General features: G+C 73.4%; 54 protein-coding genes and 1 riboswitch (1 of these 55 only partly in view). Of the genes, 43 read left to right on the forward strand and 11 right to left on the reverse strand.

The features are described from left to right. Nucleotides 1–234 precede the first annotated feature (234 nt). Both L2C96_RS20830 and L2C96_RS20835 read right to left on the reverse strand, forming a co-directional pair. Complete coding sequence (locus tag L2C96_RS20830) at nt 235–1,509, reverse strand: DUF58 domain-containing protein (RefSeq protein ID WP_237337416.1); 1,275 nt, start codon at nt 1,507–1,509, stop codon at nt 235–237. A 6-nt stretch (nt 1,510–1,515) separates the two neighbouring features. Then, complete coding sequence (locus L2C96_RS20835; RefSeq protein WP_020423130.1) at nt 1,516–2,604, reverse strand: AAA family ATPase; 1,089 nt, start codon at nt 2,602–2,604, stop codon at nt 1,516–1,518. Nucleotides 2,605–2,853: 249 nt separating this feature from the next. On the opposite strand from L2C96_RS20835, the gene L2C96_RS20840 reads away from it, so the two are divergent. The 16 genes from L2C96_RS20840 (at nt 2,854) to L2C96_RS20915 (ending at nt 20,122) form a co-directional block, all read left to right on the forward strand. After that, the gene (locus L2C96_RS20840) at nt 2,854–3,204 is read left to right on the forward strand and encodes a hypothetical protein (protein ID WP_020423131.1); all 351 of its coding nucleotides are present in this window, start codon (nt 2,854–2,856) and stop codon (nt 3,202–3,204) included. Between the two features lie 4 nt (nt 3,205–3,208). Continuing rightward, nucleotides 3,209–3,742, forward strand: coding sequence for a DUF3558 family protein (locus L2C96_RS20845; protein WP_237337452.1), 534 nt, complete (start codon nt 3,209–3,211; stop codon nt 3,740–3,742). A gap of 10 nt (nt 3,743–3,752) precedes the next feature. Continuing rightward, nucleotides 3,753–4,310: a PE-PGRS family protein gene (locus L2C96_RS20850; protein WP_237337417.1), complete on the forward strand. Its 558-nt coding sequence runs from the start codon at nt 3,753–3,755 to the stop codon at nt 4,308–4,310. Next, a complete protein-coding gene (locus tag L2C96_RS20855; RefSeq protein ID WP_237337418.1) occupies nt 4,307–5,020 on the forward strand; it encodes an ESX secretion-associated protein EspG in 714 nt (237 codons plus the stop codon). The genes L2C96_RS20850 and L2C96_RS20855 overlap by 4 nt, the downstream gene beginning before the upstream one ends. Before the next feature lie 456 nt (nt 5,021–5,476). Next, complete coding sequence (gene mraZ / locus L2C96_RS20860; protein WP_026153053.1) at nt 5,477–5,908, forward strand: division/cell wall cluster transcriptional repressor MraZ; 432 nt, start codon at nt 5,477–5,479, stop codon at nt 5,906–5,908. A gap of 179 nt (nt 5,909–6,087) precedes the next feature. Further along, nucleotides 6,088–7,047: a 16S rRNA (cytosine(1402)-N(4))-methyltransferase RsmH gene (gene rsmH / locus L2C96_RS20865; protein WP_237337453.1), complete on the forward strand. Its 960-nt coding sequence runs from the start codon at nt 6,088–6,090 to the stop codon at nt 7,045–7,047. Next, on the forward strand, nt 7,044–7,796 hold the full coding sequence (ftsL, locus tag L2C96_RS20870; protein WP_237337419.1) for a cell division protein FtsL: 753 nt from the start codon (nt 7,044–7,046) through the stop codon (nt 7,794–7,796). Before rsmH ends, ftsL begins: the two co-directional genes overlap by 4 nt. Continuing rightward, the gene (locus L2C96_RS20875; RefSeq protein WP_372491244.1) at nt 7,796–9,685 is read left to right on the forward strand and encodes a peptidoglycan D,D-transpeptidase FtsI family protein; all 1,890 of its coding nucleotides are present in this window, start codon (nt 7,796–7,798) and stop codon (nt 9,683–9,685) included. The genes ftsL and L2C96_RS20875 overlap by 1 nt, the downstream gene beginning before the upstream one ends. Before the next feature lie 177 nt (nt 9,686–9,862). Then, complete coding sequence (locus tag L2C96_RS20880; protein WP_237337420.1) at nt 9,863–11,452, forward strand: UDP-N-acetylmuramoyl-L-alanyl-D-glutamate--2,6-diaminopimelate ligase; 1,590 nt, start codon at nt 9,863–9,865, stop codon at nt 11,450–11,452. Further along, entirely contained in the window at nt 11,449–12,918 is a 1,470-nt protein-coding gene (locus tag L2C96_RS20885; RefSeq protein ID WP_020423141.1) for a UDP-N-acetylmuramoyl-tripeptide--D-alanyl-D-alanine ligase, read from the forward strand. Before L2C96_RS20880 ends, L2C96_RS20885 begins: the two co-directional genes overlap by 4 nt. Next, on the forward strand, nt 12,915–14,003 hold the full coding sequence (gene mraY / locus L2C96_RS20890) for a phospho-N-acetylmuramoyl-pentapeptide-transferase (RefSeq protein ID WP_017981836.1): 1,089 nt from the start codon (nt 12,915–12,917) through the stop codon (nt 14,001–14,003). Before L2C96_RS20885 ends, mraY begins: the two co-directional genes overlap by 4 nt. A 2-nt stretch (nt 14,004–14,005) precedes the next feature. Then, nucleotides 14,006–15,400: a UDP-N-acetylmuramoyl-L-alanine--D-glutamate ligase gene (gene murD, locus L2C96_RS20895; RefSeq protein ID WP_237337421.1), complete on the forward strand. Its 1,395-nt coding sequence runs from the start codon at nt 14,006–14,008 to the stop codon at nt 15,398–15,400. Next, complete coding sequence (ftsW, locus tag L2C96_RS20900) at nt 15,387–16,811, forward strand: putative lipid II flippase FtsW (protein WP_237337422.1); 1,425 nt, start codon at nt 15,387–15,389, stop codon at nt 16,809–16,811. Before murD ends, ftsW begins: the two co-directional genes overlap by 14 nt. Nucleotides 16,812–16,817: 6 nt before the next feature. Further along, nucleotides 16,818–17,921: an undecaprenyldiphospho-muramoylpentapeptide beta-N-acetylglucosaminyltransferase gene (gene murG, locus L2C96_RS20905; RefSeq protein ID WP_020423144.1), complete on the forward strand. Its 1,104-nt coding sequence runs from the start codon at nt 16,818–16,820 to the stop codon at nt 17,919–17,921. Next, nucleotides 17,918–19,327 carry a UDP-N-acetylmuramate--L-alanine ligase gene (murC, locus tag L2C96_RS20910; protein WP_020423145.1) on the forward strand — a complete coding sequence of 470 codons (1,410 nt, stop codon included), beginning with the start codon at nt 17,918–17,920 and terminating at the stop codon, nt 19,325–19,327. The genes murG and murC overlap by 4 nt, the downstream gene beginning before the upstream one ends. Continuing rightward, complete coding sequence (locus tag L2C96_RS20915; RefSeq protein WP_237337423.1) at nt 19,328–20,122, forward strand: cell division protein FtsQ/DivIB; 795 nt, start codon at nt 19,328–19,330, stop codon at nt 20,120–20,122. It begins immediately after the preceding gene. A 63-nt stretch (nt 20,123–20,185) separates the two neighbouring features. Here L2C96_RS20915 and L2C96_RS20920 read toward each other — a convergent pair whose 3' ends face one another. Further along, entirely contained in the window at nt 20,186–20,620 is a 435-nt protein-coding gene (locus L2C96_RS20920; protein ID WP_237337424.1) for an OsmC family peroxiredoxin, read from the reverse strand. Between the two features lie 97 nt (nt 20,621–20,717). Here L2C96_RS20920 and L2C96_RS20925 point away from each other — a divergent pair, with 97 nt between their 5' ends. After that, nucleotides 20,718–21,212: a DinB family protein gene (locus L2C96_RS20925; RefSeq protein ID WP_237337425.1), complete on the forward strand. Its 495-nt coding sequence runs from the start codon at nt 20,718–20,720 to the stop codon at nt 21,210–21,212. 190 nt (nt 21,213–21,402) lie between these two features. Next, nucleotides 21,403–22,689, forward strand: a complete 1,287-nt coding sequence (gene ftsZ / locus L2C96_RS20930) for a cell division protein FtsZ (protein WP_237337426.1) — start codon at nt 21,403–21,405, stop codon at nt 22,687–22,689. Nucleotides 22,690–22,713: 24 nt separating this feature from the next. Here the strand turns inward: ftsZ and L2C96_RS20935 are convergent, their stop codons facing one another. Next, the gene (locus L2C96_RS20935; protein WP_237337427.1) at nt 22,714–23,541 is read right to left on the reverse strand and encodes a hypothetical protein; all 828 of its coding nucleotides are present in this window, start codon (nt 23,539–23,541) and stop codon (nt 22,714–22,716) included. Between the two features lie 83 nt (nt 23,542–23,624). Here L2C96_RS20935 and pgeF point away from each other — a divergent pair, with 83 nt between their 5' ends. The 6 genes from pgeF to L2C96_RS20965 all read left to right on the forward strand — a co-directional run bounded on the left by pgeF (nt 23,625) and on the right by L2C96_RS20965 (nt 27,791). Beyond that, nucleotides 23,625–24,326, forward strand: a complete 702-nt coding sequence (gene pgeF, locus L2C96_RS20940) for a peptidoglycan editing factor PgeF (RefSeq protein WP_027930871.1) — start codon at nt 23,625–23,627, stop codon at nt 24,324–24,326. Then, nucleotides 24,323–25,057 (forward strand): YggS family pyridoxal phosphate-dependent enzyme, encoded by a 735-nt coding sequence (locus tag L2C96_RS20945; protein WP_237337428.1) that lies wholly within the window; start codon nt 24,323–24,325, stop codon nt 25,055–25,057. The genes pgeF and L2C96_RS20945 overlap by 4 nt, the downstream gene beginning before the upstream one ends. A 65-nt stretch (nt 25,058–25,122) precedes the next feature. Next, nucleotides 25,123–25,746, forward strand: coding sequence for a cell division protein SepF (locus tag L2C96_RS20950; RefSeq protein WP_020423153.1), 624 nt, complete (start codon nt 25,123–25,125; stop codon nt 25,744–25,746). A gap of 178 nt (nt 25,747–25,924) precedes the next feature. Next, nucleotides 25,925–26,209: a YggT family protein gene (locus tag L2C96_RS20955; RefSeq protein WP_026153057.1), complete on the forward strand. Its 285-nt coding sequence runs from the start codon at nt 25,925–25,927 to the stop codon at nt 26,207–26,209. A 53-nt stretch (nt 26,210–26,262) separates the two neighbouring features. Next, nucleotides 26,263–27,093: a DivIVA-like cell division protein Wag31 gene (wag31, locus tag L2C96_RS20960; protein ID WP_020423154.1), complete on the forward strand. Its 831-nt coding sequence runs from the start codon at nt 26,263–26,265 to the stop codon at nt 27,091–27,093. A 77-nt stretch (nt 27,094–27,170) separates the two neighbouring features. Further along, nucleotides 27,171–27,791 carry a hypothetical protein gene (locus tag L2C96_RS20965; protein WP_237337429.1) on the forward strand — a complete coding sequence of 207 codons (621 nt, stop codon included), beginning with the start codon at nt 27,171–27,173 and terminating at the stop codon, nt 27,789–27,791. Nucleotides 27,792–28,171: 380 nt separating this feature from the next. Here the strand turns inward: L2C96_RS20965 and L2C96_RS20970 are convergent, their stop codons facing one another. Further along, nucleotides 28,172–28,927 carry an ArsR/SmtB family transcription factor gene (locus L2C96_RS20970; protein ID WP_237337430.1) on the reverse strand — a complete coding sequence of 252 codons (756 nt, stop codon included), beginning with the start codon at nt 28,925–28,927 and terminating at the stop codon, nt 28,172–28,174. A 283-nt stretch (nt 28,928–29,210) separates the two neighbouring features. Between L2C96_RS20970 and L2C96_RS20975 the strand changes: the two genes are divergently transcribed. The 11 genes from L2C96_RS20975 to L2C96_RS21025 all read left to right on the forward strand — a co-directional run bounded on the left by L2C96_RS20975 (nt 29,211) and on the right by L2C96_RS21025 (nt 42,781). After that, a complete protein-coding gene (locus L2C96_RS20975) occupies nt 29,211–30,074 on the forward strand; it encodes a class I SAM-dependent methyltransferase (RefSeq protein WP_237337431.1) in 864 nt (287 codons plus the stop codon). Between the two features lie 89 nt (nt 30,075–30,163). Then, nucleotides 30,164–31,486, forward strand: coding sequence for an MFS transporter (locus L2C96_RS20980; RefSeq protein WP_237337432.1), 1,323 nt, complete (start codon nt 30,164–30,166; stop codon nt 31,484–31,486). A gap of 272 nt (nt 31,487–31,758) precedes the next feature. Further along, complete coding sequence (gene ileS, locus L2C96_RS20985; protein WP_237337433.1) at nt 31,759–34,929, forward strand: isoleucine--tRNA ligase; 3,171 nt, start codon at nt 31,759–31,761, stop codon at nt 34,927–34,929. 58 nt (nt 34,930–34,987) lie between these two features. Then, on the forward strand, nt 34,988–36,565 hold the full coding sequence (locus tag L2C96_RS20990; protein WP_237337455.1) for a penicillin-binding transpeptidase domain-containing protein: 1,578 nt from the start codon (nt 34,988–34,990) through the stop codon (nt 36,563–36,565). Between the two features lie 44 nt (nt 36,566–36,609). Then, complete coding sequence (locus tag L2C96_RS20995) at nt 36,610–37,299, forward strand: ArsR/SmtB family transcription factor (protein WP_237337434.1); 690 nt, start codon at nt 36,610–36,612, stop codon at nt 37,297–37,299. A gap of 207 nt (nt 37,300–37,506) precedes the next feature. Beyond that, nucleotides 37,507–37,680, forward strand: coding sequence for a hypothetical protein (locus L2C96_RS21000; RefSeq protein WP_237337435.1), 174 nt, complete (start codon nt 37,507–37,509; stop codon nt 37,678–37,680). 5 nt (nt 37,681–37,685) lie between these two features. After that, entirely contained in the window at nt 37,686–37,880 is a 195-nt protein-coding gene (locus L2C96_RS21005; protein ID WP_237337436.1) for a hypothetical protein, read from the forward strand. Nucleotides 37,881–38,071: 191 nt separating this feature from the next. Continuing rightward, entirely contained in the window at nt 38,072–39,550 is a 1,479-nt protein-coding gene (locus L2C96_RS21010; RefSeq protein ID WP_237337437.1) for a potassium/proton antiporter, read from the forward strand. Between the two features lie 46 nt (nt 39,551–39,596). Continuing rightward, a riboswitch (SAM riboswitch) is annotated at nt 39,597–39,711 on the forward strand. Nucleotides 39,712–39,746: 35 nt separating this feature from the next. Further along, nucleotides 39,747–41,069 carry an aminotransferase class V-fold PLP-dependent enzyme gene (locus tag L2C96_RS21015; RefSeq protein WP_237337438.1) on the forward strand — a complete coding sequence of 441 codons (1,323 nt, stop codon included), beginning with the start codon at nt 39,747–39,749 and terminating at the stop codon, nt 41,067–41,069. Nucleotides 41,070–41,282: 213 nt separating this feature from the next. Next, on the forward strand, nt 41,283–41,858 hold the full coding sequence (gene lspA / locus L2C96_RS21020) for a signal peptidase II (protein ID WP_027936639.1): 576 nt from the start codon (nt 41,283–41,285) through the stop codon (nt 41,856–41,858). Further along, nucleotides 41,855–42,781, forward strand: coding sequence for an RluA family pseudouridine synthase (locus tag L2C96_RS21025; RefSeq protein WP_026153058.1), 927 nt, complete (start codon nt 41,855–41,857; stop codon nt 42,779–42,781). Before lspA ends, L2C96_RS21025 begins: the two co-directional genes overlap by 4 nt. Here the strand turns inward: L2C96_RS21025 and L2C96_RS21030 are convergent. Then, a complete protein-coding gene (locus L2C96_RS21030) occupies nt 42,778–43,173 on the reverse strand; it encodes a RidA family protein (protein ID WP_020423165.1) in 396 nt (131 codons plus the stop codon). The two genes, L2C96_RS21025 and L2C96_RS21030, sit on opposite strands and share 4 nt — an antisense overlap. A gap of 97 nt (nt 43,174–43,270) precedes the next feature. Here L2C96_RS21030 and L2C96_RS21035 point away from each other — a divergent pair, with 97 nt between their 5' ends. Continuing rightward, nucleotides 43,271–44,233 (forward strand): helix-turn-helix transcriptional regulator, encoded by a 963-nt coding sequence (locus L2C96_RS21035; RefSeq protein ID WP_237337439.1) that lies wholly within the window; start codon nt 43,271–43,273, stop codon nt 44,231–44,233. On the opposite strand, the gene L2C96_RS21040 is transcribed toward L2C96_RS21035, so the two are convergent. Further along, nucleotides 44,230–45,312, reverse strand: a complete 1,083-nt coding sequence (locus tag L2C96_RS21040; protein WP_237337440.1) for an AsnC family protein — start codon at nt 45,310–45,312, stop codon at nt 44,230–44,232. The genes L2C96_RS21035 and L2C96_RS21040 overlap by 4 nt on opposite strands. Nucleotides 45,313–45,421: 109 nt before the next feature. Here L2C96_RS21040 and L2C96_RS21045 point away from each other — a divergent pair, with 109 nt between their 5' ends. From L2C96_RS21045 to L2C96_RS21055, 3 genes are read left to right on the forward strand one after another with little or no spacing between them, the layout of a single operon-like run. Beyond that, complete coding sequence (locus L2C96_RS21045; RefSeq protein WP_237337441.1) at nt 45,422–47,077, forward strand: DUF885 domain-containing protein; 1,656 nt, start codon at nt 45,422–45,424, stop codon at nt 47,075–47,077. Then, nucleotides 47,074–48,705 (forward strand): DUF885 domain-containing protein, encoded by a 1,632-nt coding sequence (locus tag L2C96_RS21050; protein ID WP_237337442.1) that lies wholly within the window; start codon nt 47,074–47,076, stop codon nt 48,703–48,705. Before L2C96_RS21045 ends, L2C96_RS21050 begins: the two co-directional genes overlap by 4 nt. Nucleotides 48,706–48,750: 45 nt before the next feature. Beyond that, nucleotides 48,751–49,791 (forward strand): LLM class F420-dependent oxidoreductase, encoded by a 1,041-nt coding sequence (locus tag L2C96_RS21055; RefSeq protein WP_020423476.1) that lies wholly within the window; start codon nt 48,751–48,753, stop codon nt 49,789–49,791. On the opposite strand, the gene L2C96_RS21060 is transcribed toward L2C96_RS21055, so the two are convergent. Further along, nucleotides 49,784–50,164: a nitroreductase family deazaflavin-dependent oxidoreductase gene (locus tag L2C96_RS21060; RefSeq protein ID WP_020423477.1), complete on the reverse strand. Its 381-nt coding sequence runs from the start codon at nt 50,162–50,164 to the stop codon at nt 49,784–49,786. The genes L2C96_RS21055 and L2C96_RS21060 overlap by 8 nt on opposite strands. 85 nt (nt 50,165–50,249) lie before the next feature. Between L2C96_RS21060 and L2C96_RS21065 the strand changes: the two genes are divergently transcribed. Further along, complete coding sequence (locus L2C96_RS21065; protein ID WP_237337443.1) at nt 50,250–51,029, forward strand: Fpg/Nei family DNA glycosylase; 780 nt, start codon at nt 50,250–50,252, stop codon at nt 51,027–51,029. Between the two features lie 30 nt (nt 51,030–51,059). Further along, on the forward strand, nt 51,060–51,233 hold the full coding sequence (locus L2C96_RS21070; protein WP_020423479.1) for a hypothetical protein: 174 nt from the start codon (nt 51,060–51,062) through the stop codon (nt 51,231–51,233). Between the two features lie 617 nt (nt 51,234–51,850). On the opposite strand, the gene L2C96_RS21075 is transcribed toward L2C96_RS21070, so the two are convergent. From L2C96_RS21075 to L2C96_RS21085, 3 genes are all read right to left on the reverse strand, one after another. Further along, nucleotides 51,851–54,232, reverse strand: a complete 2,382-nt coding sequence (locus L2C96_RS21075) for a glycoside hydrolase family 65 protein (protein WP_237337444.1) — start codon at nt 54,230–54,232, stop codon at nt 51,851–51,853. Further along, entirely contained in the window at nt 54,229–54,960 is a 732-nt protein-coding gene (locus L2C96_RS21080) for an HAD family hydrolase (RefSeq protein ID WP_020423495.1), read from the reverse strand. Before L2C96_RS21080 ends, L2C96_RS21075 begins: the two co-directional genes overlap by 4 nt. Before the next feature lie 72 nt (nt 54,961–55,032). Then, nucleotides 55,033–55,383, reverse strand: coding sequence for an ArsR/SmtB family transcription factor (locus L2C96_RS21085; RefSeq protein ID WP_237337445.1), 351 nt, complete (start codon nt 55,381–55,383; stop codon nt 55,033–55,035). A 49-nt stretch (nt 55,384–55,432) separates the two neighbouring features. On the opposite strand from L2C96_RS21085, the gene L2C96_RS21090 reads away from it, so the two are divergent. Together L2C96_RS21090 and L2C96_RS21095 are read left to right on the forward strand one after the other, a co-directional pair. Next, nucleotides 55,433–56,848 (forward strand): amidase, encoded by a 1,416-nt coding sequence (locus L2C96_RS21090; protein WP_237337446.1) that lies wholly within the window; start codon nt 55,433–55,435, stop codon nt 56,846–56,848. Then, a protein-coding gene (locus L2C96_RS21095) for an SCO6745 family protein (protein WP_237337447.1) crosses the window boundary here: on the forward strand, nt 56,845–57,115 show its start. Its footprint extends 554 nt past the window's final position; 271 of the gene's 825 nt are visible here — the first part of the coding sequence; it begins with the start codon at nt 56,845–56,847; the stop codon falls past the right edge of the window. Before L2C96_RS21090 ends, L2C96_RS21095 begins: the two co-directional genes overlap by 4 nt.

Genomic DNA, 57,115 nt, shown 5'->3' on the forward strand with positions numbered 1-57,115 from the left:
CACGGTGGGCGCTCGCAGCGCATGTCCGGTCAGCGAGCCCCGCCTGGCGCGCCGGGCGGGGAACTCGCGTTCGTGAATGGAGAGTTCGCGCCGCTGGGTGTGGGATCCGCGCGTGGAGGGCGCTCGCAGCGCATGTCCGGTCAGCGAGCCCCGCCTGGCGCGCCGGGCGGGGAACTCGCGCTCGTGAATGGAGAGTTCGCGCCGCTGGGCGTGGGATCCGCGCGTGGAGGACGCTCACAGCGCACCTCCGATCAACGAACCCCGTCCGGCGGCCGTGCGGCACAGGTCGGCCCACACCTGCGGCATCGAGGCGTTCGGGCCGGCCACCACGACTCCCCAGCCCGCCGCGCGCAGCAGCGCCGCCGACTCCTCCGTCGCCGCCGCGCGGTGCTCGGGCGCGCTCACCCCGCCGGACCACGCCGGGGTGTCCAGCAGCACCGCCAGGCTCCGGATGCCGCGCGGCCGGAACCGCGCCAGCTCGGTCACCGCCTGGTTCGACACGGTCCCCAGGATCGCGATCAGCTCCTGCCCCTCGGCCGGGTCGTGGCCGGTCGTCAGGTCGCGCTGGTGCGCCGGTTGCAACGCGGCCAGCGCGTCGAGCAGGACGTTGTCGTAGCCCTCGCCGCCGTCGCCGGGCACGTCGGCCAGCGGTTTGCCGTGCTCGGTGACCAGGCGGACCCGGTGCCCGGCCCGCCGCACGTGCACGCACACGCTCGCGGCGAACGAGATCGCCCACTCCAGGCTCGCGGCCGGCCCGGTGCCGTGGTGCGCGGCGGCCCGGTGGTCCAGCAGGACGGTCGTCCCGCCGCGCCACGGCCGCTCCTCGACCCGCACCATGATCTCGTCGCGCCGCGCGGTGGAGCGCCAGTGCACCTTGCGCAGGTCGTCGCCCTGGCGGTACTGCCGCACCACCACGTCGGTCTCGCCCTGGCCTGCCCGCAACCGCACGCTGCCGTCGTCGCCCGCGCCGATCCCGGCGCCGCTGGGCAGCCCCCACAGGGACACCACCTTCGGCACCACGACCAGCCGCGAGTGCGCGATCAGCTCGCGGTCGAACTCGCACAGCCCGAACGGGTCGGTCAGCGTCGCGCGCAGCGGGCCGACCTGCTGGATGCCGCGCATCATCGGCTGGATCGGGTAGCGCAGCGCGATGACCCGCCCGTGCGGCAGGCGCTCCACGACGAACCGCGGCCGCGAACCCAGCGCGTAGGGCACCCCGTCCTCGAGCAGGACCTCACCGGCGGGCAGCTTGCCGTTGCGCCACAGCGCCAGCTCCACCTCGCCGGCCGAACCGGCCGACACCCGCTCGGGCAGCAGCTTGCGGGACGCGCCGATGCGCACCCGCGACGCCGCGATGAACAGCGCGACCAGCAGCGGCAGCGCCACCACGAACACGGCGACCCGCAGCAGATCGCGCTCGTTGAGCACCACCGCGCACACCGCGGCCGCCACGCCGGCGGCGAGCAGGCACCGCCCCCGCGTGGTCAGCCCGGACAGCGACCGGAACACGGCCGTCTACCGGCGGCCGGCGGTCTGCGGGTGACCGCCCTGGGGCACCGGCACCCGGTGCAGCACCGCGCGGACCACGTCGGTGGCGGAGCGGCGGGCCGCGTGCGCCTCGGTGGTCAGCACCAGCCGGTGCGCGAGCACCGGGACGGCGACCGCGTGCAGGTCGTCCGGGACGACGAAGTCGCGGCCGGACAACGCGGCCTGGGCACGCGCCGAGCGGACCAGCTGCAGCGTGGCCCGCGGCGACGCGCCGAGCCGGATCTCCGGCACCTGCCGGGTGGCGGCGACCAGGTCGACGGCGTACTTGCGCACGTCCGGCGCGATGTGCACCCCGCGGACCTGCTGGATGAGGCGGTGCAGGGTGGCCGCGTCGGACACCGGCTGCAGGTCGGCCAGCGGGTCGTGACCGGAGTGCTCGTCGACCATGGCCAGCTCGGCCTGCTGGTCGGGGTAGCCGATCGACACGCGCGCGGTGAACCGGTCGCGCTGCGCCTCGGGCAGGGCGTAGGTGCCCTCCATCTCGATCGGGTTCTGGGTGGCGATCACCATGAAGGGGTCGTCCAGGCGGTAGGTCGTGGTGTCGACCGTGACCTGCTTCTCCTCCATGCACTCCAGCAGCGCCGACTGGGTCTTCGGCGACGCGCGGTTGATCTCGTCGCCCACCACGATGTTGGCGAACACCGGGCCGGGCCGGAACTCGAAACCGCCGGTCTGCCGGTTGTAGATGGACACGCCGGTGACGTCGCTGGGCAGCAGGTCCGGCGTGAACTGGATGCGGCTGACCGTGCAGTCGATCGACCGGGCGAGCGCCTTCGCCAGCGAGGTCTTGCCGACGCCCGGCACGTCCTCGACCAGGAGGTGGCCCTCGGCCAGGAGCGTCACCAGCGCGACGCGCACCACCTCGGGCTTGCCGACGAGCACCCGCTCGACGTTGGCCGCGATGCGGCGCATGGTCTCGTGCAGCTCACCGTGCCCGTTGTGGCTGATGGGCAGGCCGTGCGCGGGGCTCGCGCCGCCGGCGTGGTACGGCGCTTGCCCGGGCGCCTGCTCGCCGGTGTACTCCCCGGGCGATGCAGGCTGTGTCCTCGACGTCACTCGACCTCCTGGTGCCGAAGCCCTTTTTCAAAACCGGAACACGGGTGCGGCCCGCCTGAACCGCGCCGCGGCGCGGAAGGATCTCACAGCCGGGGACGGAGGTGACGCCCGCGGTCGCCCGCCCCGGCACCCAGCCTGGCATCCAGTGTGTCAAACCCCGGCCAAGTCGGTCCAAGAACCCTGAATTCGATTCGGGCGCTATGCTGCGTTCCGGAACCGGTCGGCTACCGAGAGGTGCGAACAGAACCGATGACCGACACGCGCGGCGGCCTGAACGTGAACGCGGGGGCGTTCGCGGTCTCGCCCGAGCTGGCGGCCGGGGCCTACCAGCAGATCAGCCAGCTGCAGGACGTCGTCGGCGAAATGGTGCGTGAGGCCAGGGTGCTGGGCCGCACCGTGCCGCTGGGCGGCGGGTACGCCGGCGAGGTCGGCGAGTTCATGGCCCGCTACGGGCTGGGCGGTCCCGGTTCGGCCGCCGACTCGCTGATCCGGTTCGGCCAGGAGCTGGAGACGCTCAAGACGAACATCCGCCGCGCGCTGCAGCGGTACTCCGACAGCGACGACGACGCCGCCGAGGGCGTCGACTGCAGCGGTGGCTGAGCGGATGCGCGGTGTGGTGGTCGCGCTCGCCGGGGCCGGGCTGCTGCTCGCCGCGTGCGGGCAGCCGGCTTCGCAGCCCGCGGCGCCGCCGCCGCCGACGTCCGCGCCCTCGTCGTCCAGCATCCCGCCGTCGCCGCCGGGGCTGGCCGGGCTGAAGCCGTGCGAGCTGCTGACCGCGACTGACCGCTCCACCGCCGGGCTGACGTCGCTGGGCACGGAGAAGACGATCGGCGCCGACCGGGCCTGCGACTGGACCGAGCCCGGCACGTTCGGCGTCACCGTCACGCTCGCCGAGAACGCCCCGCTGAACTCGCTGGAGATCGACAAGGGCACCGGCAAGCGCGTGACCGTCGGCGCGCACAAGGGTTTCCGGGTGTCCGACCGGCGCGCCGGGGACGGCACCTGCGCGGTCCTGCTCGGCGTCGGCCAGGAGGCCAGCGTGCAGGTGGACGTGACCAACACGGGCTTCGAGGACACGCCGCTCGCGTGCGAGCGGGCCGACACCGTGGCCCGGCTGATCGAGCCGAAACTGCCCTGAGGGAGCCAGCGTGAACCAGGTGCCCGAGCCGACGCGGCGGTACGAGTCCTACAGCCACGAGGCGATGGCGGCCGAGGTCGCCGACGGCAACGACCCCGCCACGGCAGGCCGGATCGGCGAGCAGTGGGCGGGCCTGGCCGCGCGGCTGCGTGAGTCGGCGCAGGCGCTGGGCGCGATCTCGGCGCGGGCGGGCGAGGCGTTCGACGGGCCCGCCGGGGAGGCGCTGCGCAAGACCCTGGCCAAGGCCGAGAGCTGGTCCGGGCACGCGACCGAGCTGTCGCTGAGCTTGTCCGACGCGGTCGGGCGCCAGGCCGGGATAGCGGCGCGGGCGCGGGACGAGATGCCGCCGCCGGTGCCCTACGACCCGGCGGCGATGATCCGGGAGGCCGCGGCGAGCGGGAGTTTCGCGGCGCTGGCCGGGCTGTCGGACGCGATGGAGCAGCGGCGGGCGGCTGCCGAGGAGGCCCGCCAGAAGGCGATCGACGTGCTCAACGCCCGCGACGCCGCGCTGCGCGAGTCGGTGCCGGGTCGCTTCTTCGACGAGCCGCCGGAGCTGGGGGAGCGGTGATCCGGGTCTCGGCGTCCGCGTTCGACATCCTGTGGCACGACCTCGGGCACGACCGGGTGCCGTCGCCGCTGGAGGTCCGCAGCGTCGGCGTGACCGGGGCCGAGCGCGCCGAGATCCGCCGCGCGGTGCACGCGAACCTGGCCGAGCGGGGCTTGTTCGACGGCGGCCGGCTGGACTCCGCGCTGGAGTCGCGGCTGGCGACGCTGGCGACCGCGGAGGTCTACGTCGAGTGCGAGTCGCTGCCCGAGCTGGACGCGGAGACGCCGTTCCGGGCGGTGGCCGCGGCCGGCGGCAGACGGGGCGTGCTGGCGGCGCAGCCGAGCCGGACGATCGGGCTGTCCGGGATCCGCGACACGGAGATCTTCACGGCGGTCGTCGACCTGCTGCCCCCGCTGGAGCCCGGGCCCGGCTACGGGGTCAGCCTGCCCGCCGACGCCCTCGCCGGCGACGGCGGTTCGCGTGCCGCCGCGCGCCAGCTGGAGGAGGCGCGGGCGATCCAGTCCCGGCCGGTGCTCGGGGCGGGCCAGTTCACGGTGCGCGTGCGCGAGGGTGGACGGCCGCGGCGGGTCGGCGGGGTGAGCTGGTTCCGCACCGATCAGGGCGCGTACCTGGGCACGGTGGAACCGGGGCGCGGGGGAGCGCCGTGGGTGAACGTGGTGCCTGCCGACTCGGCCCGGCTCGCCGCGCGGCTGGCCGACCTGGTCGGCTGAGACCGGTCCGGGCGAAGGTCACGCAACCGGCCGCTCAACCCACGCAACTGCCGCGCACCTCGCGCGCCGAACTCGTGCCGCCGAGTGTCGGAGTCTCGGGGCTCTCCCGAGTCCCACCCTCACGTGCGTGAGTTCTTCGGCCCCCACTTCCCACCACCACGGCCCCCACTTCCTCCCACCACCCGCCCCACCGGCCCCCACCACGGCGCGAAAACGCCCGCAACCGGACCCGTGAGCTAACCGGCCCGGGGGAGGGGCGCCGTCGCCCCCCACCTTCTCCCCACTTCGCCCCCCACGCCTTGACCTGCGAAAACACCGAAACGTTCGCCCGGTCGGGCATCTCCGTGGCGTTGACTGTGGGGAAAAGTGGGGTACGGTGGTGCCCAGTGGGGCGGAAGGGAGGCCCCAGGGGCCGCATCCGGTGGAGCACCGGGAGCGGTGGGGAGGTGAGTGCCGGTGTTCCTCGGCACCCACACCCCCAAGCTGGACGACAAGGGGCGGCTCACGCTGCCCGCGAAGTTCCGCGACGCGCTGGCAGGTGGGCTGATGGTCACCAAGGGGCAAGATCACTGCCTCTTCGTCTTCCCGCGCGCGGAGTTCGAGCAGCTGGCCCGCAAGGTCGCGGAGGCGCCCTTCACCAACGAGGCGGTGCGGGCCTACCAGCGGTACCTGTTCGCGGGCACCGACGAGCAACGTCCGGACGGCCAGGGGCGCATCGCGATCGCGCCCGAGCTGCGGCGCTACGCCGGGCTCAACAAGGAGTGCGTGGTCATCGGGGCGATCACGCGCTTGGAGATCTGGGACGCCCAGCGCTGGGAGTCCTACCTGGAGGAACACGAGGACAGCTACGCGCAGGCCCAGGAAGAGGTCCTGCCGGGGGTCTTCTAGTGACCCGCGCCGTCGGGGGGCGCGGGTGGCGAAACGCAAGTGGGGGCGGGATCCGGCGACGGATGTCGTGAGGCCTCTGTCCGCTCAGCGGCCCTGGTGCACCTTCCCCGGCACCAGGTCCGCAGCGGGCGGGCGGGGACCTGACGGCATCCGGACGACGGTGTAAGGGGGTGGGAGAAGTGGCAGCCGAGGCCGCGCACGTGCCGGTCATGACCGGGCGCGTGCTGGAGCTGTTCGCTCCCGCGCTGGAAGGCCGCCCGGCCGTGGTGGTCGACGCGACCACCGGGCTCGGCGGGCACTCCGAGGCGCTGCTCACCGCCTTCCCGCAGCTGAAGCTCATCGGCCTGGACCGCGATCCGCACGCGCTGGAACGCTCCGGCGCGCGGCTGGCGAAGTTCGGCGACCGGGTCGAGCTGGTGCACGCGGTCTACGACACCCTGCCGGACGTCCTCGCCCGGCTGGGACTGTCCCGTGTGGACGGCGTGATGTTCGACCTCGGCGTGTCCTCCATGCAGCTGGACTCCGAGGAGCGCGGGTTCGCCTACGCCCGCGACGCCCCGCTGGACATGCGGATGGACCCCACGACCGGGCAGACCGCGGCGGATGTGCTCAACACCTACGAGCCCGGCGAGCTGGTCCGGATCCTGCGCGAGTACGGCGAGGAGCGGTTCGCCCAGCGCATCGTCAAGGCGATCGTCGCGGAGCGGGCGCGGCGGCCGTTCGACCGCAGCGAGCGGCTGGTGCGGCTGCTCTACGACGCGGTGCCCGCGGCGAGCCGCCGCACCGGCGGCCACCCGGCCAAGCGCACGTTCCAGGCGCTGCGCATCGAGGTCAACGGCGAGCTGGAGGTGCTGCGGCGGGCGATCCCCGCGGCGCTGTCCGCGCTGGCGGTCGGCGGCCGGATCGTCGTGGAGTCCTACCACTCGCTGGAGGACCGCATCGTCAAGCAGGCCTTCGCGGAGCTGGCGAAGTCGCGGACCCCGCCGGGCCTGCCCGTCGAACTCCCCGGCCACGGGCCGGAACTGAAGCTGATCACGCGCGGCGCCGAGAAGGCGAGCGAGGAAGAGATCGAACAGAACCCGAGGGCGGCGTCCGTGCGGCTGCGGGTGGCGGAACGGATCAAGGAGGCGGACGCATGACAGCGCCTACGCGGACACGCAGGCAGGCCGGTGCCGAGCCGCGACGGCGCCCGCGCCGTTCGGACACCCCCGCCGAGGAGGGCCTGGGCACACCGGTACCGGCCAAGCGCCGCCCCCGGCGGCAGCCTGCCAAGCAGACTCAGCGCACCACCGCCGCCGAGCGCGCCTACGCCCGGCGGGCGCAGCGCGCCGAGGGCCTCAAGCGCACCACGCCCGAGCCGGAGCGCGAGAAGACCCGGCTGAAGCTGCGGCTGCCTCGGTCGCGCGCCACGTTCGTGCTGCTGGTGATGGTGCTGCTCGCCGCCGGTGTGGTGGTCACGCTGCTGCTGTCCACGCAGGCGATCGCCGACTCCTACCGCCTCGAGCAGCTGCGCGACGACAACGCCGCGCTGGCCGAGCGGGTCGAGCAGCTGCAGCAGGACGTCAGCGGCGCGGAGTCGCCGTCGTCGCTGGCCGAGCGGGCCAAGGCGCTGGGCATGGTCCCCGCGAAGGACCCGGCGCACCTGGTGGTGAACCCGGACGGGTCGGTGACCGTGGTCGGCGAGCCGAAGAAGGCCGAGGGCGCCCCGGTCACCCAGCAGCAGACCGCGCCGGTGGTGCCGCAGGGCACCCCGGTCGGCGGCCGCCCGATCGAGGGTGACGTGCCGCAGGGCGACAGCCAGGTCGTCCAGCCGCAGGACCAGGCGCAGGTGCCGCCTGCCGGCGGGCAGACGCAGGCGCCGGGACAGCAGACCACGGGAGGGCAGTGATGGCTCGGCCGGGACGCCGCAGCTACGGCGCCCGCATGCGCCAGGTGGCCGGCCAGCCCAACGCCGCCACCGGCAAGGGGCGCTACGTCGGCGTGCGCATCGCGCTCGTCGCCGTGCTCGTCCTGGCAGGTCTCAAGCTCGTGCAGGTGCAGGGCTTCCAGGCCGCGGCCCTGTCGGCGAAGGCGGAGAGCCAGCGCAGCACCACCATCCCGATCCCGGCCAAGCGCGGGTCCATTGTGGACCGCAACAACGTCAAGCTCGCGTTCACCGTGGAAACCCGCGCGTTGTCGGTGAACCTGCGCGCCATGCGCAAGGCGTGGGACGAGGTCGCCGCGAAGAACCCGGCGGGGGGCCAGAACTACGAGACGCGCGCGGCGGACGCGGCGAAGTTCATCGCCGCCAAGCTGCCCGGCCGGGTCACCGAGGCCGAGCTGCTCGCCGACTTCCGCAAGACCACGTCGTTCACCTACCTGGTCGACGGGGTCGAGCCGTCGATCGCCGAGGAGATCACCAAGGCCTTCCCGGAGATCGGCGCCGAGGTGCGCGCCGCCCGCGAGTACCCGGGCGACACGCTGGCCTCGAACGTCGTCGGGCTGGCGAACTGGCGGATGGACGACCCCGACGTGTCCAAGCACAGCCTGCAGGGCCTGGCGGGGCTGGAGTACACGCTCAACTCCGACCTCGCCGGGCAGCCCGGCCGCTACGTCGCGGACACCAAGCAGGGCAACGACAACGTCATCATCCCGGGCACCGAGCGGGACGTGCAGCCGGCGACCCCGGGCAACGACGTGGTGCTCACGCTCGACTCGGACACGCAGTACTTCCTGCAGAACGCGCTGGCCGACTACGTGCGGCAGTCGCACGCCAAGGGCGCCAGCGCGGTCGTGATGGACGCGAAGACCGGCGAGATCTACGCGATCGCCGACGACGCGACGTTCGACCCGTACGACAACAAGACCTACACACAATCGCTGATGGACCTGCAGGCGGTGTCCACGCCGTTCGAGCCGGGCTCGGTGAACAAGATCGTGACCGCCACCGCGGCGATCGACCAGGGCCTGGTGACGCCCGAGTCGGTGCTGCAGGTGCCCGGCTCGCTGAAGGTCGCCGACCACACGGTCCACGACGCGTGGGTGCACGGGACGCAGAACTTCTCGGTCACCGGCATCTTCGCCAAGTCCTCGAACGTCGGGACGCTGCTGCTGGCCCAGCAGCTCGGCCCGGACAAGTACCTGGACTACCTCAAGCGCTTCGGCATCGGGCAGAGCGCGGGCCTGGGCCTGTCCGGGGAGAGCCGCGGGTTCGTGCCGCCGCGCAACACCTGGACCGGCACCACGTTCGGCAACCTGCCGATCGGGCAGGGCCTGTCGATGACCGTGGTGCAGATGACGGCGATGTACCAGGCGATCGCGAACAACGGCCTGCGGGTGCAGCCGAGCATCGTCAAGGAGGAGATCCGCCCGGACGGCACGGTGGTGCCGAAGGCCGCGCCGGAGACGACGCAGGTGGTCAGCCCGGAGACCGCGACGACGGTGCGGAACATGATGCGCGCGGTCACCCAGACCGGGAAGAACGGCAACAGCGGGACGGCCCCGACGGCGGCGCTGGAGGGCTACCAGATCTCCGGCAAGACCGGCACCGGCCAGCAGGTCAACCCGGCGACCGGGGCGTACAGCGACACGCTCTACAACATCACCTTCGCGGGGATCCTGCCCGCCGACAACCCGCGGTTCGTGGTCGGCATCCGCCTGGACGCGCCGGACACCACGCTGCCCGCGGGCCACTCGGCGGCGCCCCTGTTCCACGACATCGCCTCGTACCTGACGCAGCGGTTCCAGATCCCGCTGTCCGAGGGCGCGGCTCCGTACGTGCCGCTCGTGCTGCCCTGAGGTTCGCCCATCAGCGGCGGAGCCGCCCCAGCACCAGCCTCGCCCGGCGAGGCGTCGCGGGGATTGCCGTCGCTGTCCAATCGAGACACAAGCGCTAGGAGTACCGGCTCGCGGACGGGGAAAACCACCTCGGTAACCTTCCGTGCTGTGTCGGTGGAAGCGTCTGGAAGCAGCACCATGTCGCAGGAAGCGAAGGGGCGGGTACCGGACAGCCCGGTGAAGGCGGCGGTGGCGCCGCCACGGCCGACCCGCATCGAGCCGGTCCCGCTCACCACGCTCGTCGCGCGCGCGGACGCGCGCCTGGTCGGCGAGCCGCACTGGCCGGGCGACACGGTCGTCACGGGGGCCACCCTGCGGGCCCAGCACGTCCTGCCCGGCGACCTGTTCGCCGCGCTGCCGGGCGCGCGGGCGCACGGGGCGGACTTCGCCGCGGAGGCCATCGCGGCCGGGGCGGCGGCGGTGCTCACCGACGAGGCGGGCGCGGATCGGCCGGCGCTGCGCGAGGCGGGCGTCCCGGTGCTGGTGCACCCGGACCCGCGCGGGGTGCTCGGCTCGATGGCCGCCTGGATCTACGGCGAGCCGTCGCTGGAGCTCGCCGTCCTCGGCATCACCGGCACGTCGGGCAAGACCACCACGACCTACCTGGTCGAGTCGGGCCTGCGCGCCGCCGGGCACGTGACCGGCCTGATCGGCACCATCGAGACCCGCATCGCCGGGGAGCGGCTGGCCAGCGCGTTCACCACGCCCGAGGCGCCGGACCTGCAGGCGCTGCTCGCCGTCATGGTCGAGCAGGGCGTCACGCACGTGCCGATGGAGGTGTCCAGCCACGCGCTCGCGCTGGGCCGCGTCAACGGCACCCGCTTCGCGGTCGGCGCGTTCACCAACCTCTCCCAGGACCACCTGGACTTCCACCGCGACATGGAGGAGTACTTCGCCGCCAAGTCGCTGCTGTTCGACGGCCGCTCCACCACCGAGGTGGTGTGCATCGACACCGCGTGGGGCCAGGCGCTGGTCACGCCGCACACGATCACCGTGACCACCGAGCCGGGCGTGGACGCCAGCTGGACCGCCACGGACTTCGCCACCACCCCGACCGGTGAGCAGAGCTTCACGCTGCACTCGCCGGCCGGCCGCACCGCACGCGCCACGTTGCCGCTGCCCGGCACGTTCAACATCGCCAACGCGCTGCTGGCCGCGGCGATCCTGGAGACCTGCGGCGTCACGCTGGAGGAGACGGTCACCGGCCTGGCGCACGTGGAGGTCCCCGGCCGGATGGAGCGGGTGTACCTGGGCCAGGACTTCACCGCCGTCGTCGACTACGCGCACAAGCCGGCCGCGGTGGCGCAGGCGCTGGACGCCCTGCGCGCCCGCACCGAGGGCCGGATCATCACCGTCCTCGGCTGCGGCGGCGACCGGGACACCGCGAAGCGCCCGATGATGGGCGAGGCCGCGGCCAAGCGCAGCGAGGTCCTCATCGTCACCGACGACAACCCGCGGTCGGAGGACCCGGCCGCGATCCGCGCCGCGATGCTGACCGGGGCCCGCGCGGCCGGTCACGACGCGGGCGAGGTGCTGGAGATCGGCGACCGGCGCGAGGCGATCGTCAAGGCCGTCGAGCTCGCCGGGCCCGGGGACGTCGTGCTGATCGCGGGGAAGGGCCACGAGACCGGCCAGGAGGCCGCGGGCGTCGTGCACCCCTTCTCCGACCGCGACGAGCTGGCGGCGGCGATCCGGCGCCGGCTCGAAGAGAACCAGGAGACCCGTTGATCCCGCTGACCCTGGAGCAGATCGCCGCCGTCACCGGCGGGCGGCTGCACCGCACCGACGGACGCGAGACGGTCACCGGCAGCGTCGAGTTCGACTCGCGCCGCCTCACCCCGGGCGGGCTGTTCGTGGCCCTGCCCGGCGAGAAGGTCGACGGGCACGCCTTCGCCGCCAAGGCGGTGGAGAGCGGCGCCGCCGGCGTGCTGGCCGCGCGCGAGGTCGACGCCCCCGCGGTGATCGTGCCGCCGCTGCCGCCCGGCCAGGCGCACGAGCGCGCGCTCGCGCTGACCGGCGACAAGGACGGCTCCGGCGCCGCCGTGCTGGCCGCGCTGGCCAAGCTGGCCCGGCACGTGGTGATCGAGCTGTCCCGCGGCGGGCTCACCGTCGTCGGGGTCACCGGCTCCTCGGGCAAGACTTCCACCAAGGACCTCATCGCGCAGCTGCTCGAGCCGATGGGCGAGACCGTCGCGCCGCCCGGGTCGTTCAACAACGAGCTGGGCCACCCGTGGACCGCCCTGCGCGCCGACGAGCGCACCCGCCACCTGGTGCTGGAGATGTCCGCCCGTGGCCCCGGCCACATCGCGCACCTCGCCGAGATCGCCCCGCCGCGCATCGGCGCCGTGCTCAACGTGGGCAGCGCCCACGTCGGCGAGTTCGGCTCGCGCGAGGCCATCGCCAAGACCAAGGGCGAACTGGTCGAGGCGCTGCCGTCGGCGGACGAGGGCGGCATCGCGGTCCTCAACCTGGACGATCCGCTGGTCTCGGCGATGGCGAGCCGCACGACGGCCCGCGTCGTCGGCGTGGGCGAGCACCCGGACGCGCAGGTGCGCGCCGAGGACATCACCCTCGACGAGCAGGCCCGCGCCTCCTTCCGGCTCATCACCCCGGCCGGGGAGGCGCCGGTGACGCTGTCGCTGTACGGCGAGCACCACGTCGGCAACGCGCTCACGGCCGCCGCGATCGCGCTGGAACTGGGCGCCACCGTGGAAGAGGTCGCGCAGCGCCTGTCGGCAGCCCAGCGCCGCTCCGCGCGCCGCATGGAGGTCACCACCAGGGCCGACGGCGTCGTGGTCATGAACGACTCCTACAACGCCAACCCCGAGTCGATGCGCGCCGCGCTCAAGACGCTGGCCTCGGCCAGCCGCGGCAGGCGGTCTTGGGCGGTCCTCGGTGTGATGGGCGAACTCGGTGCCGATAGCGTGTCCGCGCACGACGAGATCGGCCGCCTCGCGGTCCGGCTCAACATCAGCAGGCTCGTGGTGGTCGGAGACGAGGCCGCCGCGATGCACCAGGGCGCCAGCCACGAGGGTTCGTGGGGTGAGGAGTCCGTGCTGGTGCCCGACGCCGCCGCCGCGATCGACCTCCTGCGCGAGCAGCTGGAACCCGGTGACGTCGTGCTCGTGAAGGCTTCGAAGGTCGCCGAGCTCTGGCTCGTCGCTGACGCACTGCTCAAGGAAGGTGTTGCGTGATCAGCATTCTGATCGCGGCCGCGATCGGTCTCCTGGTCTCCATCCTGCTCACGCCCTACCTCATCCGGGTCTTCTCCCGGCAGGGCTTCGGCCAGGAGATCCGCGAGGAGGGCCCGCAGGGCCACAAGTCCAAGCGCGGCACGCCCACGATGGGCGGGGTCGCGATCATCATCGCGATGGTGGTCGGCTACTTCGCCGCGCACCTGATGAACTGGATCGGCTCCGGCAGCTCCGCGAACGACGGCCCGTCCGCGTCCGGCCTGCTGGTGCTGTTCCTCGCGGTCGGCCTCGGCGTGGTGGGGTTCCTCGACGACTTCATCAAGATCCGCAAGCAACGCAACCTGGGGCTGAACAAGACCGCGAAGCTGGTCGGCCAGCTCGTGGTCGCGGTCGCCTTCGGCATCCTGGCGCTGCAGTTCGCCGACCGCTACGGCCTCACCCCGGCCTCGCGGAACCTCAGCTACGTGCGTGACCTCGCGCTGATCACCTTCCCCGCGGTGATCTTCGTGATCTTCTGCTACGTGGTCATCTCCGGCTGGTCGAACGCGGTGAACTTCACCGACGGCCTGGACGGGCTGGCAGGCGGCACCTCGGCGATGGTGCTGGCCACCTACGTGGTGATCGCGTTCTGGCAGGCCCGCCTGTCCTGCGTGGTGACCCCGCAGGCCGCCTGCTACGACGTGCGCGACCCGCTGGACCTCGCCGTCGTCGCGGCCGCCGCGGCCGGCGCGTGCGTCGGGTTCCTCTGGTGGAACGCCGCGCCCGCCAAGATCTTCATGGGCGACACTGGTTCGCTGGCGCTGGGCGGCCTGGTCGCCGGCCTGTCCATCACCACCCGCACCGAGCTGCTCGCCATCGTCATCGGCGGCCTGTTCATGGTCGAGATGATCTCGGTGGTGCTGCAGATCGCGGTGTTCCGCACGACGCGCCGCCGCCTGTTCCGGATGGCCCCGTTCCACCACCACTTCGAGCTGGCCGGCTGGGCCGAAACCACGGTGATCATCCGGTTCTGGCTGCTCGCCGCCATCTGCTGCATGTTCGGCCTCGGCCTGTTCTACTCCGAACAGCTGGGCGCGGGAGGCTAGTCGTGTTCGCCGGACGCAACGTGCTCGTCGCCGGCGCCGGGGTCACCGGCAAATCGGCGGTGCGGGCCCTGACCGAGCGTGGCGCCCGGGTCACGGTCACCGACGGCAACGCCGAGCGGCTGGCCGAGCTGGACGGCCTGGGCGCCGAACTGGCCCCGGGCCTCACCGAACCGCCCGCGGGCACCGACCTCGTGGTCACCAGCCCCGGATGGCGCCCGACCGCGCCGCTGCTGGTCGCCTCGGCCGCCGCCGGCATCGAGGTGATCGGCGACGTCGAGCTGGCCTGGCGCGCCTCGCGGGACCTGCCGAACCCGGCCACCTGGCTCGCGGTCACCGGCACCAACGGCAAGACCACCACGGTCGGCATGCTGGAGTCGATGCTGCGTGCCGGCGGGGTGCACGCGCTGGCCTGCGGCAACATCGGCCTGCCGGTGCTGGACGCGGTGTTCGAAGGCTACGAGGCGCTGGCGGTGGAGCTGTCCAGCTTCCAGCTGCACTGGTCCTCGACGCTGGCCCCGCACGCCTCGGTGGTGCTCAACCTCGCCGAGGACCACCTGGACTGGCACGGCACGATGGAGTCCTACGCCGCCGCGAAGGGCACCATCCACGCCCACTCGAACGTCGTCGTGCACAACGCCGACGACCCGTGGTCGGTGCGGCTGGCCGGCGAGTACGCCCCCGCCGGGGCGAAGCGCGTCGGGTTCCGGCTGGACACCCCGCGGCCGGGCGAGCTGGGCCTGGTCGAGGACCTGCTGATCGACCGCGCCTACGGCCCGGACCCGCAGCACTCCGCCGACGAGCTGATCTCGGTGAGCGAGGTGCGCCCGGCCGGCCCGCACAACCTCGCCAACGCCCTCGCCGCGGCCGCGCTGGCCCGCGCCTACGGCATCGACCCCGCCGGGGTCGCCAAGGGCCTGCGCGAGTTCCAGCCGGGTGCGCACCGCGCCGTCGAGGTGGGCGAGTTCGGCGGGGTCCGCTACGTCAACGACTCCAAGGCCACCAACCCGCACGCTGCCGCCGGGTCCCTGCTCGCGCACTCCAGCGTGGTGTGGATCGCGGGCGGGCAGCTCAAGGGCGCCGCGGTCGACGAGCTGGTCGAGGTGGTCGCCGGACGGCTGCGCGGGGTCGTGCTGATGGGCGCCGACGCCCCGGTGATCGCGGCCGCTCTCGCGCGACACGCGCCGGATGTCCCCGTCCACCGGGTCGCCTCGGGTGACGATGGGGCCATGAACGAGGCGGTCTCGGTGGCCAGCGACCTGGCCCGGCCCGGTGACGTGGTGCTGCTGGCGCCCGCCGGGGCGTCCCTGGACATGTTCCGCAACTACGCCCATCGGGGTGACGCCTTCGCCGACGCGGTCCTGGCCCGTGCGACGGGGTCTGCCGATGACGGTCGTTGAGGACAAGGAGCAGGACAGCGCGCCGCGCAGACGGGACCGGGGCGACCGGCAGAGCCCGGCGCGCGCCACGTTCACCGCGCTGACCGCGTGGCTGTCGCGCCCGCTGGCCGACTTCCACCTGGTGCTGGCGCTGACCGGCCTGCTGACGTCGATCGGCATCGTGATGGTGCTGTCGGCGTCCTCGGTGGCCTCGGTCGACCCGGACACCGGCTCCGGCGTGTACGCGCTGTTCAAGAAGCACCTGATCTTCGTGCTCACCGGGTCGGTCGTGTTCTGGGTGGCGCTGCGGATGCCGCTGAAGCGGACCCGCGCGCTGTCCTCGATGGCCGTGCTGGTGTGCCTGGTGATGCTGGCGCTGGTGCTGACGCCGCTCGGTTCGGCCGGCGGCGGCGCCCAGCGGTGGTTCGTGGTGGGCGGATTCTCGGTGCAGCCGGTCGAGTTCACCAAGGTCGCCTTCGCCCTGTGGGGCGCGCACGTGCTGGTCACCAAGTACCACGTGCTGCACCAGTGGCGGCACCTGATGGTGCCGGTGGTGCCGGTCGCGCTGCTGATGTTCGCGCTGGTCATGGCGCAGCCCAACCTGTCCGGCACGATCACGCTCGGCGTGGTGCTGATGTCGCTGCTGTGGTTCGCCGGCGCGCCCAAGCGGCTGTTCGCGGTGATCCTCGCCGGCGGCATCGCCGGTGCGGTGGTGCTGGCGCTGACCGCGTCCTACCGCATGTCGCGGGTCATGTCGTTCCTGTCGCCCGGCTCGGACACCAGCGGCGCCGCCTACCAGGCCACGCAGGCCAAGTACGCGCTGGCCGACGGCGGTCTGTTCGGCAAGGGCCTCGGGCAGGGGCCGTCGAAGTGGTCCTACCTGCCCAACGTGCAGAACGACTTCATCTTCGCGGTGATCGGCGAGGAACTCGGGTTCATCGGCTGCATCGTGGTCATCGGCCTGTTCGTCGGGCTCGCGATCGTGGGCCTCCGCATCGCCATGCGTAACCTGGACCCGTGGATCCGGATCACCGCCGGCACGCTGACGGTGTTCACGGTGTCGCAGGCCGGGATCAACATCGGCTACGTGGTCGGGCTGCTGCCCGTCACCGGCGTGACGCTGCCGCTGATCTCGGCGGGCGGCACGTCGATCTGGGTCACCATGTTCCTGATGGGCCTGCTGGCCAACGCCGCACGGCACGAGCCGGAGTCGGTGGCGGCGCTGCGGTCGCAGGGGCCGGGCAAGTTCGGCCGTCTCCTGCGCCTGCCCGCCCCCGAGGTCTACCGGCCGCCGGCGCGGCGGCGGGGGAGCGGCCGTCCGGCACCCCGCGGTGACCGGCCCTCGGCCCGCGGGGCACGATCGGCGCAGGCGCCCGAGCGCCGGCGGTCGACGCCGGCCAGACGGGGAAGTTCAGTGCGGAGAGGGACGTAGGAGCAAGTGAGCAAGGCGGTTACCGGCGTGGCTCCCACCGTGGTGGTGGCGGGCGGCGGCACGGCCGGACACATCGAACCCGCGCTGGCGCTGGCCGACGCCGTGCGGCGGCTGCGGCCGGACGCCACGGTGGTCGCACTCGGCACGTCCCGCGGGCTGGAGAACAAGCTGGTCCCGGCGCGCGGCTACCCGCTGGAGCTGATCCCGCCGGTGCCGCTGCCGCGCAAGCCGACCACCGATCTGCTGCGGCTGCCGCTGAAGATCCGGGACTCGGTGAAGCAGACGCGCGAGGTGCTGGACCGGGTCGGCGCGGACGTCGTGGTCGGGTTCGGTGGCTACGTGTCGCTGCCGGCGTACTTCGCCGCGCGCGGCCGGGTGCCGATCGTGGTGCACGAGGCAAACCAGTCGCCGGGCCTGGCGAACCGGGTCGGCGCGCGCTTCGCGAAGCGGGTCGCGGTCGCGGTGCCGGGCACGCCGCTGCCGGGCGCCGAGGTCGTCGGCATCCCGCTGCGGCGGTCGATCACCTCGCTGGACCGGGCGGCGCTGCGGGCCGAGGCCCGCGCGCACTTCGGGCTCGACCCGGACGCGCCGACGCTGCTGGTGTTCGGCGGTTCGCAGGGCGCCCAGTCGATCAACAACGCGGTGTCCGGCGCGGCCAAGGAGCTGGCCGAGGCCGGGATCGGCGTGCTGCACGCGCACGGGCCGAAGAACAGCCTGGTGGTGCAGGAGTTCCCGGGCCGCCCGCCGTACGTGCCGGTGCCCTACCTGGAGCGGATGGACCTGGCCTACGCCGCGGCCGACGTGGTGCTGTGCCGGTCCGGCGCGATGACCGCGGCCGAGGTGTCCGCGGTCGGGCTGCCCGCGGTGTTCGTGCCGCTGCCGCACGGCAACGGCGAGCAGGCGATCAACGCCAGGCCCGCGGTGGACGCCGGCGCGGCGCTGCTGGTGCCCGACGCCGACCTGACCCCGGCGAAGGTGGCCGAGCTGGTCGTCCCGCTGGTCACCGACGCCGCCCGGGTCGCGGAGATGAGCTCGGCGGCGGTCGGGCTCGGCCACCGCGAGGCCGACGAGGTGCTGGCGCGGATCGTCCTGGAGGTGTGCGGAAAGTGAGCGACGTTCCCGCCGAGCTGAGCCGGGCCCACCTGATCGGGATCGGCGGCGCCGGCATGAGCGGCATCGCGCGGATCCTGCTGGCGCGCGGCGCCCGCGTGTCCGGCTCGGACGCGAAGGACTCCCGGGCGTTCCTGACGCTGCGCGCGCAGGGCGCCGAGATCGGCATCGGGCAGCGCCCGGAGAACCTGGACGCGCTGCCCGGCGGCCCGTCCGCGGTGGTCGTGTCGACGGCCATCAAGGAGAGCAACCCGGAGCTGGTGGCCGCCCGCGAGCGCGGCATCCCGGTGCTGCACCGCGCCCAGGCGCTGGCGCTGCTGATGGCCGGGCACCGGGTCGCCTGCATCGCGGGCACGCACGGCAAGACCTCGACCACGTCGATGCTCACCGTCGCGTTGCAGCACTGCCGGCTGGACCCGTCGTTCGCGATCGGCGGCGACCTCAACGAGTCCGGCGCGAACGCCCACCACGGCGAGGGCGGGCTGTTCGTCGCCGAGGCCGACGAGAGCGACGGGTCGTTCCTGAGCTACTCGCCGTCGGTGGCGGTGGTGACCAACGTCGAGCCGGACCACCTGGACCACCACGGCACCGCCGAGGCCTACACCGCCGTCTTCACGCAGTTCACCCGACGCATCGAGCCGGGCGGCCTGCTGGTCGTGTGCGCCGACGACGAGGCCGCGAACGCGCTGGGCGACCACGCGGCGGCCGCGGGCGTGCGGGTGCGCCGCTACGGCCGGTCGGTGACGGACCCCGGCGACGCGAAGGTGCTGGACTACCGGCCCGCCGACGGCGGCGGGGTCATCCGGATCGCGCTGGACGGCGCCGAGACCGATGTGCGGGTCGCGGTGCCGGGCGAGCACATGGCCTTCAACGCCGTGGCCGCGCTGCTGGCCGGGCTGGAGCTGGGCGCGCCGCTGGACGGGCTGGCCGAGGGGCTGGCCGCGTTCGGCGGGGTGCGGCGCCGGTTCGAGTTCAAGGGCCGCGCGGGCGACGTGCGGGTCTACGACGACTACGCCCACCACCCCACGGAGGTCGCGGCGCAGCTGCGCGCGGTGCGGCACGCCGCCGGGAACGGTCGCGTGGTCGTGGTGTTCCAGCCGCACCTGTACTCGCGCACGAAGCTGTTCGCCGCGGAGTTCGCCGAGGCGCTTGGGCTGGCCGACGAGGTCGTGCTGCTGGACGTCTACGGCGCGCGGGAGGAGCCGGAGCCGGGCGTCAGCGGCGCGCTGATCGCGGAGCAGATCACCGGCGCCGGGGTGCACTACGAGCCGGCGTTCGACCGGGCCGTGGCGCTGGCCGCGGACCTCGTCAAGCCCGGCGACCTGCTGGTGACCATGGGGGCGGGCGACGTGACGCAGCTGGGGCCGGAGATCCTGGCGGAGCTGGACCGGCGGGCCGGGGGCTAGGTGGCGACGCGAGCGCGGAGCGAGGAGCGCAGCAGGCCGTCCACGCGGCGGTCGTCGTCGGCGGTGCGCAGCCGCCGGGGACGGCGCCCGCTGACGGCGCGGCGGCGCACCGGCACGGGCGTCTCGCGGCGCCGCGCGCTGCGACGCCGCTGGGTGGCGCTGCTGACCGTGCTGACGGTGGCCGGGCTCGCCTACGTCGTGTTGTTCACGTCGCTGCTGGGCGTCCGGTCGGTGGAGGTGCACGGCGCGAACAGCGTGCCGGGGGACCAGATCCTGGCCGCCGCCGCGGTGCCCGACCTGAAGCCGATGCTGTTGCTGGACACCGGCGAGATCGCCGCCCGCGTGACGGCGATCCCCGGGGTGGCCACTGTGGACGTCTCCAGGTCGTGGCCGTCCACTGTGGACATCACGGTGACGGAGCGGACGCCGATCGGCTTCACCGCGGCGGCCGACGGGTTCCACCTGGTCGATTCCGGCGGCCTGGACTACAAGACGGTGCAGAACAAGCCGGACGGCCTGCCGGAGGTGCAGGTGGCGGCGGTGGCCCCGGACGACCCGGTGACGCATTCGGTGGTGGCGGTGCTCGCGACCGTGCCGCAGCCGCTGAAGGGGCAGATCACGGTCGTGCGGGCCAAAACCCCGGGCGGCGTGGAGTTCACGCTGGCCAGCGGCAAGACGGTCCGCTGGGGGAACGCGGAGAAGGCGGAGCGCAAGGCGCAGGTGCTGAACGTGCTGCTGACCCGCGAGGGGCAGGTCTACGACGTCGCGAGCCCCGAGCTGCCGACCGTCTCCTGAGGACGGAGACGCGGTCGCACATCGCCGAGGACGTGCGACCGCGGGCCACCGCGTTGCGGGGGCTCAGTCGAGCGCCGCGTCCAGCGTGATCGTCGTGCCGGCCAGCGCCTTCGACACCGGGCAGGTCTGCTCGGCCGTCTTCGCCAGCTCGGCGAACTTCGCCGCGTCCACGCCGGGGACGGTGGCGCGCAGGGTGATCGCGATGCCGCTGATCTCGAAGCCGCCGCCCGCGGCCGGGCCGAGCGTGACCTCGGCGCTCACGTCGATGGACTCGGCGCGCAGGTTCTGCGACTCCAGCACGCCGGACAGGTTCATCGCCAGGCACGACGAGTGCGCGGCGGCGATGAGCTCCTCCGGGCTGGTCTGACCCTCCGGGTTGCCGGCGCGGGTCGGGAACGACACGTCGAACTGGCCCGCGTTCGACGAGTCGAGCGTGACGTGGCCCTTGCCGTTCTGCAGGCCGCCTTCCCAGTGGGTGGTGGCGTCGCGACTGGGCATGGTGTTCCCCTTCCATCGGTGTGAAGATCCTTCCGCCATCGAACATAGCGTGCAATTTAATTGCGCGCAACACATCCATTGTGGAAGGCTGTGGGTCATGATCAGAACGGAGCCCGCCTTCGACGGCGGCGAGCGCGAGCAACTCGGCGCGTTCCTGGACTTCCTGCGCGAGGCCGTCGTGCTCAAGTGCGCGGGCCTGACCGACGAGCAGGCCCGCCGCAGCCTCGTGCCGAGCCAGCTGACCACGATCGCCGGCCTGGTGAGCCACCTGACCTATGTGGAGCACCACTGGTTCGAGGTGGTCCTCGCCGGCCGTCCCAGCCGGTGGGACGAGAAGCTGGCCGCCGACCGCGACGCGGACTTCCGCGAGGCGCTCACGATCCCGCTGGCGGACCTGGTGGACGCCTACCGCGCGCAGTGCGCGGTCAGCCGCGAGATCGCCGCCGGGATGGCGCCGGAGACCCTCGTGTCCTTCCGGGACGGCTCGATCAACCTGCGTTACGTGCTGATCCACATGGTGGAGGAGACCGGGCGGCACGCCGGGCACCTGGACCTGCTGCGTGAGCTGACCGACGGCCGGACCGGCGAATGACGCGTCCGGCGCGGTGATTTTGCAACGCCACGGCCGACACGCGGCGTGGCTACTGGATTCCGGTTCGCCGGATCCCTACCTTCGGCGGACGGAGCGGGGAGTTGACATAACTCTGAACCTTGAGTTTAGGTTGAGGGTTTTTCGCTCCCGGTGAGCGGTACGAGGAATTCACGATAGGAAGGCGGACCCGATGACGCCCCCGCACAACTACCTCGCGGTGATCAAGGTCGTCGGCATCGGCGGAGGCGGCGTGAACGCCGTCAACCGCATGATCGAGGTCGGCCTCAAGGGTGTCGAGTTCATCGCGATCAACACGGACGCGCAGGCGCTGCTGATGTCCGACGCCGATGTCAAGCTCGACATCGGCCGCGAGCTGACCCGCGGCCTTGGCGCCGGCGCCAACCCCGAGGTGGGGCACAAGGCCGCCGAGGACCACCGCGAGGAGATCGAGGAGGTGCTCAAGGGCGCCGACATGGTCTTCGTGACCGCGGGCGAGGGCGGTGGCACCGGCACCGGCGGCGCGCCGGTGGTCGCCTCGATCGCGCGCAAGCTCGGCGCGCTCACGATCGGCGTGGTGACCCGGCCGTTCACCTTCGAGGGCAAGCGCCGCGGCAAGCAGGCCGAGGACGGGATCCAGGCGCTGCGCAACGAGTGCGACACCCTCATCGTCATCCCCAACGACCGGCTGCTGCAGCTCGGCGACATCGGCGTCAGCCTGATGGACGCGTTCCGCTCCGCCGACGAGGTCCTGCTCTCCGGTGTCCAGGGCATCACCGATTTGATCACCACGCCGGGTCTGATCAACCTGGACTTCGCCGACGTGAAGAGCGTGATGTCCGGCGCGGGCAGCGCGCTGATGGGCATCGGCTCCGCCCGCGGCGAGGGCCGCGCGGTGCAGGCCGCGGAGAAGGCGATCAACTCGCCGCTGCTGGAGGCCTCGATGGAGGGCGCGCACGGCGCGCTGCTGTCCATCGCGGGCGGCTCCGACCTCGGCCTGTTCGAGATCAACGAGGCCGCCTCGCTGGTGCAGGAGGCCGCGCACCCCGAGGCGAACATCATCTTCGGGACGATCATCGACGACTCCCTCGGCGACGAGGTGCGCGTGACGGTGATCGCGGCCGGGTTCGACTCCGGCTCGCCCACCCACAAGAAGCTCGAGCCACCCGCGGTGGGCACCCGCTCGACGACGGCCTCCGCCGAGGCCGGGCAGGTCCGCCAGCCGGCGCCCGCGGCGTCGGCGCAGCCCCCGGCGCCGCCGGCGGGTGGCGGCTTCCCGGTGACGCCGCCGCGGACGCCGCCGTCGGGCACCAACTACGGCACGCCGCCCAGCGGGCTTCCGCAGGCCGGTGGCGGCAGCCGCAGCTACCCGGCGCCGCGCACGAGCACCAGCCAGGGCAGCCTGCCCAGCCGGGCGGTCCCGGTGACCGACGACCCGTCCGACGACGACGTGGACGTCCCGCCGTTCATGCGGCGCTGACCCCGCGCCGGGCCTGACCCGCGGTCAGGCCCGGTGGTGCTGTTCGAGTTCGTCGATGGCGCGGGACAGCGTCCAGCGTTCGTCCTCGGACAGCTCCCACGGCAGGTGGTCCCGCAGCGCGGCGTCGAGCCGCTCGGCGACCACGACCTCCAGGATGTCCGGCACCCCGGCGCCCATCAGCAGCTCGGTCAGCGGCACCGACCAGTGGGGGTGCGGGAACCGCGCCGCGTGGCGGCTCGCCCGCGCCGCCTGCCAGATCCGCCGCGTCGCCTCGGGTCCGTCGAACCGGACGGCGTCCTGCAGCAGCCGGCACCAGCCGAGGTCGGAGACCTCCATCGCCCCGCTGAACTCAGCCCACAGGTCGGCCTCGCCGATCTCGCGGAACAACACCAGCGCTCCGGCGCGGTCGCCCGCCGCGTAGCGCGCGTCGGCCTCGTCGAGCTTCGCCTTGAGCCGCCCGCTCGCGGTCGTGCCGTGCTCGGCGAGGTACTCCTCGTGGTCGCGGGCGAGGTGGGCGACGTCCGGCACCCGGAGGGTGACGTCCCACAGGCCCTCCGCCTCCTCTTCCGGGACGCCGTGCTCCAGCGCTTCCTCCAGCAGGGCGATCGCGCGGTCGTTGTGCTCGTCCATCTCGTCGGGCCCGAGGAACTCGATGTCGTCCAGGTGCCCGTAGGCCCCGGCGAGCGCGAACGCGCCCCGCACCGCGGGATCCACCTCGTCCAGGCGCTCGTCCACGGCTTCCGCGATCCGGGTCCACTTCTCCCGGCCGGGCGGGGTGAACAGCGCGGCCAGCTCCGGCGGCAGCTGCCCGGAGGTGGCCAGTGCGCGGAGGCTCGGGGGCACGGGTGGCATGTCCATGGCGGTGAGACCGGCCGAGCACCGCGTCCGGTTCCCAGTAGGCTCAGGGGAAACCAGGCGAGTGGAGGTAGTGGGACTTGCGCATCCGTCGGGTGGTCACGACCAGGGCGGGTGGCGTTTCGGCGCCGCCGTACGACACGTTCAACCTCGGCGACCACGTCGGTGACGACCCGGCCGCGGTCGAGGCCAACCGCAAGCGGCTCGGCACCGAGCTGGGTGTGGAGCGGGTGGCCTGGATGGAGCAAGTGCACGGCCGCACGGTCACCGTCGTCGACGGCAGCGAGACCGCGCCCGCCGAGGCCACCGACGCGCTCGTGACGAAGACCCCCGGCCTGCCCGTCGCCGTGCTCGTCGCGGACTGCGTGCCGGTGCTGCTGGGCGACCCGGAGACCGGCGTGGTGGCCGCGGTGCACGCCGGACGTGTCGGCGCGCGCGTCGGGGTGCTGCCCGCCGCGCTCGAGGCGATGGTCGAGGCCGGCGCCGAGATGGGCCGCATCGAGGTGCTGCTCGGCCCGGCGATCTGCGGCGAGTGCTACGAGGTGCCCGCCGAGATGGCCGCCGACGTGGACAAGCACCTGCCCGGCAGCGCGACCCGCACCCGCGCCGGCAAGCCGGGGCTGGACCTGCGCGCCGGGCTGTGGCGCCAGCTCGCCGAGGCCGGCGTCGGCAAGGTCGGCGTCGATCCGCGCTGCACGGCCGAGGACCCGACCCTGTTCAGCTACCGGCGCGACGGCACCACCGGTCGCATCGCCGCGCTGACCTGGGCCGAGCCGGAATGAGCGACGAGCAGCGCCGGGAGGAGATCGCCAAGGCCCTCGAAGCCGTGGAGGCGCGCGTCGCCGACGCGTGCGCGGCGGCCGGGCGGCCGCGCGGCGAGGTGCGCCTGCTCGCCGTCACCAAGACCTTCCCCGCGACCGACGCGGCCCTGCTCACCGACCTCGGCCAGACCGACCTCGCGGAGAACCGCGACCAGGAGGCCGGCGCGAAGGCGGCCGAGGTGCGCGAGCTGCGGCCGGACGCGCGGCCGCGGTGGCACATGATCGGGCGGCTGCAGCGCAACAAGGCGCGGTCGGTGGTGCGCTGGGCCGACGAGGTCCAGTCCGTCGACTCGGTGCGGCTCGCCGACGCGCTCGCCAAGGCGCTGCGCAACGCGCACGAGGCGGGGGAGCGGTCCGGTCCGCTGGACGTCCTGATCCAGGCCAGCCTCGACGACGATCCGTCACGAGGCGGCTGTCCGCTCCCTCAGCTGGGTGAGCTGGCCGATCACATCGCCGGGCTGGACGGGCTGCGGCTGCGCGGGCTGATGGCGGTCGCGCCGCTGGGCGCCGACCCCGCCCGGGCCTTCGCGCGCCTGGCCGCCGCGGCCGCTGACCTCCGCCGGAGCCACCCGGACGCGGTCGAGTTGTCCGCGGGGATGAGCGGTGATCTTGAACCCGCCATCGCGCACGGTTCGACATGTGTGCGTGTCGGAACCGCGTTGCTCGGCGCCCGCGGTCTAGCCTCGCCGTAGCGAGATCACCCGGAAGTGAGCGATCGCGTCCGGGTAGTCAGGTGAGGGAGCGGCTAGGGAGAGGCATGAGCGCGCTGCAGAAGCTGAAGGCCTACTTCGGCATGATCCCGGCCGACAGTGACGGTTACGACGGCTACGACTCCTACGAGGCCGCCGACCGGTACGACGACGACTACCGCCGCGACTACGCGGACGAAGCCTACGACGGCTTCGACGAGGAGCCGCCGCCGCGTGCCCGCCGACGGTACCGCGACGGTTCCGACTACGACGAGGAGGGCCCGCTCCGCACGCGGCCGCGGTCGCCGGAGCCGCCGGTGCACGGCGCGCTCGCGGTCGAGCGGCAGCCGGAGCCGGTGGCGCGGCTGCGCCCGGTGCCGGAGCCGGCCAGGGCGTCGGCGCCGCGGGACGCGCTCGGGCGGATCACCACGCTGCACCCGACGAGCTACGTCGAGGCGCGGGGGATCGGCGAGGCCTACCGCGAGGGCATCCCGGTGATCATCAACCTGACCCAGATGGAGAACGCGGACGCCAAGCGGCTCGTGGACTTCGCGGCCGGGCTGGCGTTCGCGCTGCGCGGCTCGATGGACAAGATCACCAACAAGGTGTTCCTCCTCTCGCCGCCGGACGTGGAGGTGACCGCGGAGGAGCGCCGCCGGATCGCCGAGGGCGGGTTGTTCCTCCGTCACTGAGCGCGATCGCCGGTTCCCGGAAATGGGGTGGAACCGTGTGATGGCACAACTACAGGTCGTAACAATTTAGGCCGAACGGGTGAAACCGTTGGCTAAATCACAGTTCGATTACGTGACCCGGGCACACCGGGCGTTCCGGGTGCTCCCGGGGTCACGGCGATGTGGCAGAGTGGTGTTCGTGGATGCGGTCCGGCTAGTCCTCTACTACGTGCTGTTCGTCTTTTGGCTGCTGCTCACAGCGCGTGTCGTGGTGGAGCTCGTGCGAGCCTTCGCACGGGATTGGCGCCCCGCGGGCGGGGTTGCGGTGACGCTGGAGACCATCTACACAGTGACCGATCCTCCGGTCCGCGTGGTGCGGAGGATCATTCCGATGGTTCGCATTGGCGGCGTCGGACTGGACTTATCGATTATGGTGCTGCTGTTGGTTGTGTTCATACTGATGCAACTGGCGCTTCCTGGGTGACTTCGGGGGAACCCAGGTGTCGGAGCAGGCCATGGAGTGCGTGAGGTGATCTGATGTCGTTGACCCCCGCTGACGTGCATAACGTTGCGTTCAGCAAGCCACCCATCGGCAAGCGGGGCTACAACGAGGACGAGGTGGACGCGTTCCTCGACCTGGTGGAGACCGAGCTCGCGCGGCTCATCGAGGACAACAACGAGCTGCGCCAGCAGGTCGAGCAGCTCGACGCCGAGCTCGAAGGCACCCGTGCCGACCTCGAAGCCGCCCGCGCCGGTGCCGGCCCGCAGGAGCGCCGCCTGGCGCCCGTGCCGCCGCCCTCGGCCGCCGAGCAGACCCAGGCCCACCCGATGTCGGACGGCGGCGAGCCGAACGTGCAGGCGGCGAAGGTCCTCGGCCTGGCCCAGGAGATGGCCGACCGGCTGACCGCCGAGGCCAAGACCGAGTCCGACGGCATGCTCGCCGAGGCTCGCGCGAAGTCCGAGCAGCTGCTCTCCGACGCCCGCACCAAGGCCGACTCGATGGTCAACGAGGCGCGCACGCGAGCGGAGAACATGCTCAACGACGCCCGCACCCGTGCCGAGACGCTGGAGCGGCAGGCGCGCGACAAGGCGACGACCATGGAGCGCGAGGCTCAGCGCAAGTACACCGAGACCATGAACACGATGAACAGCGAGAAGACCGCGCTGGGCAAGAAGATCGAGGAACTGCGCACCATCGAGCGGGAGTACCGCACCCGGCTGCGCGGGTTCCTGGAGTCCCAGCTGCGCGAACTCGACGACCGCGGCTCCGCCGCGCCCGCGTCGGCGTCCTCGAACTCGGGACAGGCCGGCGCCGGATCGGGCAGCGGCCAGGGCTACTCGTTCGGTCCGCGGGCCGAGGCGGGCTGAGCTTCCCGGTGACGGTTCCGGCACTCCGCGTGGGAGGGTCGGAACCGTTCCGGGCGTGGTTCGTGTTGTAATTCAGCGTGCTCTTCATCGTTCTGGTCCTGGTTCTGGCCGCGCTGGGGTTGCTGATCGCGGCCCTGATCACGGCGAACTCGCTGTGGGCGTGGATCTCGATCGGCCTGTCGGTCGCCGCCGGGCTGCTGCTGGTGGTCGACTTCGTGCGGCGCCGGGTGGCCCGCCGCCGTGCGTCCGCGGTGGCGGAGCCTGCCGAGGAGCCAGGGGACGAACCCGCCGTCGCCGCGTCGGCGGACGACGACGAGCCGTCGGCGCCGGAAGCCACGGCGGTGGCGAAGCCGGCGGACGAGCCTGCCCCGGAGAGCCCGGCCGCCGAGGTCGAGGACGCGCCGGCGGACCAGACGGCGCTGATCCCCACGGCCGGTGAGCTCGTCGGCACGGCCGAGGAGGGCGAGCCGGGCGAGGAGCCGACGGACCCGGCGGACGCGAAGATCGTGGACGAGCTGGACGTCGAGGTCGTGGTCGTGGACGAGCACCCGCGATACCACCTGACTGACTGCGGCTGGCTCGCCGACCGGGACACCATCCCGATCTCGGTGAAGGAAGCCCGGGACCTCGGCTTCACACCGTGCGCGCGTTGCGCCCCGGACGCCCATCTGGCCGAGGCGCACCGCGCGAAGGCCTGAGTCGTCGCCGGGCTGCGTGCTCGCGGTACGTGGTCTCGGTGAGGGGAGCCGGGGATCTTGGCCTGAGGGCGGTCGCAAGGGTGTGCGGTGTGCTCGGCGGTACGTGGTCTCGGTGAAGGAAGCCCGGGACCTCGGCTTCACGCCGTGCGCGCGATGCGCCCCGGACGCCCATCTGGCCGAGGCGCACCGCGCGAAGGCCTGAAGCGCCGCCGGGCTGCGTGCTTGGCGATACGCGGTCTCGGTGAAGGAAGCCCGGGACCTCGGCTTCACACCGTGCGCGCGTTGCGCCCCGGATGCCCATCTGGCCGAGGCGCACCGCGCGAAGGCCTGAGTCGGTCCAAGGCACTGCGCTGCTGATTCCCACCCGGAGGCGCGTGCCCTCATGCCATCCGCACGCCGAGTAGCTCGGCGAGCGCGTCCGCCCCGGTGGGGGTGAGCCGGAGCGCTCGGTGGCCCGGCCGGCGCCTCGTCACCCAGTCCCGCTCGAGGAACCGCTCCGCGAGCGCCGCGCCCAGTGCGCCCGCCAGGTGGTGCCGCTGTTCCGACCAGTCCAGGCAGAACCTCAGCAACGGCCGCCGCCCGCGGCACGCGTCGACGGCGGCCAGGTCGAGCCCGAGCGGGGCCAGCACCTCCGCCGCCGCCGGGCCGACGGCGTACGGGTGCTCGCTCAGGGGCTGCGACAGCCGGTCGCCCGGTCGCCGGGCCGTGCCGCGGACGCCGTCCGCCGCGCCCAGCGCCCCGCGCTCCACCAACGCGGCCGTGACCTCGACACCGAGCCGCCCGGCCAGGTGGTCGTAACAGGTCCGCGCGAACCGCAGCGCCTGCGCCCGGGTACCCGACCGCAGCGACGTCACCGGCCAGGCGGGGGAGAAGCGCGCGAGCGTTTCGAGGATCTCGACGGCATCCGGTCGCAGCCGGTAGAAGCGGTGCCGCGCGGACCGCTCCACCTCGACGAGCCCCGCCGCCCGCAGCTTCGCCAGGTGCGCGCTGACCCCGGGCGCGGACAACCCGGCCTCCACCGCGAGCACGGACGCCGCGAGAGCCCGCCCGTCGGCGAGCGCCGTCAGCACCCGCACGCGGGCCGGATCCGCGAACAGCGCCGCGGTGCGTGCGATGTCGACGTCGCCTCCGCTCATGGACCCAGCATGCCGCGGGAACACTTCCGCCGCCGCCGAAGTGTCCCGACGCGCCCGATGATCCTTTGTGGACTCGGCGTCCGGTGGCGAGATCTCGCGGTCGACGGGTATCGGATTACTACTTGGCTGTCGGAAAAGCAGTCCGGTCATGGTCCACTATGGATGGCCGTCCGGGCCTTGCGGACCGTCGGGTAGGCGTTCAGACTGGCCCACCACGCACATTCGCCGGTGTCGCCTCTTTCTTCTGTCGCAACCGGAAAACACGGACAAACAGGGTGATTTCATGGCCCGGCACCTCATGGGCCGACGCGACGAGCACGCTGCCGCCCAGTACGCCGACCCCGGCCTCGTGCGCGGCTACGCCGCGGCCTACGAGTCGGGGCGCGCCACCCGGTACTTCCAGTCGCGGCTGCACCTGGTCGACGAGGCGCTGCGGCCGGCTTCCGGCGCGCTGCTGGACGTGGGGTGCGGGCCGGGGATGCTCGTGCGCCACCTGCTCGACACCAGGCCGGCCGGCTTCCGGATCACCGCCTGCGACCGGTCGGCCGCGATGATCGAAGCCGTGGCCGAGCGCGCCGGCGCCGACGACGTCGAACTCGCCGTCGCCCGGATCGAGGACATGCCGTTCCCCGACGGCGCGTTCGACGTGGTCGTGGCCATGGGCGTGCTGGAGTACGCGCGCGCCCGGGACGGCGTGCGCGAACTGGCCCGGGTCCTGCGGCCGGGCGGGCTGGCCGTGGTGACCATGCTCAACCCGCTGAGTCCCTACCGGCTCGTCGAATGGTGCCTGTACTGGCCGTTCCTCCGGTTGCTCGGGAAGGTGGAGCGGCTGGCCGGCGTTCCGCCGGGGAAGCGGCACACCGTGCCCAAGAGCGGCATCCGCGCGCTTCCGGCTGCCCGGCTGCGCCGCATGCTCCGCGGCGCCGGGCTCGAGCCCGCGGACCCGGTGTACTTCGACGTGACGCCGTTCGTGCCGCCCCTGGACAAGGTGTTCCGCCGGTGGCGGCGGGAATGGCGCGGCCACCTGGACCGGACGGTCAGCCGCGGGCCCGGCCGGTGGCTGGGCACCGGATACCTGGTCACCGCCCGGCGATCCGGGCGCGCGCCGGCGGGCGGGACCGCGTCGGCGACCGCACGGCGAGTCTGACCGGGCGTGCCGGCCGGGGATGAGCAGCCGCGCCGGTCCGCCGCGACACTTCCAGCCCGGTGGAAGCGAATCCGCGGTCTGCTGGACCCATGCCCGACCGCCGCGCCACCGTCCTGTTCACCCAGTGCGCCGGGATGTTCCTGGTGCAGCTCGACGTCACCGTGGTCAACGTCGCGCTGCCGGACATCGGCGCCGCCGTCGGCGCGGGCGTGCCCGCGCTGCAGTGGGTCGTCGACGGCTACACCGTCGCGCTCGCCGCGCTGCTGCTGACCGGCGGGGCGCTCGCGGACGTACTCGGCCCCCGCCGGGTCGTGCTCGCCGGGCTGGGGATCTTCGGCGCGGCCTCCGCGGGGTGCGCCCTCGCACCCGGCAGCGCCGCCCTGGTCGCCGCGCGCGTCGCGCAGGGAGCCGGGGCCGCGCTGCTGCTCCCCGGGACCCTGGCGGTGATCACCCGCGCCTTCCCCGGCCGCCGGGAACAGGCCAGGGCGCTCGGCGTCTGGGCCGGGGTCTCCGCGCTGGCCCTGGCCGCGGGCCCGCTGCTGGGCGGCCTGCTCGTCACCGCCACCGGCTGGCGCTCGCTGTTCTGGATCAACGTGCCGCTGACCGCCCTCGCGGCCGCAGGGACCCTCCGCGTCCCTGCCGGCCCGCCTGCCGCCGGGCGCGTGGACGTCGCGGGCACCGTCACCGGGGCCACCGCCCTCGCCGCGCTGGTCTACGCGGTCATCCAGTCCAGCGTGCCCGCCGCGGTCCTCGGCGTGGCCGCCGCCGTGGCGTTCCTGGCCGCCGAACGCCGCAGCCCCGCCCCGATGCTGCCGCTGACCCTGCTGCGCTCGCGCACCTTCGCCGCGGCCAACCTCGTCGCCGGCGCGATGAACTTCGCCGGCCTCGGCACGATCCTGCTCGCCACGCTCTACCTGCAGGGCGTCCACCACGCGACCCCGCCGGCCGCGGCACTGGCGATGCTGCCCGGGTTCCTGCCGCTGTCGCTGCTCGCGCCGGTCACCGGGCGGCTCACCGCGCGCTTCGGCCCGCGCCCGGTGATGATCGCCGGGCTGCTCACCGGCTCGGCCGGGCTGCTCGGCCTGCTGCGGGTCACCGCGACCAGCACGATCACCGGCGCGTTCCTGCCCGCGTTCGCCCTGGTCGGCGTGGGGCTGGGCCTGCTCACCGCGGCCGTCGTCGCCGCGGCCGTCGGCGGCGTCCCGGCGGACCGGGCCGGCATCGCCAGCGGCGTCAACAACACCGCGCGGCAGGCCTGCGGCGCGCTCGGCATCGCCACGTTCGGCGCGATCGCGGGCAGCCCCGCCCGGCCGGCCGCGTTCGTGCACGGGCTGCACGCCGCGGCCGTCCTCGGCGCCGCGCTGTGGCTGGCCGCCGCCGTGCTCACCGCCGCCGCGGTCGGCCGACCCTGAGCGAAACCCGGTTGCGACAGGCGGCTAACCTGGAAGGACACGGCGTCGATCCGGCCATCACCGGGGAGCCTCCGGAAGAACGGGACCAGGTGGTCCTCAGTAGAACCGGACGGGTACGGCCCGTCACAGCCGTCAACGAAGAGGCCCGCTCGGTGAGCGGGCAAACGGGGTGGTACCGCGGAAGCGGCGCTCAGGTGGCGCCTTTTCGTCCCCGTGCTGGATCCCCAGCGGATCCGCCACGAGAGCGACGAGCACCCGCGAGGAGCGCACCGATGTACCCGAAGGCTCAGCTCGGCGACGGGCCGGCAGGCCAGGTCCCGTCCCAGCCGTCCTTCCCGGCGCTGGAGACCAGCGTGCTGGCCTACTGGGAGTCCGACCGGACCTTCCAGGCCACCATCGACGCGCGCGAACCGGGGACGAACGGCAGCAACGAGTACGTCTTCTACGACGGCCCGCCGTTCGCCAACGGCCTGCCGCACTACGGCCACCTCCTGACCGGTTACGTCAAGGACATCGTGCCGCGGTACCAGACCATGCGCGGCCGCCGCGTCGAGCGCCGCTTCGGCTGGGACACCCACGGCCTGCCCGCGGAGCTGGAGGCCGAGCGGCAGCTCGGGATCACCGACAAGTCGCAGATCGACGAGATGGGCATCGCCGCGTTCAACGAGGCGTGCCGCGAGTCCGTCCTGCGCTACACGAACGAGTGGCGCGAGTACGTCACCCGCCAGGCCCGCTGGGTCGACTTCGACCACGACTACAAGACGCTCGACGTCACCTTCATGGAGTCGGTGATCTGGGCGTTCAAGCAGCTGTGGGACAAGGGCCTGGTCTACGAGGGCTACCGCGTGCTGCCCTACTGCTGGCGCGACGAGACGCCGCTGTCCAACCACGAGCTGCGGATGGACGACGACACCTACGCCAACCGCCAGGACCCGGCGCTGACCGTCGGGTTCCGCGCCGAGGGCAACGGCACCGATCTGGACGGCGCCTACCTGCTGATCTGGACCACCACGCCGTGGACCCTGCCGTCCAACCAGGCGGTCGCGGTGCACCCGGACGTGGACTACGTCGTGGTCGAGCAGGACGGGAAGCGGTTCCTGCTCGCCGAGCCGCGCGTCGCCGCCTACGCCAAGGAACTCGGCGAGGAGCCGGCCGTGGTGGCCCGGTACCGGGGCGCCGACCTGGCCGGCGTGAAGTACGCGCCGCCGTTCCCGTACTTCCTCGGCAACGAGAACTCGCACCAGGTGCTGCTGGCCGACTTCGTCACCACCGACGACGGCACCGGCATCGTGCACATGGCCCCGGCCTACGGTGAGGACGACAAGGCCGCCGGCGACGCCGCGGGCATCACCCCGGTCACCCCGGTCGACGCGCACGGCCGCTTCGACTCGACCGTGCCGGACTACGAGGGCCAGCAGGTCTTCGACGCCAACCCGGACATCATCAAGGACCTCAAGTACGGCACCGGATCCGCCGCCCGGCAGGGCGCGATCCTGCTGCGGCACGAGACCTACGAGCACTCCTACCCGCACTGCTGGCGCTGCCGGAACCCGCTGATCTACCGGGCGGTGTCGTCGTGGTTCGTCAAGGTGACCGCGTTCAAGGACCGCATGGTCGAGCTGAACCAGCAGATCACCTGGTACCCCGAGCACGTCAAGGACGGCCAGTTCGGCAAGTGGCTGGAGAACGCGCGCGACTGGTCGATCTCGCGCAACCGCTACTGGGGCACGCCGATCCCGGTGTGGATGTCGGACGACCCGGCCTACCCGCGGGTGGACGTGTACGGCTCGCTGGACGAGCTGGAGCGCGACTTCGGCGTGCGGCCCACCGACCTGCACCGCCCGCACATCGACCAGCTGACCCGGCCCAACCCGGACGACCCGACCGGGAAGTCCACCATGCGCCGGGTGCCCGAGGTACTGGACGTGTGGTTCGACTCGGGTTCGATGCCCTACGCCCAGGTGCACTACCCGTTCGAGAACGCCGAGTGGTTCGAGCACCACTACCCGGGCGACTTCATCGTCGAGTACATCGGGCAGACGCGCGGCTGGTTCTACACGCTGCACGTGCTCGCGACGGCGCTGTTCGACCGGCCGTCGTTCCGCACCTGCGTCTCGCACGGCATCGTGCTCGGCTCCGACGGGCAGAAGATGTCGAAGTCGCTGCGCAACTACCCGGACGTCAACGAGGTGTTCGACCGGGACGGCTCCGACGCGATGCGCTGGTACCTGATGGCCAGCCCGATCCTGCGCGGCGGCAACCTGATCGTCACCGAGAAGGGCATCCGGGACGCGGTGCGCCAGGCCGTGCTGCCGCTGTGGAACTCCTACTACTTCCTCGCGCTCTACGCCAACGCCGAGGGCGTGGAGGGTCAGTGGCGCACCGACTCCACGCACGTGCTGGACCGCTACATCCTGGCCAAGACCGGCGAGCTGGTCACCGACGTGCAGTCCGCTTTGGACACCTGCGACGTCGCGGGCGCCTGCGCCACCACGCGCGACTTCCTGGAAGTGCTGACGAACTGGTACGTGCGCCGGTCGCGCGAGCGGTTCTGGGCCGGTGACAAGGACGCGATCGACACCCTGCACACCGTGCTGGAGGTCGTGTCGCGGACGATGGCGCCGCTGCTGCCGCTGACCACCGAGGTGGTGTGGCGCGGGCTCACCGGCGGCCGGTCGGTGCACCTGCAGGACTGGCCGCTGGTCGACGAGCTGCCCGCCGACGCCGCGCTGGTGACGGCGATGGACCGGGTCCGGCAGGTGTGCTCGTCGGCGCTGTCGCTGCGCAAGGCGAACAAGCTGCGCGTGCGGCTGCCGCTGGCGAAGATGCTCATCGCCGCCGATGACGCGGAGGCGCTGGCGGACTTCACCGACATCATCGCCGACGAGGTCAACGTCAAGTCGGTCGAGCTGAGCACGGACGTCGCCGCGCACGGCCGGTTCGAGGTCGCGGTCAACGCCCGCGCCGCCGGGCCGCGCCTGGGCCGGGACGTGCAGAAGGTGATCAAGGCCGTCAAGGCGGGCGACTGGACCACCTCGCCGTCCGGCGCCGTGGTGGCCGCCGGCATCGAACTGGCCGAGGGCGAGTACGAGCGGCGTCTGGTCGCCAAGGACGAGGGCGCCACCGCGGAGCTGCCCGGCGGCTCCGGCCTGGTGCAGCTGGACACCGCGGTGACCCCGGAGCTGGCCGCCGAGGGCGTGGCGCGCGACCTGGTCCGCGTCGTGCAGCAGGCGCGCCGCGACGCCGGGCTCGACGTGGCCGACCGGATCGCGCTGACCGTGGACGCGCCGGAGGACGTGGTCGCCGCGGCCAAGGCGCACGAGGAGTTCGTGGCGGGCGAAACCCTGGCGAACTCGGTGTCCTACGGGCACGTGGACGGCGGTTTCGGGGGCGCGGTCGGCGACGGTGACAAGATCACCGTGGCGGTAACGAAGGCCTCCTGATCACCGACAGACCGGAAAACACCAACAGGGGGTTTCGCCGGTGACTTGGCGCAGGTGGGTGCTGGCGGGTGGCGCGGCAGCGGTCGTCGCGATCGTCGTGGCGGCCGTTGTCGTCGTGTGGGGCGGGTCCTCGCCGGACAAACCCCAGGCCAGCGGCTCGGGCGCCGAGGACTCGGGCACGGTGGCTTCGCGATTCCTGCTCGCCTTCGCCGAGGGCGACGCCGACGCGGCGGCGGCGCTGACCGACGACCCGCGCGCGGCGAGCGTGCTGATCGCCGACGCTCGCCGCGGCCTGGCCCCGATGTCCGTTTCGGCGCGGCTGGGCCAGGTCACGCCCGCCGCCACCCGGGCCACCGCGACGTTCCAGGTGAGCTGGACGATCGCGGCCGGGCAGGTGTGGTCCTACGACAACAGCCTCGACCTGGTGGCCGCCGACGGCCGCTGGCTCGTGCACTGGAGCCCCGCGGTGGTGCACCCGAAGCTGCGCGCCGGACAGCAGCTGGCGGTGCGCACGCGCGCGGGCAAGAACGCCGTGGTCGACCGCAACGGCAGGCCCGTCCTGACCTGGCAGGCGGCGGGCACGCAGGTGGCGGAGCCGGGTGTGGCGCCGCTGCTGGCGCCCGCGTTGCAGCGGACGGTGTCCGCGCGGTCGCAGGGCGGCTGGTCGGTGGTCAGCACGGATGTCGACGGCGCGGTGCAGGAAACGCTGTTCGGCCAGGGCGACGTCGAGGTGGCGCCGCTGACCACGACCGTGAGCCTACCCACGCAGGCGGCGGCGCAGCGGGCGGTCGACTCGGCGGCGTACCCGGCGATGCTGGTGGCGATCCAGCCGTCGACCGGCGACCTGCTCGCGGTGGCCCAGAACGCGGCGGCCGGGGCCGAGCCGAAGGCGCTGAACGGCCTGTACGCGCCGGGGTCGACGTTCAAGATCGCCACCGCGGCGGCGTTGCTGGAGTCGGGCGCGGCCACCGCGGACACGATCGCGGCCTGCCCGGCCACCGCGCGCATCGGGCAGCGCACGATCCCCAACGACGATCAGTTCTCCTTCCCGCCGCTGCCGCTGCACTCGGCGTTCGCGCACTCGTGCAACACCACTTTCGCGCAGCTCGCGTCGACGCTGCCGCCGGACGCGCTGGCCGACGCGGCGAGCGGGTTCGGCCTCAACGCCGACTTCACCATCCCGGGCATCACCACCGAGGCGGGCAAGGTGGTCGCCACCTCCAGCGGCGCCGAGCAGGTGGAGTCCGCGATCGGGCAGGGCACCGTGCAGGCGAGCCCGTTCGGCCTGGCCCTGATGGCGGCCACCGTCGCGCGCGGCGACGAGGTGACGCCGCGGCTGTGGCAGGAGCTGGAGACGTCGGTGAACACCGGCTACCGGGCGCCGTCCCGGGACGTGATCGCGGCGCTGCGGACGATGATGCGCGAGGTCGTCACCGGCGGCACCGCGACCGGGCTGCGCGGCAACGGCGTCGTGTACGGCAAGACCGGCACGGCGCAGTTCGGCGACGGCAGCCAGGCGAACGGGTGGTTCGCCGGGTACCGCGACGACGTGGCGTTCGCGGTGCTGCTGCTCGGGTCGGACTCCTCCAAGCCGGCCGTCACCGTGTCCTCGGCCTTCCTCGGCGCGCTGGGCTGACGTTTCGGCCGCGGCCGACGTGTGCGGCTACTACCGTGGCCGGTGTGGAGACGATCGCGCTGGCCGAGGTGGCCGCGGTGCTCGCCGACCCGAGCCGGGCGGCGATGTGCCTCGCCCTGCTCGACGGGCGGGCGTGGACCGTCGGGGAGCTGGCCCGCACGGCGGGGATCGCGCCGTCGACGGCGAGCGAGCATGTCAGCCGCCTGAAGGAGGCGGGGTTCGTGGCGGGGGTGAAGCAGGGGCGGCACGCCTACGTGCGGATCGCCGACCCGCGGGTGGCCGAGCTGATCGAGCACCTGGCGCAGCACGCCGGGCACCGGTCCGCCTCGGGGCTGCGCGAGTCGCTGCGCGTGCGGCGGCTGGCGTTCGCGCGCACCTGCTACGACCACCTGGCCGGCACGGTGGGCGTCGCCCTGCGTGACGGCATGATCCGGACGGGACTGGTCTCCGACGGGGACGGCCTCGCGCTGACCGAGCGCGGTCGTTCGGTGCTCGGCGAGCTGGGGGTGACGATCCCCGCCGGGCGCCGCCCGTTGCTGCGGGCGTGCCTGGACTGGACCGAGCGCCGGGACCACCTGGGCGGTGCACTCCCCGCGGCGCTGTTCGCGCGCGGCGTGGAGGCGGGCTGGTTCGTGCGGCGGCCGGATCGGGCGGTGGTGGTGACCGAGGCGGCGGGGGAGCCGCTGGCGCTGCTGGGTGCGGAGCTGCCTGCCGATTGTCCTGGGGTGGCCTGAGGTTGGTGTGGCGGCCGAACCGGGTGGTGGTGACCGAGGCCGCGGGGGAGCCGCTGGCGCTGCTGGGCGCGGAGCTGCCTGCCCGATTGTCCTGGGGTGGCCTGAGGTTGGTGTGGCCCTGGCAGGGGCTGCGCCGTGAGGCAGGCCCCGCCGGCCACCGGCGCCCGCCGCTGGCCCGCCGTGTTCGCCCGACCTGGAGCGCATGCGGTGCAACCGGCGCCGCCCGGCCGCGCACTCCCGGCGGCGCTGTTCGCGCGCGGCGTGGAGGCGGGCTGGTTCGTGCGGCGGCCGGATCGGGCGGTGGTGGTGACCGAGGCGGCGGGGGAGCCGCTGGCGCTGCTGGGTGCGGAGCTGCCTGCTGATCGTCCTGGGGTGGCCTGAGGTTGGTGTGGCGGCCGGATTGGGTGGTGGTGGCCGAGGTCGTGGGGGCGCTGTCGGGTGCGGAGTCGCCGTTGGCCACCCTGGGGTCGCTGACGTTGGTGTGGCGGCCGGATCGGGCGGTGGTGGTGACCGAGGCGGCGGGGGAGCCGCTCGCGCTGCTGGGCGCGGAGCTGCCTGCTGATCGCCCTGGGGTCGCCTGACACCCGTGCGGGGGCTGCACTGGCCACTCGTCGTCATCGTGTGCGCACCTGCCGTCGAACGAACCCTTCCGCGATCTTGTTGCGGGATAAGAGAAAAGCGGCCGTGACATGCCGGAAGACCCCACCGGGGCGCGGTCCGGCTCCTCGGTTCCTTATCCTGAAGCCTGACAATCCGGGCAGGGGAGGTGCGGGTGGGCGAGCTGCCGGTCGTGCTGGGGCTGGGCTCGGCCGTCCTGCTCGCCGCCGTGCTCGCGGTCCGCTTCTCCACCCGCCTCGGCCTGCCGTCGCTGCTGCTCTACCTCGCGATCGGCGTGCTGCTCGGCGAAGCCGGGTTCGGCATCCAGTTCTCCGACCCGTTCCTCACCCAGGCGCTGGGCCTGGCCGCCCTCGTCATGATCCTCACCGAGGGCGGCCTGACCACCCGCTGGTCGGCGGTGAAACCCGCGCTGGGCCAGGGAGTGGCACTGTCCACAGTGGCGGTCGGGCTGAGCATCGCGATCACCGGCCCCGCCCTGCACTGGCTGCTCGGCCTGGACTGGCGGATGGCGCTGCTGTGGGGCGCGGTGCTGGCCTCCACCGACTCGGCCGCCGTGTTCTCCGTGCTGCGCGGCGTCGGCGTGCCCCGGCGGATCGTGGGGGCGCTGGAACTGGAGTCCGGCATCAACGACGCCCCCGCCTACATCGCGGTCGTCGTGCTGGCCGAGGGGACCCGGATCGACTGGTCGCTGCCGCTGCTGGTGGTCTACGAACTCGGCGCCGGCCTGGTGCTCGGGCTGCTGCTCGGGCTGGCCGGGGCGTGGGCGCTGCGCCGCGCCGCGCTGCCGGCCACCGGGCTCTATCCACTAGCGACGGTCGCGGTGTGCGTGGTGGCCTACTCGTCCGGGCAGCTGCTGCACGCCTCCGGCCTGCTCGCCACCTACGTCGCGGCGGTCGTGCTGGGCAATTCGCGGCTGCCGCACCGCTCGGACACGCTGTCCTTCGCCGAGGGGCTCGGCTGGCTCGCCCAGATCGGGTTGTTCGTGCTGCTGGGCCTGTTCGCCTCGCCCGAACGGCTGCTGGAGTCGATCGTGCCGGGCCTGATCGCGGCCGCGGTGGTGCTGGTGTTCGCGCGGCCGGTGTCGGTGCTCGTGTCGCAGCTGCCGTTCAAGGTGCCGCTGCGCGAGCAGGTGTTCCTGTCCTGGGCGGGGTTGCGCGGCGCGGTGCCGATCGTGCTCGCGATGATCCCGCTCTCCCAGGAGATGCCCGGCGCGCAACGGCTCGTGGACGCGGTGTTCGTGCTGGTGATCGTGCTCACCCTGGTGCAGGGCCTCACGCTCGGCCCGCTCGCGCGGGTGCTGCGGCTGAAGGCGGACACCGAGCCGAAGGAGATCGAGGTCGACGCCGCGCCGCTGGACGAGCTGCAGGCCGAGCTGCTCCAGGTCAAGATCCAGCACGGCTCGCGCCTGCACGGCGTGTACCTGTCGGAGCTGCGGCTGCCCGCCGGGGCGTCGCTGAGCCTGATCGTCCGCGACGGCCGCAGCTTCACCCCGCAGCGCACCGACCGGCTGCAGCGCGGCGACCAGATCCTGATCGTCAGCACCGAGTCCGCGCGGGAGGCGGCGGAGCGGCGCATCCGCGCGGTGGACCGGGCCGGGCCGCTGGCGCGCTGGAAGGGCGAGTCCGGCAACTGAGACCCGCTGGCGCGCGGCGGGGGCGATCGGCTACTGTGTCCGCGTAGGTCATGAGTGCCAGCGCCAAGCCCCGGCTCGCTGGCCGGCAACCCTCCTTCCGCGGTGGGGTGCCCCGGGTGAGGACCTGGCTCGTCGCGAGGTGCGGCGGGCAAGCGCGGACCCCCTTGCGGGTCCCCGGACCCGAGGAGCCTTTCCGATGACTCTCGCTCTCGAACGCGTCACCACCCCCGCCGTCACCGCCGCCGCGGCCGTCCCGCTGGTCACCGGCGGGGAGCTGGACTACGCCAACCTCGACCACGCGGCCAGCGCCCCGTGCCTGGAGGCCGTGCGCCGCGCGGTGGACGAGTTCCTGCCGCACTACGCGAGCGTGCACCGCGGGGCCGGGTTCGCCTCGCAGGTGTCCACAAAGGTCTACGAGCGCACCCGCGACGTGCTGCGCCGGTTCGTCGGCGCCCGGCCCTCGGACGCGGTCGTGTTCACCCGCAACACCACCGACGCGCTGAACCTGCTGGCCCGCAGCCTGCCGCGGCACGCGTCGGTGGTGCTGTTCGACACCGAGCACCACGCCGCGCTGTTGCCCTGGCGCGGGCCGAACGTGCGCCGGATCCCGCTGCCGAACACGCGGCTGGCCGCGGTGTCCGCTGTGGACAGTGCGCTGGCGGAGTGCCCGGAGGGGCCGCGGCTGGTGGTCGTGACCGGCGCGTCGAACGTGACCGGCGAGCTGCTGCCGGTGGCCGAGATCGCGGCGGTGGCCCGGCGGCACGGCGCGCGCATCGCTCTGGACGGCGCCCAGCTCGCGCCGCACCGGCCGATCTCGGTGCGGGAGCTGGACGTGGACTACGTGGTGCTGTCCGGGCACAAGCTGTACGCGCCGTTCGGCGCGGGCGCGCTGATCGGGCGCGGCGACTGGCTGCGCGCGGCGGACCCGTACCTGGCCGGAGGCGGGGCGACGAAGTCCGTGCGCCGCGACGGCGACGGCCTCGGAGTGGCTTGGCAGAGCGGGGTGGAGCGGCACGAGGCCGGTTCGCCCAACACCGTGGGCGTGTACGCGCTGGGCGTGGCGTGCGAGCAGCTGGCGGCGTCGTGGGACGCGGTGGCCGCGCACGAGCGGGAGCTGCTGGAGCGGCTGACGCGCGGTCTCGCCGCGGTGCCGGGGCTGGCGGAGCTGCGCCTGTTCGACGGCGCGGCGGAGCGGGTCGGCACGGTGAGCTTCGTGCTCGACGGGTTCGAGCCGGGCTGGGTGGCGGCGGTCCTGTCGGCCGAGTACGGGATCGGCGTCCGCGACGGCGCGTTCTGCGCGCACATCGCGGTGCGGCGGCTGGTGGAGCGCAGCGGCGGGGAGGGGCAGCAGGCGCTGCGGGTGAGCCTCGGGCTGGGCACCACGACCGAGCACGTCGACCGGCTGGTGACCGCGCTGCGGCAGATCGTCGCGCGGGGCGCGCGGTGGACGTACGGCGTGGTCGACGGCCGGTGGGCGCCGTGCCCGGACCCGCGGCCGCTGCCGGACTTCCTGCGCTGAGCCGGCGCCGCGGCTGTTCCCCGGGTTCGGATGGTGACCCGTCTGCTGGGTGCGGTGGCTCGGCGCCCGGTTCGCCGGCCTGCGCCGGGCACCGTGTGCGGAACGGCGCCACTGCCCGGTTGCCCGTTGAGGGGGCACGTGCGCCCGGCAGCGCGCTGACCGGCTTTCCCGGCCTGCGCCGGGGCCGTCGCGGCAGCCGTGGACAATGGCGGGGTGAGCAGTGACCCCCAGCCCTCCCCGGAACCGGACACCGTGCCGGACGAGCAGCCGGCCACCCCGCCCAAGCGGCGCGCCCTGCTGCTGGCCGTGATCGCGATCGTGGTGTTCGCGGCGGACGTCGTGACCAAGTCGGTCGTCGTGGCGACCCTGGAGGGGCACGAGCCGGTCCGGGTCCTCGGCGGGCTCGTCTACCTGCAGCTGATCCGCAACCCCTTCGCGGCCTTCGGCATGGGCGTCACCGGCATGACCTGGGTGTTCGCGATCGTCGCGTTCGGGGTGGTGATCGCGCTCATCTGGTTCGCCAAGCGGCTGCGGTCGCCTGGCTGGGCGATCGGTCTCGGGCTCATCCTCGCCGGCGCGCTCGGCAACCTGGTCGACCGCGTCTTCCGCGCGCCCGGCGTGCTGCGCGGCCACGTCGTCGACTTCGTGTCGCTGTTCGCGCCCAACGGGGACGTGTGGCCGGTCTTCAACGTGGCCGACTCGGCGATCTGCGTCGGCGGCGTGCTGATCGTGCTGCTGTCCCTGCTCGGCCGCGAGTACGACGGCACCGTGAAGAGGGCCAAGCGTTGAGCGCCCGGATGCTGCCCGTCCCGGACGGGCTCGACGGCATGCGCGTCGACGCCGGGCTGGCGAAGCTGCTCGGTCTGTCCCGCACCGTCGTCGCGGAGCTGGCCGAGTCCGGCGACGTCCTGCTCGACGGCCGCCCGGCGGGCAAGTCCGACCGGCTCTCCGCCGGTGTGCTGCTCGAGGTGACCCTGCCCGACCCGGACAACCCGGTCGAGGTGGTCGCCGAACCGGTCGACGGCCTGCGCATCCTCCACGACGACGACGACATCGTGGTCGTGTCCAAGCCGGTGGGCGTCGCCGTGCACCCGAGCCCCGGCTGGACCGGGCCCACGGTCGTCGGCGGGCTCGCCGCGGCCGGGCTGCGCATCTCGACCTCCGGCGCGGCGGAGCGCCAGGGCGTCGTGCACCGCCTCGACGCCGGCACCACGGGCGTGATGGTGGTGGCGAAGAGCGAGCACGCGTACACGGTCCTGAAGCGGGCGTTCAAGGAACGCACCGTCGACAAGGGCTACCACGCCGTCGTGCAGGGCCACCCGGACCCGACCCGCGGCACGATCGACGCCCCGATCGACCGGCACCCGCGGCACGACTACAAGTTCGCCGTGGTCGCGGGCGGCCGGCCGTCGGTGACGCACTACGAGGTCATCGAGGCCTTCCGCGCGGCGTCACTGGTGGACGTCAAGCTGGAAACCGGGCGCACCCACCAGATCCGCGTGCACTTCTCGGCACTGCGGCACCCGTGCGCCGGCGACCTCACCTACGGCGCGGACCCGGTGCTGGCCCGCAAGCTCGGCCTGACCCGGCAGTGGCTGCACGCCCGCACCCTCGGGTTCGCCCACCCCGCGGACGGCCGGTGGGTCCAGTTCGAGTCGCCCTACCCCGATGACCTCGCGCACGCGCTGGAAGTGCTGCGCGCGGAGAACTAGGCGACCGCGGTCCCTTCGAGTTCGACCATCAGCTCGGGGATCGCCAGCCGCGTCACGCCGAGCATCGTGGTGGGCGGGGCGACGCCGGCCGCGCCCAGCCGCGCCGCCAGCACGCCGTAGTGCGGGAACAGCTGATCGACGTCGGTGGTGTAGACGTTGAGCCGGACGAGGTTCGCCAGCGACATCCCGGCCTCGGCGAGCACGGCCTCCAGGTTGTCCAGGCTCAGCGCCAGCTGCTTCGCCATGTCCCCGGCGTGCTGGGGTTTGCCGTCGCCGCTCATCGCGGTCTGCCCGGCGCAGAACAGGGTCCGGGTGTGCCCGGCGACCAGTTCACCCTGGTGGTACCCCAGCTCCGCCGACCACGTCCACGGGTCGACCGCGGTGCGTTCCACTCCCACATCAGCTCCCTTCGGATCAGTGCTGTGACGGTTCGAAGCCTCGCAGCGAATCACGACATCCTGTGTCGCGTATTTCGCTAGAGTTCGCGGAATGCGCGCCGACCGCCTGGTCTCGCTGGTGCTGTTGCTGCGCCGGCACGGCCGGTTGTCCGCGACCGCGCTGGCCTGCGAGCTGGAGGTGTCCACCCGCACGGTGCTGCGGGACGTCGAGGCGCTGTCCGCCGCCGGTGTCCCGGTCTACGCCGAACGCGGACGGCACGGCGGTTTCGCGTTGCTGCCCGGTTTCCGGACCGAACTGACCGGGCTGAACCACGACGAGGCGCTCGCCCTGCTGATCGCCGGGTCGCGGCGCGGCGCGCAGGCGTTCGGCCTCGGCTCGGCGCTCGCTTCGGCCATGCTCAAGGTGGTCGACGCGCTCCCGGAAGGCCATCGCGAGATCGCGGCCGGCGCGGCGGAGCGGTTGCTGATCGACCCGGAGACCGACCTGCTCGCCCGCCGGGTGGCCGAGGAGGAGGAGGTGGCCGAGGTCCGCCGGGCGGTGCTGGCCGGCCACAAGCTGCGGATCCACTACGCGGCGGTGGACCAGAGCCCGAAGTGGCGCACGGTGGACCCGATCGGCCTGGTCACCGTGCGCGGCCAGGGCTACCTGCTGGCCACCCGGTCCGGCGCCGACCGCACCTACCGGCTGTCCCGGATCCGGGCGGCGGAGGCACTCGACGAACCCGCGCAGCGCCCGGACCGGGCCGATCTGGACCGGGCGTGGCGGGAACGCAGCGCGCGGTTCCGCGCCGGCGGCGACCAGGTGGCCGTGGTGGCCCGGGTGGACGCGGCGCGGCGGGAGGAGCTGGTGCGCACCGCGGTGGCCGTCCACGCCGAAGAGGCCGACCCGGACGGGCTGCTGCGGCTGGAGGTCGTCTTCCAGGACGCGCGGCATGCCGAGTGGGCGTTGTGGCAGCTCGGCACGGACGCGGAAGCGCTGGCCCCGCAGTGGTTGCGGGCCGCGCTGGGTGATCGGGCCGCGGCGATCGCCGCCCGCTACCGCTCTCTGACCTAGTCCTCCAGGGACCAGGTCAGGGAGCGCTCGTCGGGCTCGGGGCGGGGGCTCCACCGCACCGCCACTACGCGGGTGCTCTCGGGCAGCACGTACACCGTGTGGCCACCCGCCGTCTCGCCGGGCTGGACCCCGATCTTGTGCGGCGGCCGCGAGGTCAGCGACACCGGCGCCTTCGCGACCGGCTTGCCGTCGGCGGTGAGCAGTTCCAGGTAGTTGTCCGGCAGCGACACGAACGGGATCGGGCCCTTGTTGGTGACCTCGGTGTGCACCACAACCGCCCGCTCGCCCGGTTCGAGCCGGTACCCGGCCGCGCCGAACAGGTAGTCCGCCGGGTCCTGCACCTCGAGCAGCTGCACGGTGAGCTGCTCGCCTTCGAGGCCCTGCCCGGCCAGGCTGTCGCCGATCTTCCCGGTGCGCGGGCCGGCCGGCGGCGCGGGCCGCTGGTCGCCTCGCGCCCACGATGCCGTCTGCGGCGGGCCCCACGTGCTGATCACCGGGTCCAGCGGCGCCGGATACGGCCCGGACGCCACCCCCGCGACCTGGTGCGGCCCCGACACGGCACCCTGCTGGACCTGGTACGGCCCGGACGGCACGCCGCGGCCGGGGGAGGGCTCGGCGGGCGGGTAGCCCGGACCGGGCCGGGCGGGCGGCGGGTACCCGGGCGGCGCGGCCTGCGGCGGCTGCGCGGGCGGCGGGTAACCGGGCACAGCGCCGGACGGCGCGAACCCCGGCGTCGCACCGGATGGCGCGAACGGCACCGGGCCGGACGGCACTGGGCCGGATGGCGCGGACGGCACTGGGCCGGACTGCGGGTGCGCGGCCGGTGCCTGGTAGGGCCCCGGGTTCGGCGTCTGCGGCTGCGCGGGCGGGAACGCCCCGGCGAGCGCCGCGCGCAGGCCCTGAGGGTCGCTCTCCACGCCGACCAGCAGCGGCAGTCCGCTGCCGGACAGGGCGACCAGCCGGTAGGCCACCTCGCGCGGGTCCATGCCGACACGCGCCGCGAGCTCGTGCACGGCCACCTTGGCCAGTTCGGCCAGTGCGGCGAGCAGGCGGGCATCGGCGGGATCGGTCACGGCCACGTCCGGAAACGCTACCCGCTGGCCTTCCCGGCCCGGTCGTTCACCCCGGCGCGCCGCCCGGAGGTTCTAGGCTGGCGGCACGCTGACCCGACGAAGCTGGGATGGATGGATGACCGAGGCCGTGAAGCTCGCCGACGAGTTCGTGGACGCCCTGTTCGACGCGGAGCCGTTGTGGCCCGCGGTGCTGGGGCTGGAGTCCGACCGGGACGGGCTCGGCGACCTCGGCGAGGACGCCGAGGCCGCCTTCCGCGACCGGCTCGACGGGTTCGTCCGGCGCGCCGAGGAGATCGACCCGGCCGGGCTCAGCGCCGAGGACCGGGTGACCCGCGACGTGCTGCTCAGCCAGGCCCGCGCCAACCTGGACCGGCTGGACACCCACCTGGTCGAGTTCACGATCAGCGACATCTTCGTCGCCCCCGCGGTGGGCCTGCTGACGATCCTGCCGATGGTCGGCGTGCCCGACGACGAGCAGGGCCGCCGCCACCTGGGCCGGCTCGCGGCGATCCCGCGGTACCTGGAGCAGGCCGCGGACCGGCACCGGGCGGGCGTCGCGGCCGGGCGGGTGCCGGTCGAGCACCTGGTGCGCGCCGCGATCGCGCACCTGGACCGCTACCTGGCCGCGCCGGACGCCGACCCGCTGCTGCGCCAGCCCGCGCCGAGCGAGGACTTCGCCGCCGAGCGCGAGCGGGTGCTGGCCGAGGTGGTGCGGCCCGCGTTCGCCGCCTACCGCGACGCGCTGGCCACGGACATCGCGCCGCACGGGCGTCCGCCGGAGAAGCCCGGCGTGTGCTGGCTGCCCGACGGCGAGCGCATCTACGCCTCGCTGGCGCGCACGCACACCACCACCGACCGCACGCCGGACGAGCTGCACGAGACCGGTCTGCGCATCATCGGCGAGCTGGCCGCCGAATACCGCGAGATCGGCTCGCGCGTGTTCGGCACCGACGACCTGGCCGAGATCTTCCGGCGGCTGCGCACCGATCCGGAGCTGCGCTGGCGCAGCGCCGAGGAACTGCTCGACACCGCCCGGTCGGCGATCAGCCGCGCGGAGGAGGCCGCGCCGCGCTGGTTCGGCCGAATCCCGCCGCACAAGTGGGTCGTGGAGCCGGTGCCCGCGGCCGAGGCGCCCGGCGGCCCGGCGGCGTTCTACCTGCAGCCGTCGGTCGACGGGTCGCGGCCGGGCATCTACTTCGCCAACACCCACGAGGTGACCGAGCGGTTCCGGCACGCCGCCGAGGTGACCGCGTTCCACGAGGCCATCCCCGGCCACCACTTCCAGCTGTCCACCGCGCTGACGCTCACCGAGCTGCCGCTGCTGCGCCGGATCGGCGACTTCAACGCCTACGCCGAGGGCTGGGGCCTCTACAGCGAGCGGCTCGCCGCCGAGATGGGCCTCTACTCCGACGACGTCGCGCTGCTCGGGATGCTCACCATGGACTCGATGCGCGCCGGCCGCCTGGTCGTCGACACCGGCCTGCACGCCAAGGGCTGGAGCCGGCAGCAGGCCGTGGACTACCTGCGGGAGCACACCCCGATGCCGCAGGTCGAAATCGAGTCCGAAGTGGACCGTTACATCGCGTACCCCGGCCAGGCGCTGGCGTACATGGTGGGACGCCTGGAGATCCAGCGCGTACGGGCGCGGGCCGAGCAGGCGCTGGGGGAGCGGTTCGACATCCGTGCCTTCCACGACCTGGTCCTCGGCGGCGGCGCGCTGCCGCTGTCGGTGCTGGAGGCGGTCGTCGACGAGCGGATCGCGCGGGCATGAGCGAGGTGAACGCCCTCGCCGAGGAGCTCACCGGCCTGCTGTTCGAGGCCGACCCGCTGCGCCCGTCGGTGCTCGGCCTGCCCGGCGCCCACGACCGGCTGCCCGACCTCACCGCGAGCGCCGAGAAGCGGCAGCGGGCGGCCTACCTGGACGTCGCGGCCCGCGCGGAAGCGGCCTCGCCCGCGACCGCGGACGAGGCGGTGACCCGCGACGTCGTGGTCCAGCAGGCCAGGGCCGCTGTCGACCTCCTCGACGCGCGGCTGCCCGAGTTCGCGGTCAGCGACGCCTTCACCGCCCCGCTCCAGCTGCTGCTGATGACCCTGCCGATGGTCGAGCTGACCGACGAGACCCGGGCGCGGGGTTTCCTGGCCCGGCTCGCCGCGTTCCCGTCCTTCGTGGACCAGGTGGTGGAACGGCAGGCGGCCGGCCCGGTGCCGCCGGACTTCCTGGTGGACTCGGCGATCGGCTACTTCGACCGGATGCTGGCCGCGCCGGAGCTGACCTCGCTCCGGCTCGACGTCGGTTCAGCGACGCTGGCGGCCGAGCGCGACGCGCTGCTGTCCGGGTTCGTCCGGCCCGCGCTGGCCCGCTACCGTGAGTTCCTCCGCGAAGACCTGCGGCCGCGGGCCCGGCCCGCCGAGGAGGCCGGGCTGTGCTGGCAGCCGGGCGGCCTCCTGCGTTACGCCGGGCTGATCCGCGCGCACACCACCACGGAGCGCACCGCGCAGGAGCTGCACGACATCGGGCTGGCGCTGATCGCCGACCTCGCCGGGGAGTTCCGCGCACTGGGCCGCCGCGTGTTCGGCACCGGCGACCTGGCCGGGATCTTCGAGCGCCTGCGCACCGATCCGGCGCTGCGGTGGGGCAGCGGCGAGGAGCTGCTGGCCGCCGCGCGCGCCGCCATCACGCGGGCGGAAGCCGAGGCGCCCCGGTGGTTCCGGACGATCCCGTCCGCGCGCTGCGAGGTGCGGCCGGTGCCGGAGAGCGATGCGGACGCGGGCACCATCGCCTACTACGTCGAACCGGCGCTCGACGGCTCCCGGCCGGGGATCTACTACGCCAACACCTTCCACGCCGGGGAGCGGTTCCGTCACGTCAGCGAGGCGGTCGCCTACCACGAGGCGATCCCGGGGCACCACTTCCAGCTGTCCCTGGCGCTCGAGCTGGACCTGCCGCTGCTGCGCCGCGTCGCCGACGTCAACGCCTACACCGAGGGCTGGGGGCTCTACGCCGAGCGGCTGGCCGAGGAGATGGGGCTCTACACCGGCGACGTGGCCCGGTTCGGGATGCTGACCCAGGACGCGATGCGCGCCGCGCGGCTGGTGGTGGACACCGGCCTGCACGCGCTGGGCTGGTCGCGTCAGCAGGCGGTGGACTACCTGCGGGAGAACACGCCGATGGCGCCGGTGGAGATCGAGGAGGAGGTCGACCGCTACGCGGGCTGCCCCGGCCAGGCGCTGTCCTACATGACGGGACGGCTGGAGATCGAGCGGATCCGGGCCGGCGCGGAGCGGGCGCTGGGGGACCGGTTCGACATCCGGGATTTCCACGACGTCGTGCTCGGGCACGGCATCCTCCCGCTGCCGGTCCTCGACCGGGTGGTTTCGAACTGGATTACCAGCCGGTAATGTGCTCGGCAATCAGGTAAGCGATCGCTTAGAAGGGTTGGATCGATGCGGATCGGCACCCAGATCTCGTACTCCGGCGGGTTCGCCGAGAGCGTCCGGGACGTCGTCGAGCTGGAGAAGGCCGGGCTCGACGTCGTCACCATCCCCGAGGCCTACTCGTTCGACGCGGTCAGCCAGCTCGGCTACGTCGCGGCGAAGACCGAGCGCGTCCAGCTCGCGTCCGGCATCCTGCAGATCTACACGCGGACCCCGACGCTGACCGCGATGACGGCGGCCGGCCTGGACTTCGTCTCCGACGGGCGGTTCATCCTCGGCATCGGCGCGTCCGGGCCGCAGGTCGTGGAGGGCTTCCACGGGGTGCGCTACGACGCCCCGCTGGGCCGGACCCGCGAGATCGTGGAGATCTGCCGCCAGGTGTGGCGCCGCGAGCGCGTGGTCCACGACGGCAAGCACTACAAGATCCCGCTGCCCGCCGACCAGGGCACCGGCCTGGGCAAGCCGCTGAAGATCATCAACCACCCGGTGCGCGAGCGGATCCCGGTGCAGATCGCGGCGATCGGCCCGAAGAACGTGGCGCTGACCGCGGAGATCGCCGAGGGCTGGCAGCCGATCTTCTTCCACCCGGAGCGGGCTTCCGAGGTGTGGGGCGAGGCGCTGGCCGAGGGCAGGGCCAAGCGCGACCCGTCGCTCGGCGACCTCGACGTGGCCGTCGGGGTGCCGGTGGCGATCGGCGAGGACGTCGGCCACATGCTCGACTGGGTGCGTCCCGTGGTCGCGCTCTACGTCGGCGGCATGGGCGCCCGCGGCAAGAACTTCTACAACGAGCTCGCCTGCCGGTACGGCTACGAGGCCGAGGCCAAGCTGATCCAGGACCTCTACCTCGACGGCAAGAAGGAGGAGGCCGCCGCGGCGGTGCCTGCCGAGCTGCTGCGGGCGATCTCGCTGGTCGGGCCGAAGGGGCTGGTCAAGGAGCGCCTGGCCGCCCTGCGCGAGGCCGGGGTCACCACCCTGCAGGTGACGTTCCTGGAACCCGACCCCGCGCGCCGCGTCGGCGTGGTGAGCGAGCTGCGGGAACTGCTCAGCTGACTCGGTCGAGGAACAGGAAGTCGGTCACGCCGATGACCGACAGGACCTGGCGGACGCCCGCCGGCATGCTGGTCCGCTTCTCGTCGTGCACGAGCCGGGGCCGGGTCGTTTCGACGACCCGGCCCCGCGTCTCGATCCCGCACCCGCCCGCGGCCAGGACGTTCCGGACCCAGTCGGCCTGCGGCCCGTAGGTCAGGGCGACGACGAAGCCGTCCCCGGCGCGGAAGACGTTCACCGGCGTCCGGTAGGTCTTCCCGGACTTGCGGCCGCGGTGGACGATCGTCCCGAACCCCGGGAGTCCCTTCGTCAGCGGTCCGAGCACGCGGTTGGTCGCCACGCGGTTGAACCGGGCGACCCTCTTCGACAGCACCATGCGATCAGCATGCCCGCTCGCCCGCCGGAAATCAACAAGTGATGAATTGAGGTTTGGGCGCCGGCGTGGGGTGGCAAGCTGTGGTGTGCCCGAGCTGCCGGACGTCGAAGGTTTCCGCCGCACCCTGGCCGCCCACGGGGTCGGCAAGCGGATCACCGGCGTGACCACGCTGGACGCGGGCGTGCTGCGCGGGGTGAGCGCGCGCAGGCTGCGGGAGACGTTGCGGCACCAGCGCTTCGGCGAGCCCCGGCGGCGGGGGAAGTTGCTGATCGTGCCGGTGGACGGCCGTCCCGCCACGATGGTGCTGCACTTCGGCATGACCGGGTCGCTGGAGTGGTCCGAACTGGACGACCGCAACCGGCACGACCGGGTGATCTTCGCCTTCGACGACGGGGAGCTGCGCTACCGCGACATGCGGAAGCTGCAGGGCCTGCGCCTGCTCGCGGGCGACGCGGAGCTGGACCGGCTGCTCGCGGACACCGGCCCGGACGCGCTGGACGTGCCGAAGGAGCGGTTCCGCGTCCTCCTCGGCCGCCGTCGCGGGATCAAACAGCTGCTGACCGACCAGGCGGTGCTCGCCGGGCTCGGGAACCTGCTGGCCGACGAGATCCTGTGGCGGGCCCGGCTGGCTCCGCAGGTGCGCGCCGCGGACCTCGATGGCACGGCGGCCGACCGGTTGCACCGGGAGATGCGCGAGGTGCTGCGGGCGGCGGTGAAGGCCGGGCGGGTGCCGCCGCGCACGACGTGGCTCACCGGGCGGCGGGACGAGCCGTCGGGGACTTGCCCGCGATGCGGGACCGTGTTGGAGCACGGCCGGGTCGGCGGGCGCGGCACCGTGTGGTGCCCGCGGTGCCAGGCCGGTTGACAGTTCGCGGAAAAGGGGTAAGCCGGTGCCATGAACGACAAGGACGACGAGAAGAAGCCGGTCAGCCCCGAACCGCCCCTGTCGCCGGACTTCCCCGACGTCCGGCACCCCGACCTGGACATGGGACCCACCGAGGACGTCGAGAAGCCGCCGAATACCGAAGAGGTCAAGCCGGACGAGGGGATCCCGGAACCGCCGGACTGACCCCGCGGGGTGAGGCGACGTGCAGGCGCGGGTGGCGCGGGCGCACCGCAGTGCACAAGCCGGACAAGCCGCACCGCGCGGATTGACGCTGCGGCTGAGTGCAGGCGCGGACTGACACCGCGGCGGCGCGCCGCGGGGTGGTGCCGGACTGGCGCCGGGAGCTGCGCGCCCCATCACCTGGCCCGAGGGCAGTCCCGCCCCAGGTTCCACACCGGGGGCGGCCCGGCCGGTGGCCGGCCCATGGTGCGCCGTCTCGGTTGCGGCGGTGTGGCTGGGCCTGAATCTCAGCAGGAAGCCGCGATGGCCCGGCTCACCCTGCGGGAAGCGGCGGTGTTCGCCGCGGGGCGCCCCGGCCGGCGGCCCGCCCCGGAGACAGTCCAGCCGCTCTGGTCCGCTCAGCAGGAAGCCGCGATGGCCCGGCCCTATCCCGGCTCACCCTGCGGGAAGCGGCGGTGTTCGCCCCGGCGGCAGCCCGCCCTGGAGACAGTCCAGCCGCTCTGGTCCGCTCAGCAGGAAGCCGCGATGGCTCGGCCCTATCCCGGCTCACCCTGCGGGAAGCGGCGGTGTTCGCCCCAGAGGCGGCGCGCCCCGGAGACAGTCCAGCCGCTCTGGTCCGCTCAGCGGGATGCGGCGATGTTGCGCCGCACCTGGGCGGGGTCCCTGCGCGCCGGCTCGCGGCCCGCGGGCTGGTGCGGCGCCGGGCCCGGGTCGATCGGCGGGATCGGCTTCGTCGTGGCGGCCTCGGTGACCGACATCGGCTCCCCGTGGTGCCGGATCTCCACCAGCTTCCCGGACAGCAGCCGGTACGTCGCGTCGTCGCGGTGGATTTCCACCAGGAAGCGGCTCTCCCGGAAGCACATGCGGAACTGGATCCGCTCCAGCGCGGGCGGCAGCCGCGGCGCGAAGCTCAGCTTGCCGTCGTGGTCGCGCATCCCGCCGAAGCCCGCGACCACCCCCATCCACGCCCCGGCCAGCGACGCCATGTGCAGCCCGTTGCGCACGTTGTTGTGCACGTCGTGCAGGTCGGTCAGCGCCGCCTCGCCCAGGTAGTCGTAGGCCAGGTCCAGGTGCCCCACCTCGGCCGCGATCACCGACTGCGTGCCCGCCGACAGCGACGAGTCCCGCACCGTCCTGGCCTCGTAGTAGGCGAAGTTGCGCTGCTTCTGCTCCGGCGTGAACGCGTCGCCCCGCAGGTGCAGCGCCAGCACCAGGTCGGCCTGCTTCACCACCTGCTTGCGGTACAGGTCGAAGTACGGGTAGTTCAGCAGCAGCGGGTAGTTCTCCAGCGGCGTGCCGGCGAAGTCCCAGTCCAGGTGCTCGGTGAAGCCCTCCGACTGCGGGTGCACACCGAGTTCTTCGTTGTAGGGCACATACATCTGCTCGGCGGCCCGCCGCCAGCCCGCCACCTCGGCTTCGTCCACACCGAACAGTGACGCGACCTCCGGCACCCGCTCGCAGGACGCCGCCGCCTCGCGAAAGTTCCGCTGCGCCATCAGGTTCGTGTACACGTTGTTGTCCGCGACCGCCGAGTACTCGTCCGGCCCGGTCACCCCGTCGATGCGGAACCGGCCGTGCCGGTCGAAGTGCCCGAGCGACATCCACAGCCGCGCCGTCTCCAGCAGCAGCTCGGTGCCGCACTGGCGCTCGAACTCCGCGTCGCCGGTGGCCCAGTAGTAGCGGGCGACCGCGTCGGCGATGTCGGCGCTGACGTGGAACGCCGCGGTGCCCGCGGGCCAGTACGCCGAGCACTCCGCGCCGTTGATCGACCGCCACGGGAACGCCGCGCCGCGCAGGCCGAGCTGCCGCGCCCGCTCCCGCGCCTTGGGCAGCGTGGAATGCCGCCACCGCAACGCATCCCGCGCCGCCTCCGGCACGCTGTAGGTCAGCACCGGCAGGACGAACGACTCGGTGTCCCAGAACGCGTGGCCGTCGTAGCCCGGCCCGGTCAGCCCCTTGCCGGGGATCGCGCGGCTTTCGCCGCGGGCCCCGGCCTGCAGGATGTGGAACAACGCGAACCGGGTCGCCTGCTGCAGCTCCGGGTCGCCGTCGATCTCGACGTCGGCGGTCTCCCAGAAGTCGTCGAGGAACGCGCGCTGCTCGGCCAGCAGCCCGTCCCAGCCGGTCTGCAGCGCCCCGGCGAGCGCGGCGTCGACCTGCGCGCGCAACGCCGGCACCGAACGCTGCGCCGACCAGCCGTAGCCGACGAACTTGGTCAGCCGCAGCACCTTGCCCTGCGGCACGTCCACCGCGATGCTCAGCCGCGCCAGGTCCTCCTCCGCGAGGATGTCGGTGCGCAACCCGTCCGGCGACTCGATCTGGTGGTCCATCGCCGCCGCCACACGCAAGCCGGACCGCCGCGTCTGGTGCACCAGCACCGCGCGGTAGTGGTCGGCGAGGAAGAACTCCGACTCCAGCGGCGACTGCAGCGCCGCGGCCACCCGCGGGTCCCTGGTGTCCGACTCGATCGGCTCGTTCGCCAGCAGGTCCGACTGCAGCACCAGCTGCATCTTCCCGTCCAGCGGCTCGACCTCGTACCGGATCGCCACCACGGCGCGCTGAGTGAACGACACCAGGCGCTGCGTGCGCACCCGCACGTGCCGCCCGGTCGGCGAGGACCACTCGGTGGTGCGGGTCAGCGTGCCCGTCCGGAAGTCCAGCACCCGCTCGTGCGAAGTCGCTGTGCCGTAACGCATGTCGAACGGCTCGTCCTCCACCAGCAGGCGGATGATCTTGCCGTCGGTCACGTTGACGACCGTCTGCCCGGCCTCCGGGTAGCCGTACCCCGCTTCGGCGTAGGGCAGCTCGTGCTCCTCGTAGAAGCCGTTCAGGTAGGTGCCGGGCAGGCCGCGCGGTTCGCCCTCTTCGAGGGTGCCGCGCAGGCCGATGTGGCCGTTCGACAACGCGAAGGTCGATTCCGTGCGCTGCAACTGGTCGACCGCGAGGCCGCGCCACCGCAGTTCCCACGGCGCGCACTCGTAGCCGCGAGTCACGAGGCTCATGCGTCCCCCAGCAGTTCCGCGAGATCGTCCACCACCACGTCGGCGCCGTGCTCCCGCAGCGCCTCCGCCTGGTCCGCCCGGTTCACCCCGACGACGAACCCGAAGTTCCCGGCCCGGCCGGCTTCCACACCGGCCAGCGCGTCCTCGAACACCGCCGCCCGCGCGGGTTCCACGCCCAGCGCCTTCGCCCCGGCCAGGAACGAGTCCGGCGCCGGTTTGCCGCGCAGCCCGTCCCGGGTGATGACCAGCCCGTCGATGCGAGCCTGCACGAACGGGGTGAACTCCGCCGCGTCCAGCACCGCCTGCGCGTTCGCCGACGACGTCACCACCGCGATCGCCATCCCGGCGTCCCGCGCGGCCTCCAGGTACCGGCGCGACCCGGGGTACGGGTTCGGCCCGCGCTCGGCGATGATCCGCAGCACGAGGTCGTTCTTGCGGTTCCCCAGCCCGTGCACGGTGTGCTCGGTGACCGCGTCGTCCGGACCGCCCTCGGGCAGCTCGATCCCGCGCGACGTGAGGAACGTGCGCACCCCGTCCAGCCGCGGCCGCCCGTCCACGTAGCGGGCGTAGTCCGCGTCGGTGAACGGGTGGAAACCGCTTCCGTCCCGTTCGCGCAGGAACTGGTCGAACGTCTGCTTCCAGGCTTCCCGGTGCAGCGCGGCGGTGCCGGTCAGGACACCGTCCAGGTCGAACAGGCACGCGGTGATGCCGTCGGGCAACCCGATCATGCCTGCACGGTACCTGCGAACCGGCGGGCTCGCCGCGTGCCACCGCCGTATAACGACCTATACCGCGCGGCTCTAGTGTTGCCGGTGCGGCCGCACGTGGTGGATGAGCTCGTGGACGGTGGCGTCCGCCAGCCGGTACCGGACGATCCGCCCGGTGCGCCGCGCGGTGACCAGGCCGTGCGCGCGCAGCAGCCGCAACGCCTGGGACACCGCGGTGTCCGTCATGCCCGCCGCCACCGCCAGATCGGACACGCAGATCTCGCGCGCGTAGTGGATGCACACGAGCAACGTCAGGCGCGACGGGTCTGCCAGCACCGAGAACCGCTCGGCCCACTCGCGCACCACATCGCGGTCGCCGAGGCCGTCCAGCGCCGCCTCGACGGCCGGACCGTCGATCACCCGGCGTGCCGCCTCACCTGCCACCCCGGAATCGTCTCATCCGCGCGCGCCCGAGGACTGGCAGGATCGCACCGTGACCGACATCTCCTTCCACACCGCACGGGAACTGCGCGCCGCGCTCGGGGCGCGCGAGCTGTCCGCCCGCGAGGTCGTGCAGGCGCACCTGGACCAGATCGAGCGCGTGAACCCGGACGTCAACGCCGTCGTCACGCTCGTCGCCGAGCGGGCGCTGGCCGAGGCGGCCGAAGCCGACGAACGCGCCGCCCGCGGCGCGGAACTACCGCCCCTGCACGGGATCCCGGTCGCGCACAAGGACACCCACGAGACTGCGGGCATCCGCACCACCTTCGGCTCGCCCCTGCACGCCGACCACGTGCCCGAACGCGACGAGCTGGTGGTCGAGCGCATGCGGGCCGCCGGGGTGATCAGCATCGGCAAGACCAACGTGCCGGAGTTCGCCGCCGGCTCGCACACCTTCAACCCGGTCTTCGGCGCCACCCGCAACCCCTACGACCTGTCCCGGTCGGCGGGCGGGAGCAGCGGGGGCGCGGCGGCGGCGCTGGCCACCCGGATGCACCCGCTGGCCGACGGCAGCGACCTCGGCGGGTCGCTGCGCAACCCGGCGTCGTTCTGCAACGTCGTCGGCTTCCGGCCGTCGATCGGGCGGGTGCCGTCGTGGCCGGCGCCGCTGGGCTGGTCGGGGCTGGCGACGGCCGGTCCGATGGCCCGCACGGTCGCCGACGCGGCCCTGCTGCTGTCGGTGCTCGCCGGCCCGGACCCCCGGTCGCCGATCGCGCTGGACGAGCCGGGGGAGACCTTCGCCCGCCCGCTGGACCGCGACGTGCGGGGCCTGCGGATCGCGTGGTCGCCCGACCTGGGCGGCAGCGTGCCGGTGGAACCGGAGGTGGCCGACGTCGTCGAGGCGTCGGCGAAGGTGTTCGGCGACCTGGGGTGCGTGGTGGAGCGCGACTGCCCGGACTTCGCCGGCGCGGACGAGGCGTTCCGGATCCTGCGGGCGTGGCAGTTCGCGGTGAAGTACGGGCCACTGCTGGAAACCGAGCGGGATCGGATCAAGGACACCATCGTGTGGAACACCGAGGAGGGGCTGCGGCTGTCGGCGACCGACGTCGGCCGCGCCGAAGTCCTGCGCACCGAGCTGTTCCACCGCTTCCGCGAGTTCTTCACGCGCTACGACTTCCTGCTGCTGCCGGTCAGCCAGGTGCCGCCGTTCGACGCGGAGCTGGAGTACCCGGTGCGGGTCGCGGGCATGGACATGGAGACCTACCTCGACTGGATGCGCTCGGCCTACTTCGTGACGGTCAGCGGCTCGCCCGCGTTGTCGGTGCCCGCCGGGTTCACGCCCGGCGGCCTGCCGGTCGGGCTGCAGATCGTGGGGCCGCACCGCGCCGACTTCGCCGTGCTGCAGCTGGGGCACGCGTTCGAGCAGGCCACCGGGGTGGGGCGGCGGCGACCGGCGGTGGCGCGGTGAGGGCGCGCGAGCTGTGGGTCGTGCTGGAGACGCTGCACGACGTCACCTACTTCGCGCCGCAGGCCAAGGCGGCGCACGAGGCGGCGGGGCTGCGCGGGTTCTGGCGCGGCTACGTCGCGACGCGGGCGGCGCCGCTGGGGGCGGCCGGGCTCGGCGTGGTGACCGCCGTGTTCTACGGCTTCGCGCCGTCGTTCCTGGCGCGGTCGGTGCCGTCGATCTGGGATGTGGTGTCCCCGGCGGAGGCGCTGGCCGCCCGGAGCGCGGGCG

The organism is Amycolatopsis tucumanensis (genome assembly GCF_021654135.1).
Classification (GTDB): Bacteria; Actinomycetota; Actinomycetes; order Mycobacteriales; family Pseudonocardiaceae; genus Amycolatopsis_E; species Amycolatopsis_E tucumanensis.

Coding starts and splice junctions, on each gene's coding strand:
- L2C96_RS20840 (WP_020423131.1), top strand. CDS start 2,854: ATGACCGACACGCGCGGCGGCCTGAACGTGAACGCGGGGGCGTTCGCG.
- L2C96_RS20845 (WP_237337452.1), top strand. CDS start 3,209: ATGCGCGGTGTGGTGGTCGCGCTCGCCGGGGCCGGGCTGCTGCTCGCC.
- ftsL (WP_237337419.1), top strand. CDS start 7,044: ATGACAGCGCCTACGCGGACACGCAGGCAGGCCGGTGCCGAGCCGCGA.
- L2C96_RS20875 (WP_372491244.1), top strand. CDS start 7,796: ATGGCTCGGCCGGGACGCCGCAGCTACGGCGCCCGCATGCGCCAGGTG.
- L2C96_RS20880 (WP_237337420.1), top strand. CDS start 9,863: ATGTCGCAGGAAGCGAAGGGGCGGGTACCGGACAGCCCGGTGAAGGCG.
- ftsW (WP_237337422.1), top strand. CDS start 15,387: ATGACGGTCGTTGAGGACAAGGAGCAGGACAGCGCGCCGCGCAGACGG.
- L2C96_RS20920 (WP_237337424.1), bottom strand. CDS start 20,620: ATGCCCAGTCGCGACGCCACCACCCACTGGGAAGGCGGCCTGCAGAAC.
- L2C96_RS20925 (WP_237337425.1), top strand. CDS start 20,718: ATGATCAGAACGGAGCCCGCCTTCGACGGCGGCGAGCGCGAGCAACTC.
- ftsZ (WP_237337426.1), top strand. CDS start 21,403: ATGACGCCCCCGCACAACTACCTCGCGGTGATCAAGGTCGTCGGCATC.
- L2C96_RS20935 (WP_237337427.1), bottom strand. CDS start 23,541: ATGCCACCCGTGCCCCCGAGCCTCCGCGCACTGGCCACCTCCGGGCAG.
- L2C96_RS20945 (WP_237337428.1), top strand. CDS start 24,323: ATGAGCGACGAGCAGCGCCGGGAGGAGATCGCCAAGGCCCTCGAAGCC.
- L2C96_RS20950 (WP_020423153.1), top strand. CDS start 25,123: ATGAGCGCGCTGCAGAAGCTGAAGGCCTACTTCGGCATGATCCCGGCC.
- wag31 (WP_020423154.1), top strand. CDS start 26,263: ATGTCGTTGACCCCCGCTGACGTGCATAACGTTGCGTTCAGCAAGCCA.
- L2C96_RS20970 (WP_237337430.1), bottom strand. CDS start 28,927: ATGAGCGGAGGCGACGTCGACATCGCACGCACCGCGGCGCTGTTCGCG.
- L2C96_RS20975 (WP_237337431.1), top strand. CDS start 29,211: ATGGCCCGGCACCTCATGGGCCGACGCGACGAGCACGCTGCCGCCCAG.
- L2C96_RS20980 (WP_237337432.1), top strand. CDS start 30,164: ATGCCCGACCGCCGCGCCACCGTCCTGTTCACCCAGTGCGCCGGGATG.
- ileS (WP_237337433.1), top strand. CDS start 31,759: ATGTACCCGAAGGCTCAGCTCGGCGACGGGCCGGCAGGCCAGGTCCCG.
- L2C96_RS21015 (WP_237337438.1), top strand. CDS start 39,747: ATGACTCTCGCTCTCGAACGCGTCACCACCCCCGCCGTCACCGCCGCC.
- L2C96_RS21035 (WP_237337439.1), top strand. CDS start 43,271: ATGCGCGCCGACCGCCTGGTCTCGCTGGTGCTGTTGCTGCGCCGGCAC.
- L2C96_RS21045 (WP_237337441.1), top strand. CDS start 45,422: ATGACCGAGGCCGTGAAGCTCGCCGACGAGTTCGTGGACGCCCTGTTC.
- L2C96_RS21050 (WP_237337442.1), top strand. CDS start 47,074: ATGAGCGAGGTGAACGCCCTCGCCGAGGAGCTCACCGGCCTGCTGTTC.
- L2C96_RS21055 (WP_020423476.1), top strand. CDS start 48,751: ATGCGGATCGGCACCCAGATCTCGTACTCCGGCGGGTTCGCCGAGAGC.
- L2C96_RS21060 (WP_020423477.1), bottom strand. CDS start 50,164: ATGGTGCTGTCGAAGAGGGTCGCCCGGTTCAACCGCGTGGCGACCAAC.
- L2C96_RS21070 (WP_020423479.1), top strand. CDS start 51,060: ATGAACGACAAGGACGACGAGAAGAAGCCGGTCAGCCCCGAACCGCCC.
- L2C96_RS21075 (WP_237337444.1), bottom strand. CDS start 54,232: ATGAGCCTCGTGACTCGCGGCTACGAGTGCGCGCCGTGGGAACTGCGG.
- L2C96_RS21080 (WP_020423495.1), bottom strand. CDS start 54,960: ATGATCGGGTTGCCCGACGGCATCACCGCGTGCCTGTTCGACCTGGAC.